This is a genomic window from Nocardia barduliensis (genome assembly GCF_013315795.1).
Classification (GTDB): Bacteria; Actinomycetota; Actinomycetes; order Mycobacteriales; family Mycobacteriaceae; genus Nocardia; species Nocardia barduliensis.
The window spans coordinates 111,969-167,702 of sequence record NZ_JABLTE010000001.1 but is presented as its reverse complement, the minus strand read 5'-3'; the positions used below and the strand labels follow the sequence as shown (position 1 = coordinate 167,702).

The 55,734-nt window shown below is 69.2% G+C and carries 60 protein-coding genes (2 of these 60 running past the window's edge); 28 read left to right on the top strand and 32 right to left on the bottom strand.

What is annotated here, in order from left to right:
• Positions 1-54 carry the end of a class I SAM-dependent methyltransferase gene (locus HOV91_RS00860; protein ID WP_217439161.1) on the top strand. It extends 600 nt beyond the left edge of the window, so the window shows 54 of its 654 coding nt (coding positions 601-654); its start codon lies off the left edge, out of view; its stop codon occupies positions 52-54.
• 36 nt (positions 55-90) lie between these two features.
• On the opposite strand, the gene HOV91_RS00855 is transcribed toward HOV91_RS00860, so the two are convergent.
• The 3 genes from HOV91_RS00855 to HOV91_RS00845 form a co-directional block, all read right to left on the bottom strand.
• Positions 91-687, bottom strand: coding sequence for a TetR/AcrR family transcriptional regulator (locus HOV91_RS00855; protein WP_246349635.1), 597 nt, complete (start codon positions 685-687; stop codon positions 91-93).
• A gap of 92 nt (positions 688-779) precedes the next feature.
• A complete protein-coding gene (locus tag HOV91_RS00850) occupies positions 780-971 on the bottom strand; it encodes a hypothetical protein (RefSeq protein ID WP_174183445.1) in 192 nt (63 codons plus the stop codon).
• Between the two features lie 63 nt (positions 972-1,034).
• Positions 1,035-1,757 (bottom strand): GntR family transcriptional regulator, encoded by a 723-nt coding sequence (locus tag HOV91_RS00845; RefSeq protein WP_174183444.1) that lies wholly within the window; start codon positions 1,755-1,757, stop codon positions 1,035-1,037.
• Between the two features lie 182 nt (positions 1,758-1,939).
• Between HOV91_RS00845 and HOV91_RS00840 the strand changes: the two genes are divergently transcribed.
• The 4 genes from HOV91_RS00840 to HOV91_RS00825 are packed head-to-tail and all read left to right on the top strand — an operon-like array spanning position 1,940 to position 4,644.
• Positions 1,940-2,332 (top strand): hypothetical protein, encoded by a 393-nt coding sequence (locus HOV91_RS00840; protein WP_174183443.1) that lies wholly within the window; start codon positions 1,940-1,942, stop codon positions 2,330-2,332.
• A gap of 41 nt (positions 2,333-2,373) precedes the next feature.
• On the top strand, positions 2,374-3,039 hold the full coding sequence (locus HOV91_RS00835) for a hypothetical protein (protein WP_246349632.1): 666 nt from the start codon (positions 2,374-2,376) through the stop codon (positions 3,037-3,039).
• Positions 3,036-3,761 (top strand): ESX secretion-associated protein EspG, encoded by a 726-nt coding sequence (locus HOV91_RS00830; protein ID WP_174183442.1) that lies wholly within the window; start codon positions 3,036-3,038, stop codon positions 3,759-3,761. The genes HOV91_RS00835 and HOV91_RS00830 overlap by 4 nt, the downstream gene beginning before the upstream one ends.
• A 34-nt stretch (positions 3,762-3,795) precedes the next feature.
• The gene (locus tag HOV91_RS00825; RefSeq protein ID WP_174183441.1) at positions 3,796-4,644 is read left to right on the top strand and encodes a polyphosphate kinase 2 family protein; all 849 of its coding nucleotides are present in this window, start codon (positions 3,796-3,798) and stop codon (positions 4,642-4,644) included.
• A gap of 71 nt (positions 4,645-4,715) precedes the next feature.
• Here the strand turns inward: HOV91_RS00825 and HOV91_RS00820 are convergent, their stop codons facing one another.
• Positions 4,716-6,047, bottom strand: a complete 1,332-nt coding sequence (locus HOV91_RS00820; RefSeq protein ID WP_174183440.1) for a carboxylesterase family protein — start codon at positions 6,045-6,047, stop codon at positions 4,716-4,718.
• A 72-nt stretch (positions 6,048-6,119) separates the two neighbouring features.
• Here HOV91_RS00820 and HOV91_RS00815 point away from each other — a divergent pair, with 72 nt between their 5' ends.
• The 3 genes from HOV91_RS00815 to HOV91_RS00805 all read left to right on the top strand — a co-directional run bounded on the left by HOV91_RS00815 (position 6,120) and on the right by HOV91_RS00805 (position 8,227).
• The gene (locus HOV91_RS00815) at positions 6,120-6,716 is read left to right on the top strand and encodes a TetR-like C-terminal domain-containing protein (protein WP_438822617.1); all 597 of its coding nucleotides are present in this window, start codon (positions 6,120-6,122) and stop codon (positions 6,714-6,716) included.
• A 168-nt stretch (positions 6,717-6,884) separates the two neighbouring features.
• Positions 6,885-7,664: a DsbA family protein gene (locus HOV91_RS00810; RefSeq protein ID WP_312884414.1), complete on the top strand. Its 780-nt coding sequence runs from the start codon at positions 6,885-6,887 to the stop codon at positions 7,662-7,664.
• Positions 7,661-8,227, top strand: a complete 567-nt coding sequence (locus HOV91_RS00805; protein WP_174183438.1) for a vitamin K epoxide reductase family protein — start codon at positions 7,661-7,663, stop codon at positions 8,225-8,227. The genes HOV91_RS00810 and HOV91_RS00805 overlap by 4 nt, the downstream gene beginning before the upstream one ends.
• Positions 8,228-8,237: 10 nt before the next feature.
• Here HOV91_RS00805 and HOV91_RS00800 read toward each other — a convergent pair whose 3' ends face one another.
• Positions 8,238-9,359, bottom strand: a complete 1,122-nt coding sequence (locus tag HOV91_RS00800; protein WP_174183437.1) for a S1C family serine protease — start codon at positions 9,357-9,359, stop codon at positions 8,238-8,240.
• A 160-nt stretch (positions 9,360-9,519) separates the two neighbouring features.
• Here HOV91_RS00800 and HOV91_RS00795 point away from each other — a divergent pair, with 160 nt between their 5' ends.
• Both HOV91_RS00795 and HOV91_RS00790 read left to right on the top strand, forming a co-directional pair.
• The gene (locus HOV91_RS00795) at positions 9,520-10,572 is read left to right on the top strand and encodes an NAD(P)-dependent alcohol dehydrogenase (RefSeq protein WP_174183436.1); all 1,053 of its coding nucleotides are present in this window, start codon (positions 9,520-9,522) and stop codon (positions 10,570-10,572) included.
• Positions 10,573-10,645: 73 nt separating this feature from the next.
• On the top strand, positions 10,646-11,839 hold the full coding sequence (locus HOV91_RS00790; RefSeq protein WP_312884413.1) for an AI-2E family transporter: 1,194 nt from the start codon (positions 10,646-10,648) through the stop codon (positions 11,837-11,839).
• 24 nt (positions 11,840-11,863) lie between these two features.
• On the opposite strand, the gene HOV91_RS00785 is transcribed toward HOV91_RS00790, so the two are convergent.
• Positions 11,864-13,165 carry a phthiocerol/phthiodiolone dimycocerosyl transferase family protein gene (locus tag HOV91_RS00785; RefSeq protein WP_174183435.1) on the bottom strand — a complete coding sequence of 434 codons (1,302 nt, stop codon included), beginning with the start codon at positions 13,163-13,165 and terminating at the stop codon, positions 11,864-11,866.
• Positions 13,166-13,285: 120 nt separating this feature from the next.
• Between HOV91_RS00785 and HOV91_RS00780 the strand changes: the two genes are divergently transcribed.
• On the top strand, positions 13,286-13,852 hold the full coding sequence (locus tag HOV91_RS00780; protein ID WP_174183434.1) for a TetR/AcrR family transcriptional regulator: 567 nt from the start codon (positions 13,286-13,288) through the stop codon (positions 13,850-13,852).
• A gap of 149 nt (positions 13,853-14,001) precedes the next feature.
• On the top strand, positions 14,002-15,327 hold the full coding sequence (locus HOV91_RS00775; protein ID WP_174183433.1) for a tetratricopeptide repeat protein: 1,326 nt from the start codon (positions 14,002-14,004) through the stop codon (positions 15,325-15,327).
• Between the two features lie 113 nt (positions 15,328-15,440).
• On the opposite strand, the gene metE is transcribed toward HOV91_RS00775, so the two are convergent.
• The 5 genes from metE to HOV91_RS00750 form a co-directional block, all read right to left on the bottom strand.
• Positions 15,441-17,744, bottom strand: coding sequence for a 5-methyltetrahydropteroyltriglutamate--homocysteine S-methyltransferase (gene metE / locus HOV91_RS00770; RefSeq protein WP_174183432.1), 2,304 nt, complete (start codon positions 17,742-17,744; stop codon positions 15,441-15,443).
• Between the two features lie 398 nt (positions 17,745-18,142).
• Positions 18,143-19,012, bottom strand: coding sequence for a 3-hydroxybutyryl-CoA dehydrogenase (locus tag HOV91_RS00765; RefSeq protein WP_159921574.1), 870 nt, complete (start codon positions 19,010-19,012; stop codon positions 18,143-18,145).
• Between the two features lie 385 nt (positions 19,013-19,397).
• The gene (gene aceA, locus HOV91_RS00760) at positions 19,398-20,687 is read right to left on the bottom strand and encodes an isocitrate lyase (protein ID WP_174183431.1); all 1,290 of its coding nucleotides are present in this window, start codon (positions 20,685-20,687) and stop codon (positions 19,398-19,400) included.
• 725 nt (positions 20,688-21,412) lie between these two features.
• Positions 21,413-21,757, bottom strand: coding sequence for a hypothetical protein (locus HOV91_RS00755; protein ID WP_174183430.1), 345 nt, complete (start codon positions 21,755-21,757; stop codon positions 21,413-21,415).
• Entirely contained in the window at positions 21,757-22,050 is a 294-nt protein-coding gene (locus HOV91_RS00750) for a hypothetical protein (RefSeq protein WP_174183429.1), read from the bottom strand. The genes HOV91_RS00755 and HOV91_RS00750 overlap by 1 nt, the downstream gene beginning before the upstream one ends.
• Positions 22,051-22,350: 300 nt before the next feature.
• Here HOV91_RS00750 and HOV91_RS00745 point away from each other — a divergent pair, with 300 nt between their 5' ends.
• From HOV91_RS00745 to HOV91_RS00730, 4 genes are all read left to right on the top strand, one after another.
• A complete protein-coding gene (locus tag HOV91_RS00745; protein ID WP_174183428.1) occupies positions 22,351-23,232 on the top strand; it encodes a helix-turn-helix domain-containing protein in 882 nt (293 codons plus the stop codon).
• Complete coding sequence (locus tag HOV91_RS00740) at positions 23,229-23,438, top strand: DUF397 domain-containing protein (protein WP_174183427.1); 210 nt, start codon at positions 23,229-23,231, stop codon at positions 23,436-23,438. Before HOV91_RS00745 ends, HOV91_RS00740 begins: the two co-directional genes overlap by 4 nt.
• A gap of 322 nt (positions 23,439-23,760) precedes the next feature.
• Positions 23,761-24,273 (top strand): hypothetical protein, encoded by a 513-nt coding sequence (locus HOV91_RS00735; RefSeq protein WP_174183426.1) that lies wholly within the window; start codon positions 23,761-23,763, stop codon positions 24,271-24,273.
• An 82-nt stretch (positions 24,274-24,355) separates the two neighbouring features.
• A complete protein-coding gene (locus HOV91_RS00730) occupies positions 24,356-24,898 on the top strand; it encodes a hypothetical protein (protein WP_174183425.1) in 543 nt (180 codons plus the stop codon).
• 233 nt (positions 24,899-25,131) lie between these two features.
• On the opposite strand, the gene puuE is transcribed toward HOV91_RS00730, so the two are convergent.
• The 9 genes from puuE to uraD all read right to left on the bottom strand — a co-directional run bounded on the left by puuE (position 25,132) and on the right by uraD (position 35,775).
• Positions 25,132-26,076, bottom strand: a complete 945-nt coding sequence (gene puuE, locus HOV91_RS00725) for an allantoinase PuuE (protein ID WP_174183424.1) — start codon at positions 26,074-26,076, stop codon at positions 25,132-25,134.
• Positions 26,077-26,504: 428 nt separating this feature from the next.
• Complete coding sequence (gene alc / locus HOV91_RS00720; protein ID WP_174183423.1) at positions 26,505-27,479, bottom strand: allantoicase; 975 nt, start codon at positions 27,477-27,479, stop codon at positions 26,505-26,507.
• A gap of 44 nt (positions 27,480-27,523) precedes the next feature.
• Entirely contained in the window at positions 27,524-28,738 is a 1,215-nt protein-coding gene (locus HOV91_RS00715; RefSeq protein WP_246349630.1) for a DUF6986 family protein, read from the bottom strand.
• Entirely contained in the window at positions 28,735-31,524 is a 2,790-nt protein-coding gene (locus HOV91_RS00710; protein ID WP_174183422.1) for a molybdopterin-dependent oxidoreductase, read from the bottom strand. Before HOV91_RS00710 ends, HOV91_RS00715 begins: the two co-directional genes overlap by 4 nt.
• Positions 31,524-32,366 carry an FAD binding domain-containing protein gene (locus tag HOV91_RS00705; RefSeq protein WP_174183421.1) on the bottom strand — a complete coding sequence of 281 codons (843 nt, stop codon included), beginning with the start codon at positions 32,364-32,366 and terminating at the stop codon, positions 31,524-31,526. Before HOV91_RS00705 ends, HOV91_RS00710 begins: the two co-directional genes overlap by 1 nt.
• Positions 32,367-32,695: 329 nt before the next feature.
• The gene (locus HOV91_RS00700) at positions 32,696-34,057 is read right to left on the bottom strand and encodes an 8-oxoguanine deaminase (RefSeq protein WP_174183420.1); all 1,362 of its coding nucleotides are present in this window, start codon (positions 34,055-34,057) and stop codon (positions 32,696-32,698) included.
• A complete protein-coding gene (pucL, locus tag HOV91_RS00695; protein ID WP_174183419.1) occupies positions 34,045-34,950 on the bottom strand; it encodes a factor-independent urate hydroxylase in 906 nt (301 codons plus the stop codon). The genes HOV91_RS00700 and pucL overlap by 13 nt, the downstream gene beginning before the upstream one ends.
• A gap of 7 nt (positions 34,951-34,957) precedes the next feature.
• A complete protein-coding gene (gene uraH / locus HOV91_RS00690; protein ID WP_174183418.1) occupies positions 34,958-35,275 on the bottom strand; it encodes a hydroxyisourate hydrolase in 318 nt (105 codons plus the stop codon).
• Positions 35,272-35,775: a 2-oxo-4-hydroxy-4-carboxy-5-ureidoimidazoline decarboxylase gene (gene uraD / locus HOV91_RS00685; protein WP_174183417.1), complete on the bottom strand. Its 504-nt coding sequence runs from the start codon at positions 35,773-35,775 to the stop codon at positions 35,272-35,274. Before uraD ends, uraH begins: the two co-directional genes overlap by 4 nt.
• Before the next feature lie 148 nt (positions 35,776-35,923).
• Here uraD and HOV91_RS00680 point away from each other — a divergent pair, with 148 nt between their 5' ends.
• Positions 35,924-36,520, top strand: coding sequence for a nucleotidyltransferase family protein (locus tag HOV91_RS00680; protein ID WP_174183416.1), 597 nt, complete (start codon positions 35,924-35,926; stop codon positions 36,518-36,520).
• A gap of 13 nt (positions 36,521-36,533) precedes the next feature.
• Complete coding sequence (locus HOV91_RS00675) at positions 36,534-37,571, top strand: XdhC family protein (protein ID WP_174183415.1); 1,038 nt, start codon at positions 36,534-36,536, stop codon at positions 37,569-37,571.
• Here HOV91_RS00675 and HOV91_RS00670 read toward each other — a convergent pair whose 3' ends face one another.
• The 4 genes from HOV91_RS00670 to HOV91_RS00655 all read right to left on the bottom strand — a co-directional run bounded on the left by HOV91_RS00670 (position 37,572) and on the right by HOV91_RS00655 (position 41,147).
• The gene (locus tag HOV91_RS00670; RefSeq protein ID WP_174183414.1) at positions 37,572-38,648 is read right to left on the bottom strand and encodes an ABC transporter substrate-binding protein; all 1,077 of its coding nucleotides are present in this window, start codon (positions 38,646-38,648) and stop codon (positions 37,572-37,574) included. It abuts the gene before it with no gap.
• Positions 38,649-38,738: 90 nt separating this feature from the next.
• Entirely contained in the window at positions 38,739-39,476 is a 738-nt protein-coding gene (locus tag HOV91_RS00665; protein ID WP_174183533.1) for an ABC transporter permease, read from the bottom strand.
• A gap of 112 nt (positions 39,477-39,588) precedes the next feature.
• On the bottom strand, positions 39,589-40,347 hold the full coding sequence (locus tag HOV91_RS00660; RefSeq protein ID WP_174183413.1) for an ABC transporter permease: 759 nt from the start codon (positions 40,345-40,347) through the stop codon (positions 39,589-39,591).
• A complete protein-coding gene (locus HOV91_RS00655) occupies positions 40,344-41,147 on the bottom strand; it encodes an ABC transporter ATP-binding protein (protein WP_174183412.1) in 804 nt (267 codons plus the stop codon). Before HOV91_RS00655 ends, HOV91_RS00660 begins: the two co-directional genes overlap by 4 nt.
• Positions 41,148-41,302: 155 nt before the next feature.
• Here HOV91_RS00655 and pnuC point away from each other — a divergent pair, with 155 nt between their 5' ends.
• Entirely contained in the window at positions 41,303-41,992 is a 690-nt protein-coding gene (gene pnuC, locus HOV91_RS00650; RefSeq protein ID WP_174183411.1) for a nicotinamide riboside transporter PnuC, read from the top strand.
• A gap of 22 nt (positions 41,993-42,014) precedes the next feature.
• Here the strand turns inward: pnuC and HOV91_RS00645 are convergent, their stop codons facing one another.
• The 5 genes from HOV91_RS00645 to HOV91_RS00625 form a co-directional block, all read right to left on the bottom strand.
• Complete coding sequence (locus tag HOV91_RS00645; protein ID WP_174183410.1) at positions 42,015-42,806, bottom strand: DeoR/GlpR family DNA-binding transcription regulator; 792 nt, start codon at positions 42,804-42,806, stop codon at positions 42,015-42,017.
• 134 nt (positions 42,807-42,940) lie between these two features.
• On the bottom strand, positions 42,941-43,684 hold the full coding sequence (locus HOV91_RS00640) for a TetR/AcrR family transcriptional regulator (protein WP_174183409.1): 744 nt from the start codon (positions 43,682-43,684) through the stop codon (positions 42,941-42,943).
• Between the two features lie 87 nt (positions 43,685-43,771).
• Entirely contained in the window at positions 43,772-44,659 is an 888-nt protein-coding gene (locus HOV91_RS00635) for a carbohydrate ABC transporter permease (protein ID WP_174183408.1), read from the bottom strand.
• Positions 44,656-45,537 (bottom strand): carbohydrate ABC transporter permease, encoded by an 882-nt coding sequence (locus tag HOV91_RS00630; protein ID WP_174183407.1) that lies wholly within the window; start codon positions 45,535-45,537, stop codon positions 44,656-44,658. Before HOV91_RS00630 ends, HOV91_RS00635 begins: the two co-directional genes overlap by 4 nt.
• A gap of 1 nt (position 45,538) precedes the next feature.
• Complete coding sequence (locus HOV91_RS00625) at positions 45,539-46,789, bottom strand: extracellular solute-binding protein (protein WP_312884411.1); 1,251 nt, start codon at positions 46,787-46,789, stop codon at positions 45,539-45,541.
• A gap of 160 nt (positions 46,790-46,949) precedes the next feature.
• On the opposite strand from HOV91_RS00625, the gene HOV91_RS00620 reads away from it, so the two are divergent.
• The 6 genes from HOV91_RS00620 to HOV91_RS00595 all read left to right on the top strand — a co-directional run bounded on the left by HOV91_RS00620 (position 46,950) and on the right by HOV91_RS00595 (position 52,764).
• Positions 46,950-47,861 (top strand): SIS domain-containing protein, encoded by a 912-nt coding sequence (locus HOV91_RS00620; RefSeq protein ID WP_174183406.1) that lies wholly within the window; start codon positions 46,950-46,952, stop codon positions 47,859-47,861.
• Between the two features lie 199 nt (positions 47,862-48,060).
• The gene (locus tag HOV91_RS00615) at positions 48,061-49,125 is read left to right on the top strand and encodes an ROK family protein (RefSeq protein ID WP_246349628.1); all 1,065 of its coding nucleotides are present in this window, start codon (positions 48,061-48,063) and stop codon (positions 49,123-49,125) included.
• A gap of 202 nt (positions 49,126-49,327) precedes the next feature.
• The gene (locus HOV91_RS00610) at positions 49,328-50,488 is read left to right on the top strand and encodes an N-acetylglucosamine-6-phosphate deacetylase (protein WP_174183405.1); all 1,161 of its coding nucleotides are present in this window, start codon (positions 49,328-49,330) and stop codon (positions 50,486-50,488) included.
• An 8-nt stretch (positions 50,489-50,496) separates the two neighbouring features.
• Complete coding sequence (locus tag HOV91_RS00605) at positions 50,497-51,438, top strand: hexose kinase (RefSeq protein WP_312884410.1); 942 nt, start codon at positions 50,497-50,499, stop codon at positions 51,436-51,438.
• A gap of 94 nt (positions 51,439-51,532) precedes the next feature.
• Positions 51,533-52,357 (top strand): class II fructose-bisphosphate aldolase, encoded by an 825-nt coding sequence (locus HOV91_RS00600; protein WP_174183404.1) that lies wholly within the window; start codon positions 51,533-51,535, stop codon positions 52,355-52,357.
• A gap of 53 nt (positions 52,358-52,410) precedes the next feature.
• The gene (locus HOV91_RS00595) at positions 52,411-52,764 is read left to right on the top strand and encodes a VOC family protein (protein ID WP_174183403.1); all 354 of its coding nucleotides are present in this window, start codon (positions 52,411-52,413) and stop codon (positions 52,762-52,764) included.
• Positions 52,765-53,015: 251 nt separating this feature from the next.
• Here the strand turns inward: HOV91_RS00595 and HOV91_RS00590 are convergent, their stop codons facing one another.
• Positions 53,016-53,228 (bottom strand): DUF397 domain-containing protein, encoded by a 213-nt coding sequence (locus HOV91_RS00590; protein WP_312884409.1) that lies wholly within the window; start codon positions 53,226-53,228, stop codon positions 53,016-53,018.
• Between the two features lie 10 nt (positions 53,229-53,238).
• Positions 53,239-54,099: a DUF5753 domain-containing protein gene (locus HOV91_RS00585; protein ID WP_174183402.1), complete on the bottom strand. Its 861-nt coding sequence runs from the start codon at positions 54,097-54,099 to the stop codon at positions 53,239-53,241.
• Between the two features lie 254 nt (positions 54,100-54,353).
• On the opposite strand from HOV91_RS00585, the gene HOV91_RS00580 reads away from it, so the two are divergent.
• The 3 genes from HOV91_RS00580 (at position 54,354) to HOV91_RS00570 (ending at position 55,382) form a co-directional block, all read left to right on the top strand.
• Positions 54,354-54,590 carry a hypothetical protein gene (locus HOV91_RS00580; protein ID WP_174183401.1) on the top strand — a complete coding sequence of 79 codons (237 nt, stop codon included), beginning with the start codon at positions 54,354-54,356 and terminating at the stop codon, positions 54,588-54,590.
• A 48-nt stretch (positions 54,591-54,638) separates the two neighbouring features.
• Positions 54,639-55,079: a DUF4254 domain-containing protein gene (locus HOV91_RS00575; RefSeq protein WP_174183400.1), complete on the top strand. Its 441-nt coding sequence runs from the start codon at positions 54,639-54,641 to the stop codon at positions 55,077-55,079.
• Positions 55,080-55,169: 90 nt separating this feature from the next.
• Positions 55,170-55,382 (top strand): hypothetical protein, encoded by a 213-nt coding sequence (locus tag HOV91_RS00570; protein WP_174183399.1) that lies wholly within the window; start codon positions 55,170-55,172, stop codon positions 55,380-55,382.
• 96 nt (positions 55,383-55,478) lie between these two features.
• Here the strand turns inward: HOV91_RS00570 and HOV91_RS00565 are convergent, their stop codons facing one another.
• A protein-coding gene (locus HOV91_RS00565; protein ID WP_174183398.1) for a DUF3349 domain-containing protein crosses the window boundary here: on the bottom strand, positions 55,479-55,734 show its 3' portion. 35 nt of this gene lie beyond the right edge of the window; 256 of the gene's 291 nt are visible here — the last part of the coding sequence; its start codon lies off the right edge, out of view; the stop codon is at positions 55,479-55,481.

Sequence of the window (55,734 nt, the reverse complement as noted above, 5' to 3'; positions counted from 1 at the left end):
CGCCTGCTGCAGTACGTCAGCGCGACGAAACCCGTCGCCGCGGCCGGGCGCTGAACTGTCGGCATCCGATCCGTTCGCTCGGCCGGATGATCAGCCCACGGTGACGGCGCGGATCAGGAATTCGAGTTTGTCCACGGTCCGATCGAGCGGGCGGGTGCTGCGTTCGGCCCGGCACATCGCCACCGTGCCCTCCATCGCGGCCACGACCAGGGTGGCGGTCTGCTCGGCGTCGACGTCGCTCGCGCCGTGCTCGCGCAGCGACCGCGCCAGCAGCCCGGCCCAGTTCTCGAACGCGGCCGCGGCGGCCCGCTGTGGCCGGTCGTCGTCCACCCGGTCTTCGACCGAGACGGCGAGCACCGGGCATCCCGCCTGGAAATCGCTGTCCACCACGATCTTTCGCCACATGTCCGTGAACGACCGCAGTCCGGCGACCGGACCGGCCGACAGGCCGTCGGCGAGTTCGCGGGCGGCCAGCGCGTCGGCGAACCGCACGGCTTCCGCGGCCAGTTGGGATTTGCCGCCGGGGAAGTAGTGGTAGGTGGAGCCCAGCGGCGCCTGGGCATGCTTGGCCAGCTCCCGCACACTGGTGGCGTTCAGGCCGCGGCGGCGGATCATGTCGGCCGCGCCTGCCACCATCCGCTCACGCGCCTGCGGCGTCTCGGCCATCACTTCTCCTCCCCTGTTCATGACGACTGTCATAGCGTATGGGAAGACCCTCGCGGCTACACCGGCGGTCCGGAAACAGTCTCCGAGCATCACCGTGGACGCGTTCGGACACGTCACGGTGCCGGCGGGGCGGAGCCGAGGTCGACCATGCGGTGGAGGATGGCGGGAGCCAAGGCCAACTCGAATTCCGTACCGCTGCTTTCGAAGACGAACGCGAGGTAGTCGTTATGCGGGAGCGGGGCCCGGCGGACCGAGCAGTGCTCCCCCACGATCAACCAGCCGCCCATGGTCAACTGATCGGACATCGCCACTCCCCACCCCTTCGACACTTCCGACAAGTGGACTATGCCAGTTGCGCTCGAGCGGTGTCAACGGCGGAAATCGGCCGCTGAGCTGGTGGAATATTCCTGTCGGATGGTTCCGTGGCCGGGTGGGTGGACGATCTCGCGGTACTCGAGCGCGACGCCGTCGGCGTCCAGCGCTGTGCGGTGCACGACCAGCACGGCCGACGGAGCCGGGAGTTCGAGATGGCGGCCCTCGTCGTCGGTGGCCAGCCGGGCGCCGACGCTCTCGCGCACCACCGCGGCGGTGCGTCCGATCGCGGCTTCCAGGTGTGCCGAGACCTCGCCGGGTACGGCTTCCGATCGGGCGGCGTCGATGAACCAGCAGGTGATGAGCCTCGTCGGACCGGATGCTCCCGCGCACAGCGTCTTTCGCATGAGCACCGTGCTCGCGGCGCGTAGGCCGAGCGCGTCGGTCACCTCCTGCGGTCCTTCGACCTCCTCCGTTGCCAGCACGATCACCGATTCGGCTGCGGCAGAGCGCGTTCCGTATCGAGGCACGCGCTCCCGCATCAGCGGGAAGCGTTCGGCCACATAGGTGCCCGATCCACGGCGCGACCGCACGATTCCCTCCTGGCGCAACGCGTTCAGTGCCTTGGCGGCGGTAGGCCGGGCCACCTTCCAGCGGGCGGCGAGCTCTCGTTCGGAGGGCACCTCGGCGCCGGGAGCCAACTCGCCACGCTCGATCAGCTCGCGCAGGTGGCCGGAGATCTGCAGGTATTTCGGTACCGCGCCACGGTTTTCGGTCACCGGTCTGCCTCCCCTGCGGACACCGCCCCTCGGACCGCTGGCCAGTGTAACAACGGCAGGTCGGCTCGCCGGGTACGCCGCACAAGCCGGCGCCGACGCGGTCCGGCGTCTTGTACCGACCGGTAAAGTGCGAGTCCAGTACAGCGCGGTACGAACAGGACCGAGCGGAAGGGGGCTTCCACGTGGCGGTACCGGATACCGGGCAGGGGACGGCGCGAGAGCTGTACGCCGCGGCGGTAGGCGCGGGCGGGGGCGAACCGTTCGAGCTGGACACCGCGGTCGCGGAGAACCTCGCCGCCGCCTGCGACAAACTCGTCGACGATCTGCGTCGCGCGATGACGGGCGAACATCTCGTCACCGACGTGACCGGCTTTCCCGACCTACCCACCGGCCACGGGCTCACCCACGGGTTCGCCGACAAGGGACGGCAATACCTGGACACCCTCACCGCGTTCCAGGAGACCGCGCTGCTGTTCAAAGCCGCGTATCTCGCCGCGGCCAACCGGCTGGCCGATGCCGAGGCGGCCAATCAGGCCGCGCTGCGGCTGATCACCGAGTACCTGGAGCCCCGGTGAGCACCCGCCGGTGCGCCGGGAACGACTGAGGGGGACGAGGGATGGCAGACTCCGCGGCACGCGCAGCCGCCGACGGCATCCGGCAGGAATTGGCCGGTTTCACCGACGGGGCGACCGACCCCGCCTACGCGCCGGATCGGGAGCTGTTCGGGGCCTACACCCATCAGCAGATCTGGGACCTGGTGCACGAAACCCTCGATCCGGCGGCGCTCGGCCGGATCGCGGAGGCATGGCAGGCCAACGCCACCGCGGTAGCCGAAGCGTTCCAAGCCTTCTCCGATGCCACCAATCGGGAATTCGCCCGCTGGTCCGGCCGCGCAGCCGACGCCGCGGTGGGCGCGACCAGGCAATTCGTTCGTGCGGGCGTGGACGCGCACGACGTGTGCCGGGCGGTCGCGCGGCTGATGGAGTTGAATAGCGATGCCGCGCAGACGGTCCGGGGCGCTATCGCACCGCCGCAGCGGTATCGGCCGCTCGCTGACCCGGCCGCCGAAGCGGTTTACGGTGGAAAACGTAGGATGGAACACGATAGTGCGGCGGCAGACATCGAGGCGGATGTCCGGGACACCATGACTTATGTCTACACCCCGACGATGCCCGCCACCGGCGATCACGTTCCCCAGTTCCCTCGGCCGCACGAAACTTCGGCGGGCGACCGTGCCGCACCGGCCGACCCGAACTCCGTCCGCGGAGGCGGCGCGCGGTGAAATGGGTGCTCAGCCCGGACGAATTCACGCATGTCTGGACGAACGAAACGAGCCTGGACCGCAGGCCCTATCCGGTCAACATGGTCCCCTCGGCCACGGTGCGCACCGAATCGGAGTACCACGCCCTCGGCCTGCCACAGCGCTTCGCCCGGCAAGCGGATCCGGACCTGGCCGCCGCGCTGATGCTCTGCGCGCGCAACGACGCCACCACCATCACCGTCTCGGGCGAACGCTCCGCGCTGCCGCGCAACGGCGGTGAGCCCGAGGCCGAACGGATCCTCGCCTTCGCCGCGGTGGTGCACAACCACGCGGGCATCCTGGTCGCCACCCCCGACCGGGTGACCGTGCAGATGTGCCACGCCCGCGCCGTGGGCGAACGCCTGGTGCACATCATCGGGTCCGCGCGGCCGGGCAGGCTGGCTCCGATGCGCGAGCCGCAGGACGCCGTGCTGAGCCCCGACCGGACGGAGCCGTTCGTCACCAATGGTCACCGCGGCGCGGCGAAATTCCGGCAAACCCTGCGCAAGCCGGTGGACGGACGCGGCTTCATCACCGTCACGGTGGAGCCGGAGAATCCCATGTCCCCGCCCACCCGCCACCGCACCTGGCTGGACTTCACCGGCGACGGTCGCTACTTGCTCACCACCGCGCACGATCTCGTCCTCACTCCGGTGTCGGACGAGGAGTTCGCCACCCAGCTGCTACGCCTCGCACAAGTCTGAGCATGGGGAACTCCCGCGTGGGTAGGTTTACGGCATGCCGAAGCATTGGACGGTCCCGCCCACCGAGGCACTGAGAGCCGACGGCTCGAAAGTCGCCGAGCTGGACACCTCCGCGACGCCGGGATTCACCGGTGACAAGAAGTCGGGCGGCGCCCTGCTGGCCGAACGCAGCCTGGTGCTGTCGGATCTGCAGGAGAAGCTGTACGCGAACGGCCGCGCCGGCGGCGATCGCCGCAGCGTGCTGCTGGTGCTGCAGGGCATGGACACGGCGGGCAAAGGCGGCATCGTCCGGCACGTCATCGGGTCGGTCGACCCGCAGGGCGTCGACCACGCCGCGTTCGGCGTGCCGACGCCGGAAGAACGCAGCAAGCACTTTCTGTGGCGCATTCGCAAGGCATTGCCACGGGCGGGCCAGATCGGTGTCTTCGATCGCTCGCACTACGAGGACGTACTCGTGGTGCGGGTGCACGACTTGGTGGCGCCCACGGTGTGGGAGCCGCGCTACGACGAGATCAACGCGTTCGAGCGCGAAGTGGTGGACGGGGGCACCACGCTGGTGAAGGTGGCGATGTTCGTCTCACTCGACGAACAGAAGAGACGCCTGGCCGAGCGGCTGGAGCGTCCGGACAAATACTGGAAGTTCAACCCGTCCGATATCGACGAGCGCGCGTACTGGCCCGCCTACCAGGAGGCGTACCAAGCGATGCTGGACCGCACATCCACCGGGTACGCGCCCTGGCACGTCGTACCCGCCGACCGCAAGTGGTTCGCCCGTCTCGCGGTCACCGAACTGCTGATCGCGGCGCTGGAACGGCTCCAACTCGACTGGCCTCCGGCGACGTTCGACGTCGCGGCGCAGCGGGAGCGCTTGGCCCAAGCGTGAGGTGAAGGGGCCGTGCCGTGACCCCGCTGCCTGGTCTGCGATGAGGCACGCCGAGTGCGCCGCGACCGCGCTCAGGGCAGTTGCCGGACGGAACGGGAACTCGGTCGGTGCGGGGTCCAGTAGGTGTCCGCGATCCGCCCGGTGTGCGCGAATTCGCCCCAGTAGGCGCGGGTGCGGCGGCCGAGCACGTCGATCTCCGCCGCCGTGAGGGGCGCGACCATCGGGGCGGTGTGCCAGGTGTCGCCGTCGGCGAACAGCAGCGGCAGATCGATGCAGTGGCAGGCGCCGTACGGATTCGCCGGGTGCAGCTGTCCCATCCGGTAGCAGTACACGCGCGCCCCGGCGTCGGCCAGTTCGTCGGCGAAGCGGAACAGCCCGTGCTCGAACGCCTTTCGCCCGATCAGGCGCTGCACCGCCGCGTCGAGCCGGGCGCCGACCACCGGCAGCCGCCGGAGCTTGCCGAAGATCGGATGCGGGCCGCCGTAGAACGCCCGCGCCTCCTCGGCCGCGCACCCGAGCAGCACCGGCAGATCGGTGGCCGCGTCGCGCACCGCCGCGCGCCACGTGCGCTCGTCGGGCAGCAGTCCCGCGTCGGCCACGGGCGCGAAGGGTGGCGCCGGGTTCATCGCGCCGGGTCCTGCGGCCCGCCGGACGGTGCGGCCCTGCGCGGCGAGCAGTTCGCGTACCGGGGCGGTGCGCGGATCGGCGTCGAGTTCGGTCAGGAACATCGCTCCGATCCGCTCGGCCCGCCGGTGGCTGAGGAACCCGACGCCGAAGGGCGCGCTCTGCACGATCGCCCCGGCGAACAGCGGGCGGGCCTCCGCGATCCCCAGCAGCGCGACGACCGACTGCGCGCCCGCCGACTGCCCCCACACGGTGACGCGCTCCGGATCGCCGCCGAACTCGGCGATGTGTTCGCGCACCCAGCGCAGGGCCATGATCTGATCGCGCAGGCCGAGATTGCCCGCCGAGATGCCCGGTGCGCGCAGATATCCCAGCACGCCCAGCCGATAGCTCACCGAGACCACGACGGCGCCGGTCTCGCCCACCAGCCGGTCCGCGTCGTACAGATTCCATTGCCCGCTGCCCGCCAGATAGGCGCCGCCGTGCAACCACACCAGCACCGGACGGGCGCCCGGTCCGGCGTCCACGGGGGCGGTGACGGTGAGCGCGAGACAGTCCTCCGACTGCTCGAGCGGCTCCGCCCGCCCCATCACGCTCTCCAGCCGCCCCGGCAACTGCGGCGCTATCGCGTACCGGCGCGTCGCGTCGTACACCCCGTCGGGCGCGGCGACGGCCTCCGGCGGTGCGAATCGCTCCGCCCGTGCGTACGGAATCCCGCGGAACACCGCGACCTCGCCGCGGACTTCGCCTCGCCAGCGCCCCGAGACCACGTCCTCCATGCCAGTCCTCTCCGCTATCGCAAGTCGACTTGCGATAGCGTCACGGTAGAGGCCGGGCCCGCACAACGCAAGATGAGTTGCGATGATCGCCCGATGAGTGACTCCCCCGCACAGCTGCGCGGCGCGCGTCTGCGCAAAGCCGTACTCGACGCGACCCTGGCCCGCATCGAGTCGGCCGGCATCGCCACCGTGCGGATCGCCGATGTGGCCGCGGACGCGGGCGTGCACGAGACCTCGATCTACCGGCGCTGGAAGACACTGCCCCGATTGCTGCTGGACGCATTGCTGTCCCGGGTGGCCGAGGAGATCCCGCTGCCGGACACCGGGTCGCTGCGCGGCGATCTGGAGCGGTTCACCACCGATCTCGTTCGCTTCGCCGGGACGCCATCCGGCCGGGCGTTGATCCGCGGCACCGTGATCGCCGAGTCCGACCCCGAGGTCGATGCGATCCGGCGCGAATTCTGGGTGCGGCGACTGTCATCGTCGGAAGAGATCGTCCGGCGCGCCATCGCTCGCGGCGACGTGGCGGCCACGGTGGATCCCCGGCTGACCATGCTGACCCTGGGCGGCTTGGTCCATCTGCACGTCACGCAACTGGGCGAGCAACTGCCGCCCGGGCTGGCCCGCGACGCCGTCGATCTGGTCCTCACCGGCATCATGCCGCGCTGAACGTGTCGGCCGACCGGAATCAGCGGTGGCCGACCGGATGTTTCGGAATCTCTCAGGTAGGACGACCATGATGGCGGGCGTGGGCCGCTCACGCGGGAGAGTGGTCGGCGGATCTACGATCGTGACGGCAGGAACCGTCCGGCGAGCGAAAGGCGTGGTGAACGCACGGTGAGCAAAAACCAGGGTGGGAAGTCGAACCCGCTGCTGGCGGCGGAACGCGCCGACCGCAATCGGAAGATCTTGATCCAGGTGGCCGTCGCCGCCGTGCTCGTCGGGTTGATCGCGGCCATCGGCATCGGCATCGCGGTGCAGAAGGCCCGCAACGACGATCCCGGCCCCGCCCCGTCCATCGCCGCGACCGCCACCCAGGACCCTGGCGCCGTTCCCGCCTCGATCACCGACAACGGAGCCGTTCGGATCGGCAATCCGGACGCGAAGGTCACCGTGCGCGTGGTCGCCGACCTGCAGTGCCCCGCGTGCAAGGCCTTCGAGGCCGCCAACGGCCAGGTGCTCGAGGACGCGGTGAACAACGGCACCGCGGTGGTCGAATACAACGTGATCGCGTTCTTGGACAAGGCGTCCACCACGCGGTACTCCTCGCGTGCGGGCAGCGCCTCCTACTGCGTCGCCGAGGCCGATCCGTCGAAGTACCAGGACTGGCTGAACGCGATGTTCGCGCAGCAGCCGCCGGAGGGCGGCGCGGGTCTGTCCGACGACCAGCTGGTTCAGATCGCCAAGAGCGTCGGCTACACCGACGACGCGGTCGCCCAGTGCATCACCGACCACAAGTACGACAAGTACGTCCAGGCCAACACCAAGGAAGTTCTGGCCAGCGGCATCCAGTCGACTCCCTCGGTGTTCGTGAACGGCAAGAAGGTCGAGTCCAGCCAGGAGATCTTCGGCAACGGCGGCCTCGCACCCGTGATCAGCGCCGCCGCGGGCCAGTGATCACCGCGGGGCCCCGGGCCGCCTGGGTCCTGCTGATCAGCGGGCTGGCCGGCTGGCTGGCCGCGGTGGCGCTGACCGTGGAACGGTTCAAGCTGCTCACCGATCCCGGCTACACCCCGTCGTGCAGCCTCAACCCGATCCTGTCCTGCGGGTCGGTGATGGTGACCGACCAGGCCGCGGTCTTCGGGTTCCCGAATCCGCTGATCGGCGTGGTCGGATTCTCCGTCGTCGTGACGCTCGGCGTGCTCTCGGTGGCGGGGGTCGGCTTCCCGCGTTGGATCTGGGGCGGCGTGTGGCTGGGCACCGTGTTCGGGGTCGGCTTCGTCTGCTGGCTGATCTTCGAAAGCCTGTACCGGATCAACGCGCTGTGCCCGTACTGCATGGTGGTGTGGGCGATCATCACGCCGCTGCTCGCGGTGAGCACCGATCAACTGTGGGGGCGCTCCCGAGGCCCGCTCGGCGTGCTCGCCGAGTGGCGCTGGACGATCGTCGCGCTGTTCTTCGCGGTGGTGCTGCTGCTGGTGTTCCTGCGCTTCCAGGACTACTGGCTGTCGCTGGTCTGATCCCGGCCGATCAATTCGGCGGACCCGCAACCAGCGCCACCCGCACCGTGCGCTCGCCGCCCGCGCCGGTGACGCCCAATCGAACGGTGTCGTTCGGCTTGCGCGTATTCAACGCCGCGCGCAGGGACTGCGCGTTGGTGACGGCGTGGTCGTCGAGTGAGGTGATCACGTCGCCCGCGGCCAGACCGGCGGCGTAGGCGGGCATGCCGTAGAGCGCCACGTCCACGCGGGCGCCCGTGCCCGCGGGCAGCGCGTTGGAGATGAGCACACCCAGCGTGGCCGTCGGGCCGACGTGCACCGTGTCGGTCGGGGTGCCGGAGCGAATCTGCCGCACCACTCGCATCGCGGCATCGATGGGCACCGCGTAGCCGTTCGCCGGCTGATCGGCCGCCCGCGCCCCGTCGCCCGACGCCGCGGCGATGACGCCGACCACGGACGCGTTCCGGTCCACCAGCGCGCCGCCGGACTGTCCCGGCGTGACCGCCGCCGCGACCTCCAACATGCCGCTGAGCGCCTTGCGGGACAGATCGGCCGCGTTGACCGCCACGATCGCGCTGTCCAGATCGGTGAGGGGGCCGTGCACCGCGGTCGGCGTGCCGCCGGTCCCGCCCGCGTTGCCGATCGCCAGGACCTCCTCGCGCAGGCGCAATCCGGCCGAACTGCCGATCGTCGCGATCGGCAGTTCGGCGGCGGCCAGGTCCAGCAGCGCGATATCGGCCTCGGAGTCGTAGCCGAGCACCACCGCGTCGTACACCTTGCCGTTGCCGACGCCGGTGACGGTCACCGTGTCCGCGCCCTTGACCACGTGGTGGCTGGTGAGCACCTCGCCGTCGGGGGTGAGGACGATCCCGGACCCGGCCGCGCCGGGCCCGGACCGCTCGGCCGAGGCATTGACGTTGACCAAGGCGGGTCGCACCGCCGCGGTGATCGCGCCGGGGTCCAGCGGCTGCGGTGGGGCGAACCCGACCGAGGCCACGGTCTCGGCGGGATCGGGCCGGTTGTCTGCCGGGAGATCGCCGCGATACCCGAGAAAAACGGCCATGGCGAGCACGAGGGTGCCGACCAGGATGAACACCCGGCCGCCGCCCGGCCCGCGCCGCGCCCCGGTCCACTGCTGCCGTTCTTCGTCCATGGCTCTCCCGCCTCGGCCGAACCGCTCACCGACTCCATTGTCGCCAAAGAACGCCGCCGAAGATCACCGATCCGGCGACCGCGCCGGAAAAGGGCACGTGAACGTGCCCTTTCCGTGTCGTAGTTGGCAACGGCACCCATGCGGCGGTAGGCATGTCTTCATGAGCACAGCCGCCGCCTACGCCCTGTCCGCCCCCGATGGCTCGTTCGAGAAGGTCACGATCCAACGCAGGGAGCTCGGGCCGCGCGACGTGCTGATCGACATAAAGTTCGCGGGCATCTGCCACTCCGACATCCACACCGCGCGCGACGAGTGGGGCCGCACCCGCTACCCCTGCGTACCGGGTCACGAGATCGCGGGCGTGGTCGCCGCGGTCGGCTCCGCGGTGAGCAGGTATCGGGTCGGCGACCACGTCGGCGTCGGATGCATGGTCGGTTCCTGCGGGGTGTGCGCGCCGTGCTTGGCCGACGAGGAGCAGTACTGCACCGCGGGGGCCACCATGACCTACAACTCCGTGGTCGACCCGGCGGTGCAGCCCGGTGGTCACACCCTCGGCGGTTACTCCACCCAGATCGTGGTGACCGAGAATTTCGTGGTCGCCATCCCCGAGGGCATCGGGCTGGACGTCGCCGCGCCGCTGCTGTGCGCGGGCGTCACGCTGTACTCGCCGCTGCGGCACTGGGGCGCAGGGCCTGGCAAGAAGATCGCGATCATCGGCATGGGCGGGCTCGGTCACGTCGGGGTGAAGCTCGCGGCCGCCATGGGCGCCGAGGTCACCGTGCTGAGCCATTCGCTGAGCAAGCAGGAGGACGGCAAGCTCTTCGGCGCGAGCGGCTACTACGCGACCAGTGACAAGCAGACCTTCCGCGAGCTGCGCGGCCGGTTCGACCTGATCCTCAACACCGTTTCGGCGAACCTGCAGATGGACGACTACCTGCGCCTGCTGAATCTGGACGGCACCCTGGTCATCCTCGGTCTGCCCGAGAACCCGATGAGCGTCAAGCCGTTCAACCTCGCCGCGAACCGCCGCTCGGTGGCTGGTTCGATGATCGGGGGCATCGCGCAGACCCAGGAGATGCTGAATTTCTGCGCCGAGCACGGCATCGGCGCCGAGATCGAGCTGATCGCCGCCGACGAGATCGACGGCGCCTACGACCGCGTCGTGGCCAGCGACGTGCGCTACCGGTTCGTCATCGACGTCTCCACCATGTGAGCCTGCTCGCCGCACCGGCGCGGACGCGCGTTGTCCGGCCGCGAACCGGTGTCGGCGTGGGTACCTTGGCCTTGTGTCCGCCGATGACGAAGACGAGACGCCGAATACGGCCATCGCCGGGCGCGGCATGCCGCCCTGGCTGCCGCGCGCGTTCCTGCTCGCCGCGGCGACGATCACCGGGTTGCTGGCTGCCTTCTGGGTGCTCGAGCGCTTACAGGGCCTGCTGACGGTACTGCTGGTCTCCCTGTTCCTCGCCTTCGCGATCGAGCCGGCGGTGAACTGGCTGGCCCGGCGCGGCATGCGGCGCGGTCCGGCGACCGGACTGGTGTTCCTCGTCTTGACCGCCTTGGTCGTCGGCTTCCTCTGGACCCTCGGCGCGCTGCTGGTCGAGCAGGTCACCACGTTGGTCAAGAACGCCCCCGAATACGCCGACCGGGGCGTGGAGTGGATCAACGACACATTCCACCAGGATCTGTCCAGTACCGACATCCAGAAGTACGCCACCGACTGGAGTTCGACCCTGGAGGGCTACCTCACCGGATTGGCGGGCAACGTCTGGGGCATCGGCACGGCCGCGATCGGCGCTCTCTTCCAAGGTCTGGGCATCCTGCTGTTCACCTACTATTTCGCCGCCGACGGCCCCCGCATCCGCACCGCCGTCTGCTCGCTGCTGCCGCCGCGGCGCCAGCGCCACGTGTTGCGCGCCTGGGACATCGCGGTGGAGAAGACCGGCGGCTACATCTACTCGCGCGGGCTGCTCGCGCTGGCCTCGACGCTGGCGCACTACGCGCTGCTGCGGACGCTGGACGTGCCTTCGGCGTTCGCCCTCGCGCTGTGGGTCGGCGTGGTCTCCCAGTTCATCCCCACGGTCGGCACCTATCTCGCCGGTGCCCTCCCGGTGATCGTCGGGTTGGTGCACGGCCCGAGCACGGCGCTGTGGATTCTCGGCTTCATCGTGCTCTATCAGCAGTTCGAGAACTATGTGCTGCAACCACGGATCACCGCGACGACCCTGGACATGCATCCGGCCGTCGCCTTCGGCGCGGTGCTGGCCGGGGCCGCGCTGCTCGGTGCGACCGGCGCGCTGCTCGCCATTCCGGTGACCGCGACGGTGCAGGCGTTCTCGGGCGCCTACATCCGCCGCTACGACGTCGAGGCCGATGTGGAGGCCGATCTCGACCGCACCGGCCCGCCCAAGCGGCGCCGCAAGTTCGCACGGCAGCTTACCCTTCGGCTGGCGGGCCGCCACAACCCGCCGCCGAAGTGAGTTCACGGCCGGATCGATGCGAGATCAGGCGGCGCGCACGGAGGTCAGCGCCCGGGTCAGCTCTTCTCGCACCTGGTCCAACTGTGCCCGGCTGTGCAGCGCGGTGTCGTACTCCACCTGAACGGTCATCCGGCCGCCGACGGTGAACACGGTCAACTTGGGCGGCATGCCCGCCGCCATGGCGAAGACGTCGTCGCGGATGATCCGCAGCCCCGGCGGCGTCGCGTGCGCGGGCAGGCGACCGATATTGGAGATGGTGAAGGTGTTCGGCGCGGACAACAGCGCGCTCGTCGCCGGGTCGGTGGCACGCTGGGTGACGAGCATCATCCCCAGCGCTTCCTTGCGGTCGATGGAGGCCCGCATCCCCGCCGCCACCGTCCGCGCCAGCGCGATCGGGTCCGCTCCGTAATCGACCAGCGCGAACGTGCCCACTCCCGACACGCAGTTGAGCATGGTGCTCACGGGCACCGGCGGCACCAGATCCGCGCGGACGTCCACCGCGTGGCCGCACACCATCGGCAGCGTTCCCGCCGACGGCTCCAGCAGCGCGCGGAACGCGGCGAACGCCGCACCGCCGATCAGGCTGTTCACCGACAGGTCGTGGGCGCGGGCGGCCGCGACCACCGCGGCGGTCTGCTCGCTGTCCAGTTCGATTCGGTCCAGGGTCAAGCGGCCCGGCGGGTAGGCGGCGCCGTGGCCGGACTCGGGCAGGTGCCGTGGCGCGAGGTCCGGGGTCATCATCGCCGCGCCCGCGCGGATCAGGTCGAGCAGCGCGGTGACCTCCGCGTCGGAGACGATGCGTGCCAGTCGGGTGTCCAGCGCGTCGGGCAGGCTCTGATCTCGAGCCGCTTGGGGCGCGGGCGAACCGGTCACGTGTGCGGTATAGCGCTCCCACAGCTCGGCGAGCAGCGCGAAAGCGGATCTGCCGTCGGCGATTCCGTGGTGGACGACCAGCACAACTCGATCGCGGCCGCCTCCGCGCAGCAGACGGGCGCGGAAGAGCCCGTCGTTCCAGTCTTGCGGGGTGTTCACCAACTCCAGATACTCGGGCTCGCCGCCCTCGGCGATCGCCAGGCGCGGTAGGTAGGAGTCGTCGCGCCGCAACCACCTCGCCCCCTCGGCGTCCACCACCTGCCTGCTGCGCAGCAACGGATGTGCGGCGGCGAGTTCCGCGAGCACCCGGCGCAGCGTGGGGATATCCAGGGCGCCTTCCACGGTGGAACCGATGAACAGCGGCATGCCGCCGACCGGAACGCTGCCGATTCTGGTCTCGGAGCCGAAGTAACTGGTTTCGAAGGGGGACAGAGCGCGCTGCGCAGTCATCATCTGGTTCTTTCCTCGGGCGGACGATGACTCGAACGTACGCCCGTTTCAAACAGTTGTCACATACATGTGTTTGAAACGTCTATAATAAACATGCGTATGGCGCGCTGCTAAGGTGCAGGAGTGGGAACCCGGGAAGACCTCCTCGCCGCGGCCAAGCAGTGTCTGGCCGAGCGCGGTTACGCGCGAACTACCGTGCGCGAGATCGTCGCCGCCTCCGGCAGCAATCTGGCCGCGATCAACTACCACTTCGGCACCCGCGACAAGCTGCTCAACCAGGCGATGATCGAGTCGAGCTCGGAAGCGGTGCAGCGGATCGCCGCGGCGCTGCCCGGTGACGACTCCGCCGTTCCTGCGGAGCGCCTGAAGGCCTTCTGGCGCGAACTCATCGCCTCGTTCACCGCGGATCGGCCGCTCTGGTCGGCGAACGTCGAAGGCATGGCACAGGCGCTGCACTCCCCCGAGGTGCGGGCGGAATTGGCGATCGCCCAGCGACGCGCGCGGGATGAGATCTGGCAGCTGTTCGGCCCCAGCCGCGGCGCCGAAGCCGACCGTGCCATCGGCGCGGTGCTGCACGCGCTGATCGGTGGCCTGATGTCGCAGTGGCTGATCGATCCCGAGCACGCGCCCTCGTCCGACGACCTGCTCGCCGGGCTGCGCGCGCTCGCGGGCGAGAGCGGCGCCGACTGAACGCCGGCCGTCCGGTCCAGGCCGGCACGTTCCGTGAGCCGACCCGCGACCCGGCCTATCCCACGCTATGGGTAGCCATGGATCGCGCGCCGATGTAGAACTCTCGGAAAAGGATTCGCACCACTCGGTGCCGAGGCTGGATGGGAACAATGCTGAAGCGTCCGCCGGACCTGGCCTTCGACCTCGGCAAGATGCACCGCAGGCGCAACGACGTGGTGGCCGCGCGGGAGGCGTTCCAGATCGCCATCGCCTCCGGTCATCCGAACTGGGCGCCGCTGGCCGCCGCGGAACTGGGCGGACTGCTCAGCGCGGCGGGCGACAAACCCGCCGCGGAAGGCGCCTACCACGTGGCGGTCGATTCCGGCCACGAGGACGCCGCGCCGCGCGCCGCCTACAACCTCGGCCTGCTGCTGGCCGAACGCGGCGACATCGCGGCGGCCGAAGCGATGTACGAGCGCGCCGCCGAGTCCGGGCATCCCGACGCCGCGCCGCGCGCCTGGATCAATCTCGGCTACTCCCGAGCCAAGCGCGGCGACGCGGATGCGGCGCGCACGGCCTACGAGCGCGCGATCGGCGCCGGTCCCGGCGACATCGCCCGGCTCGCCCTGTCCAATCTGGCCTACCTCCTGCGCACCGAGGGCGACCTGGACGGCGTGAAAGCCGTCTACCGCACCGCCATCGACGGCTGGCCCGAGGATCAATCCCTCGTCGTCGCGGGCGATCTGGTCCAGCATCTCAGCGAGGCCGGTGATCTGGCCGGAGCCAGGGAGATCAGCCGGTCGATGGCCGAATCCGACGATCCCGCGGTCGCCGCTCGGGCCAGCTTCGAGGTCGGGGTGTTCAGCGAACGGCTCGGCGAGCCGGAGGTAGCGCTGGCGGCCTTCCAGCGCGCCCTCGATTCGACCGATGCCGAAGCGCGCACGCGGGCGGCGGCCGCGCTCGCCCCGATCTATCACGAACGCGCCGCGACCGTGCTGCGCGAGACGGACTGGGCGGGGCTGGCGCACGCCTACGGATCAGCGGACGACGCTCCCGCCGCGCTCGCCGACTTGATCAGCGCGGCCGTCGAAGACCAGGCACGCGGCATCGTCTTCCTGTTCTCCGCGGTCCTGCACCAGGGATCGATCTACTCCGTCACCGCGCCCGCGGCCGAGGTCGTGCTCGGCGCACTGCTGCACGAGCGCACCGATGTGACCTACGCCCGCGCCTGGCTGCGCGAGCCGCAACCACTGCGCTTGGAACTGCTGAACTGGCTGCACGAGGTGATCGCCACCGCAGCATGGCAATCCGCCGCCGAGGACGACGCCGAACTCACCCCGGCCGATCGCGCCGCGACGGCGGCCTGCCTGGCGCTGGTGCCGCACCTGCGCGCCGCCACGTCCGCCGCGCTGGCGATGGCCGAGGTCGACTCGGTCGCCGACGCCGCCACCGAGGTGCTCGCGACGCTCAGCACCTTGGCCGCCGTCACCGAGTGATCGCGCTCAGCCTGCCGCGACCGACTGCTCGGCGAGTTCGTCCGGCAGCGGCAGGTGAGGGCCGTCTCCGTTCGGTCGGACGAAGACGGCCCTCGGCGCTGATCCGCGCTGGCTCACTCGGCGGACTCCACCCGCCTGCGGATGCGGCGAGCCGCGGCGACCATGTTGCGCAGCGACGGCTCCAGCTGCCAATAGTGGCGGGTCTTCAGGCCGCCGTCCGGATTGGCCCACAACCGCTGCGGCGTCACCGCTTCCGCGGCCGCGGTGAGCAATTCGTCCAGCTCGTCGATGTCGGGGATGCGCGCGGACCGGCTCTCGTAGACACCGGGGCCGACGCCGTGGCTGAGCCCGTGCCCGGAGGCGCAGTCCTCCTTCAGCGCCCGCAGCACCCACTCGATGGAGCGGGTCGCCACGATGGCGGTGACGTCGGCGTCCAGTTGCTCGATCGCCTCGACCACCTCGGCGCGGCCGGAATACCCGATGTGTGTGTGGATCTGCGTCTGCGCCTGCACACCGGAGGTGGCCAGCCGGAACGCGCCGATCGCCCACCGCAGGTACTCCGCGCGGCCCTCCGGACGCAGCGGCAGCATCTCCCGGATCGCGGGCTCGTCGACCTGGATGATCGAGATGCCCGCCTTCTCCAGGTCGACCACCTCGTCGCGAATGGCCAGCGCCACCTGGTCGGCGGTCTCGTGCAGCGGCTGGTCCTGGCGGACGAAGGAACGGGCGATCATGGTGACCGGCCCGGTGACCATGCCTTTGACCGGCTTGTCGGTGAGCGACTGCGCGTAGCTGATCCACTCCACCGACATCGGCGCGGGGCGCGACACGTCACCGTAGATGATCGGCGGTCGCACACAACGCGATCCGTACACCTGCACCCAGCCGAAGTGGGTGGTAGCGAAACCGTCGAGCAGCTCCGCGAAGTACTGGATCATGTCGTTGCGCTCGTGCTCGCCGTGCACCAGCACGTCCAGGCCGATGTCCTCCTGCAGCCGGATCGTCGCCTCGATCTCGGCCTCGATCCGCTTGCGGTACTCCTCGTAGGACAACCGGCCCTCGCCGAGTTCGTAACGCGCCTGGCGGATCCGGGCGGTCTGCGGGAAGGACCCGAGCGTGGTGGTCGGCACCGGCGGCAGGTTCAGCTTGCGTTGCTGGGCTTCCCGGCGCACCTCGTAGGGCTCGCGCGAGCGCATGTCCGGGGTGACCGCGTAGACCCGCTGCCGCACCGCGTGCTTCTGCTTGAAGTGCACCTCGGTCGGCCGCTTGCGCCACTTGTCCGACGGCCCTTCGGTGAGCGCCTTGGCGAGCGAGACCACCTCGCCCACCTTCTGCTTCGCGAAGGCGAGCCGGTCGGCGACGTGCCCCTCGATGTCGTATTCGATCAGCAGGTCGTAGGGCACGTGCAGCAGCGTGGTGCCGGTCGAGACGACCAGATCGGGGCACACCTTGGCCAGCTCGTTGAGGTATTCCAGCGTGACGTAGCGGTCCGCGCGCCACACGTTGCGGCCGCTGATCACGCCGGCGTAGAGGCGCTTACGGCGGATGCCGGGCACCGCGGCCAGGTCCTCGGGGCGCATCCGATGGCTGGCCAGGTCGAGACCGATCGCCTCGATGTTGGTGCTCGCGAGAATGGTCAGCGCTGCACCGAAATCGCCGTACTGGCCGGTGACCAGCATGCGCGGACGCAGCGGGGCCTTGCCCAATCGCTGATAGGCGGCCTCGAACGCGGCCAGTTCGGCGGGCGTGCGCTCGCTGGTGAACGCGGGCTCGTCCAGCTGCACGCAGGTGGCGCCGCGCTTGGCGAGGATCTCGAACAGTTCCTCGTAGACCGGTAGCAGCTTGTCCAGCAGGCTCAGAGTGTCGAATCCGCCCGACTCGCCGGGGATGTGCCCGGCCTTGGACAGCAGCAGCAGTGACACCGGGCCGATGACCACCGGCCGCAATTCGATGTCCCGCTGTTTCGCGCGATCGAATTCGTCGAGCAGGGCTTCGGGATGTAGCGAGAACTCGGTGTCGGCGTCCACTTCCGGCTGGCGGTAGTGGTAGTTCGTGCCGAAGAACCGCACCAGTTCGAGCGGCGGCAGATCCGGACGGCCGCGCGCCATCAGGAAGTAGAAGTCCAGCGGGTGCAGGCCGTCGCGGTAGGGCTCGAACCGCTTGGGCACCGCGCCGAACAGCAGCGCGTTGTCCAGCACGTGGTCGTAGAACGAGAAGGTGTTGCCGGGCACCTGCGTCAGACCGGTGGCGGCCAGCTCGTTGAACTGGGTCTCCTGGATCTCGCGGCCGACGGCCAGCAGTTCCTCGCGGTCGAGCGAACCGTGCCAGTAGGCCTCCAGCGCCCTCTTGAGCTCGCGGTGCGGTCCGATCCTGGGATAGCCGAGAATGCTCGACCCGTAGCCGTCGGTCACGTTCACCGGGATACCTTCTTTCGATCACCTGCGCGGCCCGCCGAGATCGACGGGTCGATCCGGCACTGCGCTGTGGATACCCAGCCGAGCCGTCGACATGGCCCGGTCGTTGTGCAGCTTATGCCGATTGCCGTCACCGGCTCGGCAACAGCGACTTCTGGTCGACTCCGTACAAGGTCGGCGGGATTGTTTTCTACCGCCCCGAGCCAGAGCCTCGGCGCACTTCGATCCCAATCGAGAGGTGCTCACCTCCCCGCCCTGTCGAGTGCGAGTCTTACGAGCACCGTTCGCGGCCCGTCTCGCGTCCGAGTGTCCGTCGCGCATGCGCTGCAGGCGCGAGCGGCGGACGCTCGGACGCGAGACTCCCGGGGGCCGCGAACCCGCAGCGCCGCAGGCGCTGCAAATCAGGCCCTGTACTGATAGAAGCCCGCGCCCGTCTTCTTGCCCAGCAACCCCGCTTCGACCATACGCATCAGCAGTGGCGGGGCCGAGTACAGCGGCTCCTTGAACTCCGCGTACATCGAGTCGGCGATGGACTTGACGGTGTCCAGGCCGACCAGGTCGGTCAGCGCGAGGGGGCCCATCGGGTGGGCGCAGCCGAGCACCATCGCCTTGTCCACGTCCTCCTTGGTGGCGAAGCCGGACTCGACCATGCGGATCGCCGAGAGCAGGTACGGCACCAGCAGCGCGTTGACCACGAAACCGGAGCGGTCCGCCGAACGCACGACCTGCTTGCCGAGCACGTCGCCGGCGAAGGCCTCGGCCCGTACGGAGACCGACTCGCTGGTCTTCAGCGTGGTGACCAGTTCGACGAGCGGCAGCACCGGGACCGGGTTGAAGAAGTGCATGCCGACCACGCGTTCGGGGTTCGCCGTGGCGACCGCGATCTTCATGATCGGGATGGACGAGGTGTTGGAGGCCAGCACGGCCGAGGGGTCGGTGACGACCTTGTCGAGTTCGGCGAAGATGCTCGTCTTGACCTTCTCGTCCTCGAGCACCGCCTCGACCACCAGCTGCCGGTCGGCGAAGTCGCCGAGGTCCGAGGTGAACCGCAGACGCCAGGCGGCCTGTTCGCGCTCGCGCTCGGTGATCTTGCCGCTGCTCACGCCGCGATCGAGGGACCGGAGGATGCGCGCGCGACCGGCCGCGGCCAGTTCCCGGGTCTGCTCGAACACCAGCACGTCGATATGCGCCCTGGCACACACCTCCGCGATTCCTGCGCCCATCTGGCCGGCGCCGATAACACCGACGCGTTGGATCTTTTCGCTGCTCACGTCCCGCTCCTGCTGGGTTGTCTGGCTCTGGGGTGGCTGGTCTGGGAAGGTATCGCTCCGGTGTGAGCGCGCCCTTCGATGGTCCAAGGTATAGGGACTGCCCTCCCCGCTGGGGCTGTTCAGCGGGGAGGGCAGTACACCCCTACCGGAGTAGAGGAATGTCGGTTTTCACGTCGGGAACCTCTCTTCCCTAGCGAGCACCACTTGTCGGCATCCGTCCGCGAGTTCGGCTGCTTACGCAACCACCCACGCGCGAGGCCATCGAGCGCCGTTCGCGGCCCGTCTCGCGTCCGAGTGTCCGTTGCGCACGCGCCGCAGGCGCAAGCGGCGGACGCTCGGACGCGAGACTCACAGGGGCCGCGAACCCGCCGCGCGGAGGCGCGGCTTAATGGAACTGCCCCTCTTCGGTGGAGCCCTTCAGCGCCGCCGTGGAGGTGTTCGGGTCCACCGTGGTGGCGATGGTGTCGAAGTAGCCGGCGCCGACCTCACGCTGGTGCTTGATGGCGGTGAAGCCACGCTCGGCGGCGGCCTTGAACTCGCGCTCCTGCAGGTCGACGAAGGCGGTCATGCCCTCGCGGGCGTAGCCGTAGGCCAGGTCGAACATGCCGTAGTTGAGCGAGTGGAAGCCGGCCAGGGTGATGAACTGGAACTTGAAGCCCATCGCGCCGAGCTCACGCTGGAACTTCGCGATGGTCGCGTCGTCCAGGTGGGCCTTCCAGTTGAAGGACGGCGAGCAGTTGTAGGCCAGCAGCTGGTCCGGGAACTCGCCACGGACGGCCTCGGCGAACTTGCGCGCGACCTCGAGGTCCGGCACGCCGGTCTCCATCCAGATGAGGTCGGCGTAGGGGGCGTAGGCCTTGGCACGCGCGATGCAGGGCTCGATGCCGTTCTTCACACCGAAGAAGCCCTCGGGGGTGCGGGTGCCGTCCAGGAACTCACGGTCGCGCTCGTCCACGTCCGAGGTGATCAGGGTGGCGGCCTCGGCGTCGGTGCGGGCGATGATCACCGACGGCACGTCGGCGACATCGGCGGCCAGACGCGCGGAGGTCAGGGTGCGGATGTGCTGCTGGGTCGGGATCAGCACCTTGCCGCCCAGGTGGCCGCACTTCTTCTCGGAGGCGAGCTGGTCCTCCCAGTGCACACCGGCGGCACCGGCGGCGATCATGGCCTTCTGCAGCTCGTAGGCGTTCAGCGCGCCACCGAAGCCGGCCTCGGCGTCGGCGACGATCGGGGCCAGCCAGTTGGAGACGGCGGTGTCGCCCTCGACCTTGGCGATCTCGTCGGCGCGCAGCAGCGCGTTGTTGATGCGGCGGACCACGGACGGAACCGAGTTGGCCGGGTACAGCGACTGGTCGGGGTAGGTGTGGCCGGACAGGTTCGCGTCACCGGCGACCTGCCAACCCGACAGGTAGATGGCCTTCAGGCCGGCGCGGACCTGCTGGACCGCCTGGTTGCCGGTGAGGGCGCCGAGGGAGTTGATGTAGTCCTCGTTGTTGACGAGATCCCACAGGATCTCCGAGCCGCGGCGGGCGAGGGTGTGCTCCTCGACGACGGTGCCCTGGAGCTTCGACACCTGCTCCGCGGTGTAGTTACGGGTGACGCCCTTCCAGCGGGGGTTGGTGTCCCAATCCTGCTGGATTTCCGCGGCGGTCCTCGGGGTGCCGGTGGTCGACATCTGTGACTCCACTTCTTCGTTCGGTCCATGCCGCCCGGTCGAGCTACGAGGCAGCTCGTACTGCTGGATCGGCAATTTGCAGGCTTGCTAGGCCCTTGGGGTGTACTTCCACACGATGGCACACGAAGAAATGGCCGTCTACCTGTTGTTAGTGTGAATCTAAGCTAGGTTTTCAGCAGCGTTTGCTAACTCTGCAAAATTTGCCACTGAATTGCAAAGGTGCAATCTACTGACCGGTAGCCCTGACGTGGGGTTTTAGCGTAACGCTCGTACTGTTAGTGATCGGCCAGCGGGGCGGCCTGGGCGTCCTCCGCCATTCCCCACTGTGAGCACCTTCACAAGGCCGCTGTGGTCTGCGCCACGCGGGAACAGATCAGTCCGGCGGGCTCTCCCACAGGCGATGACGCCGCGCCGAGTCGGGCGTGACGCGTCCGGCCGCGACCAGCGCCTCGAGGCGGCGCGCTTACGAGCGCAGTCGTGTTCGCGGTGCAGCTGCATCGCGCGGTGAGCGTCGGCGAGCGTCAACGGTTGCTCCGGTCGGCCACACGTCCACGCCTTCGGCCAGGCGATCAGTCGCGACGAGCAACGGCCGCCAGTGGGACCGCTCGCCGGGCCGGGACGGCGCGGTCGGTTGAGCGGCCACACACACGCCACCCCGACCACAGCGCACACGCCACTCCCGACCACGGCGACAACGCCCTGCGCTACCTGCCAGGCATCCACGGCTATTCGCTCTTCCCGGCACAACCATCGCCCCGGTCGGTCGGCGGTAGCGCCAGCGATGAGAGTCCGTCGAGTACCTGTTGGACGGTGCTGACTTCGGGCATCTCGCCAGGCGGAAGCCCGGTGCCGTCGACGGGGAAGGCGATACCGCGACGGTGGGCGCGCTCTCGTGGACCCGACTCTTGCGGCACCAACCGGCCATGACGCACCAGCGTATAGAAAGCGACCCACTTCCACCCGCACCGCTCGATCCGGCACGCCCGATGACGCTGCATCTGCCGGTGCGCCGAACCGACCTCGGCGAGATCGCAGACGGTCGGCGCAGTGACGATAGTGTCTTCGTGCATCACGCGACTCCCGACTCCCGAGCGGACTGCCCCGAACGCGTCCACTTGCTCTGCGGGCAAGCAGTTTCCAGGTCGAAGCCCGCGTCGCAGACCAGCGCGGGCAGACTGTCCACGTGCTCGAGGCCGAAGACGACGATCACATCGATTTCCAGCCCGACCGCGATCCCGAGCAGATACCCGATCGGATCATCGACGCCGACCGGCGGCCGCAGCGTGTAGACGTACCGATAGCCGAGCGTGAGCGCATGCCGCTGCACTTCGCTGGCATGACGTGGTGCGTCCGAACCGGACACGTCGCTACGAACGAAACCAATGGCTTTCGGTTTGCTCCGGGCATCGGTCGCCCGCCCGATCGACAAGCCGTCATGCTTGATTCGCACGTTCATAAAACCCCCAGCATCTTCCGTGTGATCGTTGTGGACTGCGCGGCAACGGGTTGCCGATCGTTCTCCCCGGCAATCTGGCGCACACCGAGTACATCACCGGACACGCTGAGAATGTATTGATAACAATAGGATTCGCACCCAGTCCAGATCATTCCAGATCAACTGGAAGGATCATGTAGCAGTGCTAACGAGAGGGTGGGGAAACACATGGCAACTCAGACGACGACGCTTCCACGCAGACTGCTGGCTCGACGGTTGCTCGAGCTGCGCGAGAAGGCCGGACTCACCAGAGACAAGGCGGCCAAACTCTCCGAGATGAGTTCACAAACGTTGTGGCGCTTGGAGAACGGTCAGGTTGCGATGGTCAAGAAGATGGTGATCCGAGCATTATGCGATGTCTACGGCGCGAGCGATGACGAACGGCACGCACTGCTCTGGCTGGCAGAAGAGGCCCGCAAGACCGGCTGGTGGCAGTCCTACGGTGACGCGATGCTCGACAACAAAGACCTTTTCGTCGTGCTCGAACAGGCCACTTGCCGCATAACGTCGTTTCAACTGACCTTGATGCCGGGCCTTGTGCAGACGATCGACTACCGACGCGCCATGGCCAAGAACTACCTGCCAGCCTTATCGGATGACGAGATCGATCGGCATATAGAACTTCTCGCCAAACGGCAGACGCGCCTTGATGAACCACCTGAGCACTTCAGTCTCAACGTACTGATCAGCGAGGCAGCATTGCGCCACCACATTGGCGGAGCGACTGTCATGGCAGCTCAGTCACGTCACCTCTTGGAACTGAGCAACCTTCCGAACATATCCATCAAAATCATTCCTCTGACGAGCGGCAGCCACCTCGGACTGGAGGCGAACTCATTCGTTCTGCTCGAGTTCCCGAGGCACCCGAACCCCTCACTGACCGAGCCGCCCGTTGTCTACGTCGAGGGCTACACTGGGGCTCTGTACCTGGACAAACCCGACGAGATCGATCGGTACCGAACCGCTGTATCGAGTATCGAGAGTGCAGCGCTCGACCAAGGCGAATCCAGGACGCTGCTGGTGGCAATCGCAGAGGAGTACGAAGCTTGAGCGTCGACCTATCCGCAGCGAAGTGGTTCAAGAGCAGCCACAGCAACACCGGCGGAGACTGCGTGGAGGTCGCACACCTCACCGGCGGCATGGTCGGCGTCCGTGACTCCAAGAACCCCACCGGCCCGGCGTTGGTCTTCGCACCCAGCGAGTGGGACACCTTCACCGCAGGCATACGAGACGGACAGTTCACTCCGCCTGCCTGACCAATACCTCCGCCTGCTGGCCGACCGATCTCACCGAGCCGCTATCCGCGGTAGTGATATGGCTGTTGCGAATAGTCCGCCAACAGCCATATCACTACGCCGGTCTTGCCCGTTCGCGGTGAGGTCCGCCATGCCTGCGCAACGCCTGCGGACGGATCCGTAGGCGCAGCCGCCTCGAGGGCGGTCCCGACTGATCCGCGAAGACCTGACCCGATTCAGACATCGACGGAACCGATCAGTCACTCGTGACGTCCAATTAGATGAACGGCATACCACGCGGATCTCGGGAGGAGTTCCGTCGCAACCGAATCGGGGGAACGTCATGTCGAATAATTCAGCCGGTCGGATACTCGCCGGCCTCTGCGCACTGGCCGCGCTTTTCACGGCTGCGCCCGGAGTTCTGTCGGCGTCCGCTGGGCGGGCCGAGGCGAGCCCACCGCCCGGGACTCAATTCGACGTTCCGAAGTTGGAGAGGGCGATGCATGACTGCATTTCCTATGCGATACCTGCCGAGCAAGTGCTTGCCGGTTGGGTCAACGCGAGAACGGGTGAGACGCTCCAGTGGCGGTGCGGCTCTCTGCGGCACATGTATCTCGAGCAGAAGAACGTGCACGATCCTTTCGTCAACATCGAGGCGTTCATTCGCTGTACCGATCGGATCGTCTCGTATGGTCCGCCGCACTCCGCCACTGATCCGAAGTACAAGGCGCTGATCTATCAGTACAACGGAACCTCGCGCCGGGGATACGTGATCTACAACCCAGCCAACAGGGATATCGTGACCATCTATACGAATCCGGACGACGACTGGGTGGGATGTGCGAATGGGCGTTGAACGACCGGCGGGTGTTGTCGAGCGGGTTCGAGAGGCACGCACGACCGAGGGGGCTCGGCGGATCGCCGAGCCTCGGTGGGCGATGCGGCGGGCGCTGACCGACTTCTATACAGCTTGTGGGTATCACACGGTGTGGGAGGTACCGGCGTCGGCGGTAGCGGCTGCGGCACGGGACGTGGTGCCTCTGCTCGATGATGCGGGTCAATTGCGGACCCACTCCGCCTACGAGGATTTATGCATACGCTGTGCACGCGAGTTCGTCGTCGACTACGCGAGTGGAACGGAGACCGATCTCGAGGCGTTGGAAGCGGCGACACGCCATGTCGTCGCACAGGTGATGGATCAGTTCGGATTGACTGCCGGGCAACCGCACGCGGGCCTTGCCTTCGTCTGCGAGCACCAGGCGGCGGCTGTGCTCGAACAGGTAGAACGTCCCTATCTCGCGGCCGTCGCGATTCGAACGCTCCGCATCTATGAACCCGATGATCCGTTCGACATCTGCGAGCCGATGCACGCGTGGTGCACCCAATGGGAGGACGAGCCCGACAACCGCACCGACATAGACGCCGCTATCACCACCGCGCTGTCCGAATTCTTGACACGACACGGGAAAGACCGCAACTGATCGAAGGCCGAACCTTCATTTGATGTTCGAGTACGTCGTCAGCGCGGCATGCTGTGTGAGAAGCCGGCAGTGCAGGCTGATCGACGGACTGCCTTCGCATCCTGCACTACCTGTGCCTCATCGTTTCGGTCAGGGGATGAAGACGCATCCACCCATGCCGAGGTAGCTGCGGATCGCGCAGAGCACGTTGTTCACCGGCGGGGCCGAGGGCTTGCCGGTTCAGTCGCTCGGGTTCAGGCGGGCGGTGGATGCGCCGCGCGCCAGTGGTCGGCGATGTCGATGCGGCGGGTGATCCAGACCTGGCCGTAGGACTGGATGTGGTCGAGGAGGCGTTCCAGGGCGGCGGTGCGGGCGGGGCGGCCGATGAGGCGGCAGTGCAGGCCGATGGACAGCATCTTGGGGCTGCCTTCGGCGCCCTCGCGGTAGAGCACGTCGAAGGCGTCGCGGACGTGCGCGAAGAACTGCTCGCCGGTGGGGAAACCGGCGGGCGAGGCGAATCGCATGTCGTTGGTGTCCAGGGTGTAGGGCACCACCAAGTGGTCGCGGTCGTGCACGCGCACCCAGTAGGGCAGGTCGTCGGCGTAGGAATCCGCGTCGTAGGCGAATCCGCCTTGCTCGACCACCAGTTCCCTGGTGTGCGGCGAATCGCGGCCGGTGTACCAGCCCAGCGGCGCGGCGCCGGTCAGCTCGGTCAGGATGCGCACCGCCTCGGCCATGTGCGCGCGCTCGGTGTCGCGGTCGGTGAGCTGGTAGGACTGCCAGCGCAGACCGTGGCAGGCGATTTCGTGGCCCGATTCCCGGAAGGCCGCTACCGCCTCCGGATTCCGTTGCAAGGCGCGGGCCACGGCGAAGATTGTCAGCGGCAGCTCGCGCCTTTCGAAGACCCGCAGCACCCGCCACAGGCCCGCGCGGGAACCGTACTCGTAGAGCGACTCCATGCTCATGTGCCGGTTCGGGAACGCTTCCGCGGGCGTCATCTCCGACAGGAACGTTTCGGAGTGTTCGTCACCGTCGAGGACGCTGTTCTCGCCGCCCTCTTCGTAATTGAGCACGAACTGGACCGCGATCCGCGCCTCACCCGGCCAGCGCGGGTCCGGCGGATTCGGGCCGTAACCGACGAAATCTCGCGCACCCTCCGCTGTACCGCTTCGCTGCCGCCCTCGCGCCCGCCTGTTCACGACAGCGCCTCGCCAACACCCGACAGCCGCCCGCGACCCTGCCGCACCACTGCCTCGCCCCGACACTCGACTGCCGCCCGTCGGACCCGGCTGTTCACGACTGGGCCTCGCCAACACTCGACAGCCGCCCGCGACCCTGCCGCACCACTGCATCACGCCGACGCTCGACCGCCGCCCCCCGGACCCGGCTGTTCACGACAGCGCCTCGCCAACACTCGACAGCCGCCCGCGACCCTGCCGCACCACTGCCTCGCCCCGACACTCGACTGCCGCCCCTCGGACCCGGCCGCTCACGACTGCGCCTCGCCAACACCCGACAGCCGCCGGCATGCCTGCATCACGCCGACGCTCGACTGCCGCCCCTCGGACCCGGCCGCTCACGACAGCGCCCGGTCCGGGCATGGCGCGCTGCCTCCAGGTTCGCGCACTCATGCGCCGAGCTCGCCGTAGAGGCGCAGCCGCGCCAACCCGCCGTCCGGGTAGATGTCCAAGCGGACCTCTTCCACCGACGCGGCCATCGGCGCGATCGGGAACCGATGCCTGGTATCGGGTTGCAACGCGGTGCGCGGCATTAGCTCCAGTTCGGTGCCGTCGTTGGTGCGGCCGGTGAGCCGGGCCGCACCCGGGCTGTTGCCCAGGAAGTAGGAGGTGTCGAGTTCGGCGAGCCGGATCAGTCCCGGTCCGGCCAGGCGGATGCGCACCCAGTCGTTGCCCTCGTCCCGGCGGCGAGCGGTCTCCCAGCCTTCGCCCATGGAACGGGCCGGGCCGGGATAGAGCAACTGGTTGGGCGAGCTGTAGAAGCGGTTGGAGCAGTCCAGCACCAGCGCGCCGTTCTCCAGGGCGGCCAGATCCAGCGGACCCAGGCCGAGCAGCCGCGGATCGGGCCGCCCCTCGCCGTGCACTCGCAGCCTGGCCACGCCGCCGTCGGGGTGCATGGTGAGCTTCACGTGCGTCCAGCGCTTCTCGTTCTCGACGGCGAACAGGTTGCGGCTGTCGCCGGTCACCGGAGAACGATCGACCAGCATCACCCAATCATTGCGCGCGGCAACGGTTTCCGCGGGCGGATAATCTTCGATCTCCAGCGCGGACACCGAGACGGCCGGTGGGTAGTTGCCCTTGAACCACGCCGTGTCCACGACGATCCCGCGGATCACGCCCGGCACACCCAGCCGCACGATCGCGGAGTCGTCGCCTGGCTGCCCGCGGTGCCTGCGTGTCTCCCAGCCGTCGTAGATCTGTCCCTTGTGCCCGAAGGTGGACGGTTGATACCGGGCGGGACCGGGGTTGATCAAATTCTCCTTCTCCGCGAAGAATTCGTCGTTCGCCCAGATCACCGAGCCGCCGAGCGGCCGGGCCGCCAGATCCGGCAGCAGCGTGAACGCTTCGTCGTCGGCGTCGCGCATCGTGTCTCCTGTAGGTCTCGGAAACGTCCCGTCCGGATGGCCGGTCACGACGACTCCGCGGGCAATGGCGCGCGTGCCGCCAGGGCGCGCAGTACCGCGTCGGACAATTCGGCGGCCCCCGCGTCCGGCCGCGCACCGCACTCGATGCCGCGCAGCACGGTGACGGCCAGCGCTTCCGCGGTGGCGGGCTCGTCGACGACGTCGCCGCCGCGCCGGGCCAGATAGTCCAGCAGGCGCGGCACCGCCACATCTATCGCCCGGCGGAAGAAGTCGTAGGTGGCCAGCCAGCGCGTGACCAGATGACCCGGATGCATGTCCCAGCCCTGGTAGTACCCACGCCGCAACGCCCGGGTGACCAGCCTGTGGTGGTTGCGCAACGAGACCTCCGGGTCGGCGCCCGGCACGATCTGGGTGGAGCCGTCGCACACCCACACTCCGGTCTGCGCGGCCGCCACCTGCATGACCGCCTTGGCATGATCGGCGGCCGGGTGGTCGAGCGCTTGGTCCGGCGCGGCGACGCCACAGGCGGCGGTGTAGTCGTAGGTGCCGAAATGCAAGGCGCTGCAACGCCCTTCGGCGACAGTGAGCATGGCGGCCACCGGTGCGGTGCCGTCCGCCGCGATGATCGCCTGCGGACTCTCGATCTGCAGTTCGAAGCGCAGGCTGCCCTCCGCGATGCCGTACGCGCGTTCCAGCCCGACGCACAGCTGCACCAGAGCGGTGACCTGCTGCACGGCACGGATCTTCGGCACCGTGAAGACGAATCCCTCGGGCACCGCGCCCGCGCTCTCCAACACGAGGTCGAGCGTGCGCAGCGCACGCCGGCGCTCGCCGCCTGCCAGACCCTTCATCCGGATGCCACTGCCCGCCGGGCCGTCGGAGCGCCGGGCCCAGGCCGCGAGCACGGCGCCCGCCGCCGCGGCCGCGCGGTCCTCCTCGGCGTCGGCGCGCAGGCCGTAGCCGTCCTCGAAGTCGATGCGCAGGTCCTGGACCGGGTCGGCTTCCAGCCGCTTGCGCACGTCGAGCAGCGAGCCGGTCCCGTCGAGCGTGGCCAGCAGGTCGTGGTGGCTATCGAGCAGGTCTACCGCGGTCGCGCCCCATTCCCTCGGCGTCTCCTCGGTGACCCGGTCGGCCGGGACGTAGACGGTGTGGATGGGTTGCCACCGCCCGTTCGATCCGGGATACCTGCGGCGCAGGTCGGCGTCGACCGCGTCGAGCATCGCCTCGATCCGCGCGCGAACGTTCTCCGGCACCTTCATCGTTTCCCCTTTTCCCGCAGCGCGGCCCAGACCCGGTCCGCGGTCATCGGCAACCTTTCCAGCCGCACGCCCACCGCGTCGCGGATCGCGTTGGCCAATGCGGGTGCGACCGGGTTGTACGGCGATTCGCTCATAGACTTCGCGCCCAACGGACCGAGCGCGTCGGCTGTCTCGGCGAAGTACACCTCCGTGCGCGGCACATCGGCGAACTGCGGCACGTGATAGTGCCGCAGCGTACGCGCACCGACCACCCCGTGCGCACTGCGCATGTCCTCGTACAGCGCGGTGCCGATGGCTTGGGCCGCACCGCCTTCCACCTGCCCGCGGCACTGCACCGGATTGAGCACCGTGCCCGCGTCGGCGGCCTGGATCGACTGGAGGATACGCACCACTCCGGTGCCGGGATGCACGGCGACGCGGAAGGCGTGCACGTTGAAGCTCACCGACCTGGGGCTGCCCCCGTGCTCGGCGTGCGCGATGAGAGCGCCGCCGGTCAGCAGTTCGGCCGCGGTGAGCAGCCGGTCACCGCAGTACACGCCGTCGGGAGCCGGTACGCAGTCCCGCTCCGCGACGCCGGCCAGTTCGGCCGCCCTGGCCAGCAGCTGCCCGCGCAACGCGCACGCCGCCGCGTACACGGCCTTGCCCGCGACCACGATGCCGGTGGACCCGAAGGCGCCGGTGTCGTAGTCCACCAGATCGGTGTCCGCGTGCTCGACCACCACGCGAGCGACCTCGGTGTCCAGCGCGGTGGCCGCGAGTTGCGCGTGCACCGTCGTCGTGCCGTTGCCGAATTCCACCGTGCCGACCCGGATCTCGTAGCGGCCGTCGGGAAGCAACGACGCCGACGCCGACGACCGGTGCCCGCGCGGCGGGATGGTCGCGATCATCGCGGCGGCCATGCCGGTGCCGACCCGCCACTCCGGGCCGGGCGCGGGCACGTCGTTGCCGCGCAGCAGAGCCCGCTCGGCGAGATCGAGACACTGGTCCAAGCCGTAGCTGCCGAAGGTCAGATCGCCTTCGTTCACCGCCGCGCCGACGAACCGGTCACCGGGCGCCACGACGTTGCGGCGGCGCAATTCGAACGGGTCCATGCCGATCTCGTGCGCGAGCTCGTCCAATGCCGACTCGACGGCGAAGATCACCTGGCCGAGGCCGTAACCGCGGAACGCGCCGGAGGGAACGTTGTTGGTGTAGACCGCCTGCGCGTCGACTCTCTTGTTGGCACAGCGGTACAGCTCGATCGACTCACCGACGCCGTGGTACATCACCCCGCCGCTGTGATTGCCGTAGGCGCCGGTGTCGGCGAGCACGTCGACGGCCAAAGCGGTGAGCACACCGTGGGCGTCGGCCCCGGCCGTCACCGCGACCCGCATCGGATGCCGGCACGTCGCGGAGGTGAACTCGTCGGAGCGGGTGAACTCGTACTGCACCGGTCGGCCGGTCCGCAGCACGGCCAGCGCGATCAGGTCCTCGGCGAGCATCTCCTGCTTCGCGCCGAATCCGCCGCCGACCCGGGCCGCGAACACCCGAACCTGCGCCGGGGACAATCCGAACAGGCGGCACAGTTCGTCGCGCACCAGGAACGGCACCTGGGTGCTGCACCGGATGACCAGTCGCCCGGCGTCGTCCAGCCAGCCGACGCCCCCGTGCGTCTCCAGGTGCACGTGCTGGCCGCGCGGCGAGAACCACTCGCCGCGCACCACCTGTGCGGCGGCGGCCAGACCGGCCGCCACGTCGCCCACCTCGCCGTGCAGTTCGGCGACCAAGTTGCGACCGGGATCGGTGATCCGGGCCGAGGCCGGTTTGTCGCCGTGCAGTTTCGGCGCATCCGCGCGCAGCGCGTCCTGCGGATCGAACACCGCGGGCAAGGTCTCGTAGTCGACGACCAGCAGACGGCACGCCTCGCGCGCGATCGCGACGCTGTCGGCCACCACCGCGGCCACCCGCTGCCCCACGAATCGGACGGTTCGATCGAGCACGTAGGTGTCGTCCGGGTCGTCGGTGCGCAGTTCGTGCCGCGCGGTGGAGAACGGGATGCCGGGATCGTCGGCGTGGGTGAGTACCGCGTGCACGCCGGGCAGCGCCTCGGCGGCGGCGGTGCCGATCGAGCGGATTCGCGCATGGGGGTGCGAACTGGTCAGCACCGCGATATGCAGCGGGGCGGTCGGCGGCGCGGTGGCGTCATCCGTTCGCCGCCCGCCCTCCGCGACCGGCGGCAGGTCCATGGTGAACGGCTCGCTGCCGCGGACGATGCGCGGCCCGGCCGGAGCGCCGACACCCGCGCCCGCCGCGGTCGTCTCGGTTCGATCGGGGGCGACGGCGGCAGGGTCGTCCGGGGTGAGCGGCTCGCCGAGCGCGGCGCGGATGGCCCGGTAGCCCGTGCAGCGGCACAGATTCCCCTTCATGAGTTCGGCGAGTTCGTCGCCGGACATGCCGGTCTGTTCACCGGCGGCGCACCCCAGCCCGGCGGCCGTGACCACCATGCCCGCGGTGCAGAACCCGCATTGGAAGGCGGCCTTGTCGACGAATCGGCTCTGCACCGGATGCGGGTGCTCGGGCGTTCCCAGCCCGGCCGCGGTGGTGACGGATCGTCCGGCGGCGCGGTAGGCCGGGAATACGCACGAGTGCACCGTCATGCCGTCCACCAGCACCGAGCAGGCCCCGCAATCGCCGGTGTCGCAGCCCTTCTTCACCGCCAGGGCGCCGCTGTCCCGCAGCGCGGTTCGCAGGCATTGACCCGGCCGGGTCTCGATCTCGACGGATCTGCCGTCCACCTCGAAGCGCATCACGATCCCCGCAGTTCCCCGGCGACCTCGCCGGCGAGGACCCCCGTGACGTGCTCGCGCCACTGCGGCGACCCGTGCGGGTCGTCGAACCAGAGCGCGGGGTCGATCGTGGCCAGGGCATCGCGCAGCGCGCCGTCGCTCGGCGGCGCGGCGAAGTCCAGCACGACGGGCTTGGTGGTGGCGGCCGTGATGGTGACCGCGCTGCGGCCGTCCCGTTCCCGCCGCCCCATCACCACGGCGCCGGAGCGGCCCAGCGGCGCGAGCGCGATCTTCCGGAAACTGGTGTGCGCCAGCAGGCTCGAGCGCGGCAGGCGAATCGATCGCAACACCTCACCCGGCCGCAGCGCCGTGTGCCCCGGACCGAGGACGAACTCGCGCAACGGGATACTCCGATCGTCCCCGCCCGGAGCCCACACCACCGCCGTCCCGTCGAGCGCCACCAGCGCGCCGAGCACCGCGCCCGCGGGCAGTGCCAGGCAGACGTTGCCGCCCACGGTGGCGGTGCGCCAGATCTTGTGCGAGGCCAGCAGCGCCCGGCAGGACCGCGCGAACAGCGCCGTTCCCGGCCACAGCTCGCGCAACATCGGTATCCCAAGCTCACGTCCCGGCCCGGCCCCCGCGAACTCGGCCAGGGTGCAGGTCGCGGCTATCTCCAGTCCGTCGTCCACGATCTCGAACGCGGGCCACCCCAGGCCGGTGATGTCGACCAGACGCACCAGCTGATCCTGCGGCTCGGAGAACAAGAAGGTCCCTCCGGCGAGCACCGCGGCCGAAGCGTCCAGCACCGCCAGATCCGCGCGCTCGCGCGCGACCACCACCTCGCGAATCGTGTCCAGGTCCACGTCTCACCTCGCTCCTGCCTCTCCGTCACGGTAGAGCCAGTCGGTTGCCGCCGTATTGCGCGCGACGCATGTCGGATTGCGCGGCCGTTACCTCGCCGGACGACAACCGCCCGCGGCCTCCGGACCCATCCCCGCCCGAGCGGTTCGGGGGCGTGCCGTCCGCATCACCAAAGCTCCCGCCCGTTTCGACGGACCGTCCGAGCCGACACTGCCCCAGTATTGCGCGTCCCGCCTGATCAGGCACGACACCTCGCTCACATCAGCGAGTGCGATCCTCGGCCACGCCGTGCGCGCACTCGGCAGTGCGGTCGGAGGGCAGCCCCACCAGCTCACCCCGCCTTCGCGAGCAACGCCGCCTGCGCTCGTGCCACCTCCCGGGCGACCACCTCCGTGTCGACCGTCCGGACCTCGCCGTCGCGCACCACTTCGCGCCCGTTGACCAGCAGCGCGGCCAGCGGTGGGGCCGAGCCGAGCACCAGGGCGGTCACCGGATCCTCGATCCCGGCGTGCGCGGCCGTGTCCAGCCGCCACAGCGCCAGATCCGCCAGCTTGCCCACTTCGATCGAACCGATCTCCGCGGCCCGGCCCAGCACTCGCGCGCCGCCCATGGTGGCCAGCTCCAGCGCGGTGCGCACGGTCATCGCCCGTGGTCCGCCCCGGTTGCGCGCCCACAGCAGCGCGTGGCGCGGCTCCTCGATCATCGAACCGGCCTCGTTGCTCGCCGCTCCGTCGACGCCGAGGCCCACCGGGACGCCCGCGCGCACCAGCTCGGCGGTGCGGGCCACGCCCGCGCCCAGCCGCGCGTTCGAGGTGGGGCAGTGCGCCACGCCGGTACCGGTGCGCGCCAGCGCCTCGATCGCGCCGTCGTCCAGGTGGACGGCGTGCGCGTACCAGACGTCGGGGCCGAACCAGCCGAGCCGCTCCAAGTATTGCGCGGGCGTGCAGCCGAATGTCGCCGCGCAGTAGTCCTGCTCGTCGACGGTCTCGGCGAGGTGGGTGTGCAGCCGGACGCCGGTCGCGCGGGCCAGCGCCGCCGACTCGCGCAGCAGCTCCGGCGTGACCGAGAACGGCGAGCACGGCGCCAGCGCGATCCGCAGCATGGCGTCGAACGACGGGTCGTGCCAGCGCGCGACGGCCTCCGCGCTCGCGGTGAGGATGTCGTCCAAGCGCTCCACCAAATGGTCGGGCGGCAGTCCGCCCGCGCTCACTCCTAGATCCATCGATCCGCGACAGGGGTGGAAGCGCAAGCCGACCTGCGCCGCCGCGGTGATCTCGGCCGCGAGCGGGTCACCGCCGTCGCGCGGGAACACGTAGTGGTGATCGGTGGTGGTGGTACAGCCGGTGCGCGCGAGCGCGGCGAGCGCACCCGTGGCCGCGACGCGCACCGCGTCCTCATCGATGCCCGCCCAGACCGGGTAGAGCGTGGTGAGCCATTCGAACAGCGTGTGGTCGGTGGCCAGGCCCCGGGTGAGCCATTGGTAGAGGTGCTGGTGGGTGTTCACCAGGCCGGGCGTCAGCAGGCAGCCGCGCCCGTCGACGCGCCGTGCGTCCGAACCGAGTTCCGGCGCGTCGCCCGCCCCCACCGCCTCGATCCGGTTGCCCCGCACGACGACGTGACCGCGGTCGTACTCGGTCCCGTGCGCGTCGACGGTCGCGACGGCACAGTCCGCGATGACGGTCACCTGGTCCACGCGGGGCCCGCTTCCGGCGCGTCGGCACGCGCCACGGTGGCGTGGATCAGCCCGTAGGGCCGGTCGTCGGCGTGGTAGACCTCGCCGCGGTTCTCGATGCCGAAGCGGGCCAGGTCGTAGTCGAAGTGATGCTTGTTCGGCGCGGCGAGGCGGATCTCGGCCAGCACCGGGTGCGCCGCCAGCACGGCCTTGCCCATCTCGAACAGCGTCTGCTGCAGCGCCTTCGAGTGCAGCGTCGCGAAGGTCTCCACCAGCCGGGCCCGCACTCCGGTGTAGACCGCGTCCCAGTCGACGCCGTCGCTACCGGCGAAGCGCCACTCGGCGACCAGCGAGGTGGCCAGCATTCGATCGTTGGTCGGCGCGAGCACGGTGAAGTCGTCGGACAAGAAGTCGGCGAACTGCGAGCCGGTCGACTTCAGGATGGTGAGGTCCTTCACCCCGCCGAGCACCCAGGCCCGCCGATCGGCGCCGCTTCCGGCAACGGTGACAGCGGCGGTGCGCACTTCGGTCCCCCGGCGCACCCAGGTGTGGTCGTGTTCGACGCCGCCGACCGAGACCCGTTCCCAGGCGTACTCGTCGACCTCCACGCGCGCGGTGCGCACCGGTTCGATCTCGGCGACGAAGTGATCGGCCAGCGCCAGCGCGTAGTCCTCGATGGTCCGCAGCCCCGCCTGCTTCGCGAAGGCGTAGGCGGTGTGCTTCTGCGAGTCGGTGGGCAGGACCTTCGCCTGGTCACCCGTGACGTACGCGCCGGCGAAATCGCCGCGCAGCACCGTGGACACGTTCACGTCGCGTATCTCGTGCCGTGCGCCATCCCGGTAGATCCGGACGATCCGGTTCTCCGCCTTGCCGTAGCGGTGGTCGGTCAGCACGATCGGCCCGGTCAGTTCCATGCTCGGCTCAGCTCCCTCGATAGGTGGAAAAAGCGAAGGGCGACAACAGCAACGGGACGTGGTAGTGCCGCTCCTCGGTGACGACGAACGCGATGACCACCTCGGGATAGAAGGTCTCGACCTCCCTGCCCGCGAAGTAAGCGCCGGTGTCGAAGACCAGGCGATAGGTTCCCGGTTCGAGCGCTTCGCCCAGCGCCCTGATTCGTCCGTCGGCATCCGTCTCGCCCGCGTCGAGTCGCCGCTCCTGCCGGTACAACGTCACCGTGACGCCTGCGGCGGGCGCGCCGCACACCGCGTCCAGCACGTGCGTGCTCAGCGTGCTCATACCCGCTCCTCCAGCAGCGCGCGCAGCCGGATGCGGTTGATCTTCGCCAGTTCTGTTCGCACGACTCGCCTTTCGGTCTCGGGATCATTGCGCAGCCGGGCGTCGAGCAGCGCGAGCAAGTCCTCGGCCGACTTTCCGCTCGCGCACACCAGGTAGATATGCCCGAACCGTTCCTCATAAGCGCGGTTGCCCGCGGCGAGCGCCGCGCGAACCGCGTCCGCCGCTCCCGCCACCCCGGCCTGCTCGCGGGCCGAAGCGGCGGAATCCGGCCGCTCCCCGATCCTCGGATGTCCCGCCAGCGCCGCGTCGAGCTCGGCCTCCGGCAGTCGCGCGGACACCGCGTCCGCCGCGTCGAGCAGCGCCGCCACACTCCGGTACGGACGGCCGTCGACCAGCGACCGCGCGAAGCCCGGCGACGAGCAGCAGCCGAGCACCGCCCGGTAGGCCGCCTCGTCGGACAACGCGTCGAACGCCGCGATTCCGGGTCGCTGATCCGTCATCGGACCAGCATCGAATACGACTCGGCCTGCCGCCACCGGAACGGGACGGACGACCTCCGGCGTGTCGCGCACGCGGACACGACGCTCCCACGTCTGAGCACGTATTTCCATCGTGCAGCGCCGACCGCCCGGTATTACCTTCTTAGCTATGGCTGACCCTGATCGCCGGGTCGTCGCACCGTGCGCGGGCATCGTGCTCGCCGCAGGCGCCGGGACCCGCTACGGACGACCCAAAGTGCTCGCCGAGGGCGGCGCTTGGCTGCGCGCGACGGTCGCCGCGCTGCGCGACGGGGGCTGCGATCCGGTCATCGTGGTACTCGGTGCGACCGGCCCGGAGCCGCGGATAGTCGACCTGCCGCCGGACGTGCGCCACGTGTGGGCCGCCGACTGGGCCACCGGGATGAGCGCGTCACTGCGGGCGGGGCTGATCGCCGCGGCGAGCACTCCCGCGCGCTATGCCGCCATCATGCCGGTGGACATTCCCGATGTCGGCGCCGACGTGGTCGCCCGGGTGCTCGCCGCCGCGCTCGCGGCCCCGAGCGGGCTGGCCCGCGCTGTGTTCCACAACACACCTGGGCACCCCGTTGTTATAGCCCACAAGCACTGGAATGCGGTTTGTGGGTCGGCCGCAGGAGATTCCGGCGCCCGCACCTATTTGACCGGCAGAAACGATATGGTGTGCGTCACGTGCGACGATTTGGCGACGGGCGTCGATCGTGACTTCCCGGCCACGACCGCACGGTGATCGGAGCTAGCTGATGCGGGACATCGTCGACGACCTGTTGCGGGTGTGGCACTCGGGCCGGACCGGCGGACTCGGCACCATCGTGCGCACCGTGGGCGCCGCCCCCTTGCCGGTGGGCTCGGCAATGCTGGTCGACCCGGACGGGGGCGTGCACGGGTCGGTGGCCGCTGGCGGGCTGGAGGAGATCGCGTACGAGGCGGTGCTCCAGGCAGCGCGCACCGGCCGTCGCGCGATGCACCGCTTCGGCGTGGCCACCGGCTGGGAATCGAGCGCGAACGGCGAGGGGATGGTGGACGTCTTCACCGAACCGTTCTCTCGAAGACATTTCCCGGAGTTTCCGGATGTCGCCGCGGAGATCGCGGCGCACCGCAGAGTCACCGTGTTCACGGTGGTGTGGAATTCCGATGCCGACCTGATCGGCCAGCACCTGATCACCGACAAGAAACACGCCACCGAATTGGTCGCGCTACCGGATTCGGACGTCTTCGTCTCCTCGTTCGCCCCACCGCCGCGCCTGATCATCTTCGGCGCCAATTCCTTCGCCGCCGCACTCACCGTGCAGGCCGGGTTGCTCGGCTACCGGGTGACGATCTGCGACTCGCGCCCCAATTTCGCTACGCCGGAATCGTTTCCCGGCGCGGAGGTCGTGGTCGACTGGCCGCACCGCTACCTCAACACGCTGTCGGCGGCCGGTGAGATCGACCGCAGCACGGCGATCGTCGTGCTGTCGCCCGATCCCACCTTCGAGATCCCGCTGCTCACCGTGGCGCTGCGACTACCCGAGCTCGGCTATCTCGGCGCCATGGGCTCGCGCCAGATGCACATCCGGCGCATGGAGGATCTCCAGGCAGGCGGTTTCAGCGCGGAGACGCTCGCGCGCCTGCATTCGCCGGCGGGCCTGGACATCGGCGCGCGCACCGCGCCCGAGATGGCGGTCGCGATCGCGGCCGAACTGCTCGCCGTCCGCGCCGCGCAACCGGCGCGAGCGGCCGACCCGTACAGCGGCGAATTTCCCATCACGCCGAAAACCGCAGTGGGCATGGGCATCTAGTCACTTCAAGCCGGGATTCTCGGCATACACCTCGCGTAGCACGGACAGATCGAACAGCTGCGCGGCCTTGATATCGATCTTCGCGGTGCGCAGCGCGGCGATGTTCTGCTCGATCAGCGCGTCGGTCATGGAGAGCAATCCGTTGGCGGCCGTGTCCGCCGAGACCACCAAATCGTTCTGGGCGATCGCCTCTTTCGTCTGCTCGGCGAGATCGAGCTTCTGGTCCTTGCCGTACACCTCCACCGCGAGCCGGGCCGATTCGGCCGGGTCCGCCACCGCGTCCTTCCAGCCCCTGATCTCGGCGGCCAGGAATGCCTTCAGCTTGTCGCGCTCTTTGTCGATGGTGGACTGCGCGACGGTGAGCGTCTCGGCGACCAGCGGCAGGCCGAAGTCGGCGAACAGGAAGTGGGCGTTCGCGAATCCTTTGGCCGCCAGCGTGATCGGCTCGTTGGTCACGTAGCTCACCCACCCGTCGACCTCGCCGTTGGCCAGCGGGGTCGGGTCGAACTGCGCGGGCACGACGGTGACCTCGCCCGGTTTCATCCCGTTGGCCGTGAGCAGCGCGTTGAAGATCAGCTGGTTGGTGTCCTGCACACCGATCTTGCGGCCCTTCATGTCCTCGGGCGTCCTGATCGGTCTCGCCGCCGAGGAGACGATCGCGAACGGATTCTTCTGATAGGTGGTTGCGACGATCTTGGCCGGAAGCCCCTCCAGGATCGCGGGTGCGGTGGTCTGCGGCGCGGACAGCCCCAGCCACACCTTCCCGGTGTCCAATCCGGCCTCCACCGACGTGCTGGCCGCGCCGCCCGCGATCAGGTCCACCGAGCCGAAACCGGCCTCGCGGAAATAACCTCTCGCGTCGGCGAAGTACTCACCCGCGAATTCGATGTTCTTCAGCCAGGACAGCTGCACCGCGACGCTGCCGTATTTCGAACCGTCCGCCCTGGTGCCGCCCGGCGAATCGCCGGAGTTTCCGCCACAGGCGGCCAGTGCGCCCGCGGCGCCGGCGAGCGCGGAGTAACGGAGAAACGAGCGTCGGTTCAGGTGCCCGAACGTGGAGCGTTGCACGGGTGTCATGGGCCGAATCTAGGTGTAGTGCGTTTCATTTTCTTTACTTTGACGTTCCGAGCGCGGATTCCCGCCGATTTCGCCGGGGCGATGGTTCGATCACAGCCGTCCGGCTTCCGGTCCGAACCGGGCGAGCACCACATTCTCGATGACGCCGACGATCGCGTAGAGCGCCACGGACACCAGCGTGACGAGCACGATCGAGGCCCACAGCTTGCTGTATTGAAACGTGGGAATGGCCCGGATCAAGCTGGCTCCCAGACCCGTTCCACTGCCCAGCCACTCGCCGAGCAACGCGCCGATCAGCGCGCCGGGCACCGAGATCCGCGCGGCGGCGAACACCGAGGGCAGCGCCGCGGGCACGGCCACCATGCGCAACCCGGTCCACCGCGAGCCGCCGTAGGCGGCCACCAGCTCCAGCGCCTGCCGTGGCGCGGCGCGCAGTCCCGCCATGATCATCACCAGGGCGGGGAAGAACACCACGATCGCGGCGAGCACCGCGACCCCGGCCAGGCCGCGGCCGAACACCAGCACGATGATCGGCGTGAGCGCGACCAGCGGCACCGAGCGCAGCAGCATCGCCACCGGAAGGAAAGTCTGCTCGACCGCGGCGAACGACACGAACAGGGCCGCGACCACCAGCGCGGCCAGCATCCCCGCGCCGAACCCGATGGCCGCGTCGCGCAGCGTGATCTGCAGGTCGGCCAGGATCGCCTGGCGTGCGGTGGCGGCATTGGGCGCGGTCACCAAGTAGGTCCAGATATCGCCCGGCGTCTTGCCGACCCGCGGACCGACCTGTGGGAACGCCCACAGGAAGACGTACCAGATCGCCAGCATCAGCAGCAGCGAGGTGACCAGTGGGAACAGGAAGATCCCGATCCGTCGCAGGAGGTTCACCGGGCGTCCTCCTCGGCCTGACTCGGCGGAACACGCTTCGCGTGAGAGCTTTTCATCGCCCCTCCCGGGCAGTCCATGGGGCAGCCAAGCGCGCGGCCAGCGCCACCAAGGCGTATCCGAGCCCGGCCAGCGCCGCGGCAGCCAGCGCCATGCCCCAGGTGCGCGGCACGTTATAGGAGGTCTGCGCGGCGGTCAGCGCGACTCCGATACCGCTGTCCACGCCGCCGAGGTACTCGCCGATGATCGCGCCCAGCACGGCCGAGGGCGCGGCGATCTTCAAGGCCGCGAAAGTGCTCGGCAGCGCCGAGATCGCCCGCACCCGGTACAACTGCTGCCAGCGTCCGCCACCGTAGGCGCGCACCAAATCCAGGCTGGCCCGGTCGGCGGAGCGCAAACCGGCCACGGTGCCGACCATAGTGGTGAAGAAGCAGTACATAGCCGCCAAGAACACCGTCGGCGTGCGTCCGCCGAAGACCACCAGAATGATCGGCCCCAGCGCGAGCAGCGGTGTGCAATAGCTCAGGATCGCCAGCTGCGTGGCCAGCGACTCGATCGGCGGGACCAGCATGATCAGGACGGCCAGCGCGATGGCGAGGCCGTTGCCCCAGACGAACCCTTTCAGCGCCCCGAGCGCGGTGATCCGGAAGTTGGGGCCGTACAGGTCCCATCCGTCGGTGTACATGGTGTGCGCGACCTGCCAGGGACTCGGCACGGTGCCGCCCGCGACCTCGAAAGCCGCAAGAGCCCACCACACCATGACCAGTCCGAGCACGCCGAGCACCCCGCCGAAGCGCTGTACGCCGTATCTCATGCGACGCCCCCTTTCCCCGTGGTCCCGAACAGCAGCTCCGACAGGTAGTCGTGCAGCTTGTGGAACTCCGGCGTGCGCATCATCTCCGGCAGCCGCGGGCGCGGCAGGTCGATCTCGACCAGCTCGAGCACCCGCCCCGGCCGCGGGCTCAGCACCGCAACCACATCGGACAGGAATACCGCCTCCGCGATGCCGTGGGTCACCATCAGCGTGGTCGCGGGCCGCTCGGTCCAGATCCGCAGCAACTCCAGATTGAGCCGCTGCCTGGTCATGTCGTCGAGCGCGCCGAACGGTTCGTCCAGCAGCAGCACGGTCGGCTGCACCACCAGCGCCCGCGCGATCGAGACGCGCTGGCGCATCCCGCCGGACAGCTGGGCGGGTTTGGCCTTCTCGAAACCTTCCAGCCCGACCAGCCGGATCAGGTCGGCGATCCGGCCCGGCTCCGAGGCCATGCCCGCGACCTGGAGCGGCAGCTTGATATTCGACTCCACCGAGCGCCACGGCAGCAGCGCCGAATCCTGGAACGCGATGCCGAGGGCGTGTCGGCCGCGCAGTTCGGCGGGCGTCGCGCCATCGATCAGCGCCTTACCGGCGGTCGGTGTCTCCAAGCCCGCGAGGATGCGCAGCACAGTCGATTTGCCGCAACCGGACGGGCCGATCAGCGACAGGAACGCTCCCTGATCGGTGTGCAGATCGACGCTGTCCAACGCCCGCACGGTTTTCCGTCCGACCCGGAAGGTCTTGGTCAATCCGCTGAGATGGATTCCGGTCCCCCCGGCGGTATCGCTCTCCGTGCTCATGAGGGCCACCCTAGGAGCACCTCATTGCACGGGCGTTGCGAATCGTGTCGCCGGATTGCGCAATCGTTACGGTCCGCACCGCGGCCGCCGGGCGGATTTCGAATCACGGCGATCCGCTCGGATGAGATACGCCCCCGCCGAGGGTTACACGACAGGTGAACCCGGTCATCGCGCTGCTCGACGCCAAGCTGCACATCGCGGGCTCGGAGATCCTCTGGCGCGAGGTGATCGGCAACGGCTTCGGCCTGGCCTCCGCGATCGGCGGCATGCGACGGCGGGTCTGGGCCTGGCCGGTCGGCATCGCCGGGAACGCCCTGCTGTTCACCGTGTTCCTCGGCGGCGTGTTCCACACTCCACAGCAACTGAACATGGCCGGGCAGGCCGGACGCCAGTTGATGTTCGTCGCGGTCAGCGTGTACGGGTGGTGGAGCTGGCACCGCCACGCCGCGCGCGAGGCCGGGCTCGAGCATCGCGGCGTCGATCCACGCTGGGCCGGTCCGCGCGAACGCGTCCTCATGGTGGCGGCGATGCTCGCGGGCACGGTGGTGTTCGCCCAGCTGTTCGCCTGGCTCGGCTCCTACGGTCCGTGGGCCGAGGCGTGGATCTTCACCGGATCGGTGCTGGCCACCTACGGCATGGCCCGGGGGCTGGCGGAGTTCTGGTTGATCTGGATCGCGGTCGATTCGGTCGGCGTCCCGCTGCTGGTGCAGGCGGGCTACTACCCCTCGGCCGTCTTGTATCTCGTCTACGCGGGTTTCGTGGCTTGGGGATTCCTGGTCTGGACCCGCGGCATGCGGCGGGACGCGCAGATTCCGCGGCCGCTGGAACCGGCCGCCGCGGAGTAGCCGCGCCGGACGCGCGCCGTGCCTACACCACGTCGACCCGTACCCCCGCGGCGCGGATCTTCTCCACCGCGGCCGGATCGGCGCCGGTGTCGGTGACCAGCACGTGCACCTGTTCGATGCCGCAGATGCGGGCCAGGGCCGTGCGCTCGAGCTTGTCACCCGTGGCCACCACCAGCACCCGCCCGGAACGCCGCACCATCTCGGTGGTCACCCCGGCCTCGTCGATGTGCCTGCACTGCGCGCCGCCCTCGGCGGAGATCGCGTTCACGCCGAGCACGAGGTCGTCGAGCCGCAATTGCGCCAGGGCCCGCTCGGCCAGCGGCCCGTGCAACTCGTAGGACTCCCGCCGTGCCACCCCGCCCAGGACAATGGTGCGCATGTGCGGCCGCAACACCATCTCGCCCGCGATGTTCAAGGCGTTGGTGACGATGGTCAACTGCTCGTCACCGGTCGCTCCGAGGTCGGTGCGCCGGGCCAGCGCCCTGGCCACCGCCGTGGTGGTGGTGCCGCCGTTCATGCCGACCACCGCGCGCGGGTCCACCAGCGCGGCGGCGTGTTCGGCGATGCGCTGCTTGGCCTCGCCCGCGGACTGCCGGTAGCGCGCGGGCAGGTCGTAGGCCACCGAGGTCGCCACCACACCGCCGTGCGTCCTGGTCGCCAACTGCTGTTCGGCGAGCGCGGTGAAATCGCGGCGCACCGTCGCGGCGGACACGCCGAGCCGCTCGGCGGCCTCCTCCACCGAGAGCCGCCCGGATTCGGCCAGCAGTTCCAGCAACCGGTTCCACCGTTGCGGACGATCCGTCGGTCCGGTCACCTCACACCGCCCGTTCGCCGCACCCGGCGGACGTCGTGCGGGGAACCTGCTGTTTCGGCGAGCACGTGAACAATATGAACACACGCGCCCGCCGACCGTAGAGATTCCCAGCTCCGACGCCGTGCCGGGCCGGCTCAGGACAGCTCGGCCTCGGCTGCCGGTCTGGGCCGCAGCGTCGGTGTGTCGCAGGCGCGCCCGGCCTGTTCTTCCGAGCGCGGGCCGGCGCCGGGTTGGGACAGACCGGAATTCACGAAATACGCTATTTCCTCGCAGATCTCGTCCAGCCCCACCGGCGAGTCCGGCGCCGTGCTCTGCACCAATTCCTGGGCGAGCGAGGTGACCGCGCCGATCACGGCCAGCGCGAACAGATCGAAACGCCGCGGGCCGGTCTCGCCGCGGCCGACGGCGCGCTCGGCCTCGCTGATCAGCAACGCCGACAGCAGGCGGCGCTGCTGCCTGCGCCACTCCTCCACCGCGGCGCTCACGCCGACCACCTCGACGTAACACACTCGCGCGCAGCGGGCATCGGCGCAGGTGACTCCCAGATAAGCACGGAAACTCGCCACCACGCGCGCGGGCAGCGGCTCGTTCTCGGTGGCCGCCAGCGCCGTGAACGCGCACTCCAGAGCCCGGGAGCTGATCCGATTCGCCAAGGCGATGAGCAGCGCCTCGCGGCTGCCCATGTCCTCGTAGAAGCTGCGCGTGGAGACATTCGCCAGGGTGCAGAGGCGCTCGATGGAGGTGGCCGCGTACCCCTGGGTGCCGAATAGTTCGAGGGCGGCATCGATCAACCGGGTCTGCCGTTGGGCCACCCGCTGTTCCTTGGACAGCCCGCCGTAGCTGCGACTGTCCTTGGGTCCGTGATCCCGCCGTGTCACCGTTCGATGCTACCGCGCGGCAACCCTCCGGCAGCGCGCCGAACCGCGCTCGTGTCCTGAGCGACAACGGATTCGATCGTGAGTCTGCTATTTCACGCCGCCCGCGGTCAGCCCCGCCACCAGACGCTTCTCGATGACGGCGAACAGCAGCACCACCGGAATGATGCCGACGGTGGAGATCGCGAACACGTACTGCCACGCCGTGTCGTACTGGCCGACGAACTTGGTCAGCGCCACCGACAGCGGCTGATTCTCCGGTGTGGTCAGCACGACCAGGCTCGCGGCGAATTCGTTCCAGCACGCCACCACCACGAAGATCGTCGCGGTGACGATGCCGGGCCAGACCAGCGGCAGGCTCACCCGGATCAGCGTCTGCCAGCGGCCGAGTCCGTCCAGCATCGCGGCCTCCTCGATCTCCACCGGGATCGCGGCGAAGAAACTGTGCAGGATCCACACCGCGAACGACAAGTTGAACGCGGCGTTCACCAGGATCATCGCCAACCAGGTGTCGTTGATGCCGAGCACGAAGAACTCGCGGATCAACCCGGTGACCAGCACGGTGGGCTGCAACATCTGGGTCACCAGCACCACGCCGAGAAACGCCCCGCGCCCCGGAAAGCGGTGCCGCGCCGTGTAATACCCCGCCGGGATCGCCACGGCCAGCACCAGCGCGGTGGCGCAGACCGCGATGATGACGGTGCTGGCCAGGTTGAACGGCAGCGGCGTCTCCGGGGTGTCCCACATCGTGGCGTAGTTGTCCGGGTGCCAGGTCTGCGGCAGATACGTCGGCGGGATGCGCAGGATCTCGGCTCTGCTCTTCAGCGAACCGAGCACCATCACGACGAACGGCAGCAGGAACACCGCGGCGAGCACAACGCCGACCGCGGTGAGCTCCCAGCGCCGCCGTCCGGCTCGGGTGGACGACGGCGCGACGGCCGGGCCGACCTTCTCGAGAATCTCGGCCCGCGCCGTCATCGGTCGACCTCCCTGGTCGGGCGGACCAGCCGCACGTAGATCGCGATGATGACCACGATCAGCGCGAAGTTCAGCACGCTCATCGCGGCGGCGGTGTCGACCTGCTGGTTCTGCCGGATCAGCTTGAACGTGAGCGTGGTCGTGGTGTCCGCGGCGAATCCGGCGATGCTGCCGGTGATCACCTGCAGGATCGGCAGCGAGTTGAACACGTTGATGATGTTGATGATGGTCGCCACCGCGATCGCCGGACGCAGCTGCGGCAAGGTGAGATAGCGGTAGCGCTGCCACGCGCTCGCGCCGTCGACGCGCCCCGCCTCCTCGATCTCGGCCGGAATGGATTGCAGCCCCGCCAGGATCGTGTAGGTGGTGAACGGCACCGAGACGAACACCGCGACGCCCATCGCCACGAGGAACGCCTGCGTCGGCTGTTTGGTGAAGCCGTAGCCGCGGTCGAGCAGGCCGATGTCGACCAGCAACCGGTTGGCGATGCCCACGTCCGGATCGAGCAGGTAGTAGAAGATCGTCGTCGTCATCACCACCGACGCCGCCCAGGGCACCAGGATCGCCATCCGCACCGCGGTGCGTCCGGGGAAGTCCTTGTTCAGGAACTGCGCCAGCGCCGCGGACAGCACCAGGGTGAGCAGCACGACGCCGACCACCCAGATCACGGTGTGGACCAGCACCGAGCCGAGTTCGGAGATGCCGAACAGGGTGCGATAGTTGGCCAGTCCGGCGTTGCCCCGGTCCTGGCCGTAGGCGCTGAGGTCCCTGGTGCTGGTCCACACCATGTAGCAGGCCGGAAAGGCGACGATGGCCGCGATCAGGACCAGCGACGGCCCGATCCACGGCAACGCCGCCAGTACTCCCCTGCGCCGCACCCTAGTTCGCGGCTTCCTGGATGCGGCGCAATACCTGCGCCGGGTCCGCGCCCTGCCCGATGGTGCCCATCTGCTGGCGGATGGCGCCCTGCGCCGCGGCCCACTTCGGGTTGTTGCTCGGGTAGAACCGCGCCACCGGCAGCGTGGCGGCGAACGCCTTGGTGACCGGGTCCTCGGCGAGCGCCGTAGCGGCGCTGTGCGTGATCGGGATGAAGCCTTCGTGCTCGACGAAGTTCGCGTACACCGCGGCCGAGTAGAAGTAGTCGAGGAACTTCTTGATCGACTCGGCCTTGGCGCCGTCCTTCTTGAACGCCATCAGGTGATCGGCCACGCCGAGGGTGACCGGCGAGCCGGTCTTGGTCGGCGAGGGCGCGGTCGCGTAGCGCAGGCCCGGGTTCTTGGCGGTGATCTGCGCGATGGTGGGCGGCAGCCCCTCGATCATGCCGATCTTGCCCTGGATGAAGGCGTTGATCACGTCCTTGCGGTCGGTCGCGCCCGGATTCGGCTGCGTCGCACCCGCGTCGATGAGCTCGCGCATGGCGCGCACCCCCTCCAAGTTCTGCGGGGTGTCCACGGTGATCCGGTCACCGTCGGCCCAGGAGCCGCCCGCGCCGAAGGTCCAGATGGAAGTTTCGCCCTGCGCCTCCTCACTGCCCAGCGGCAGGCCGTAGCCGGAGACGCCGCCGCCGAGCGCTTGAATCTTCTTCGCCGCGTCGGTCAGCTCGGCCCAGTTCTTCGGCGGCCGGGCGATGCCCGCCCGCTCGAACAGCTCGGTGTTGTAGAACAGGGTGCGGGTGGAGGCGAACAGCGGCAGCGCGTACTGGGTGCCGTTCAGCGCCGCGTTCTGCGCGAAGACGGGCTGGATGTCGGCCAGCACCGGCGCGGAGACGATCTCGGTCGCGGGGTAGAGCAGACCGTCGCTCGCGAAGCCGGCGTAGGCGTCGATGTTGAGGATGTCCGGGGTGGTCGACGGCGACTGCAGTTTGGTGCGCACCACGTCGTTGATCGAGTTCCACGACTCCATCTGCACGTTGACGGCGATCCCCGGATTCTGCTTCTGGAACTCGGCGACGATGCCTTCCCACAGCGCCTTGGTGCCCGTTGCGCCGTCGCTGTAGACCGGGGCGAGGAAATTGATCGTGGTATCGGAGTCCGCGGCGTTTTTCGAACCGAACCCACAGGACGAGAGGGCCAGCGCGACGCCGGTGACCATCGCGACTCCGGCGAGTACGCGGTGGATGGGTCTTTTCACGAGCAGAACCTTTCAGATTTACCCACCCCGCGCCAGCGCAGGCGCCGATGATGGGAGGACGCACCGTCCGTGCACCTGAATGTAGCCCGGAGAGTGATCATTCGTGACCGATTTGATCGTAAATTTGACATGAACGATCACTGGGGGTTTAGCTGTTCCGGTGCCAACGCCTGCCGACCACACGCCGGAACCGCACCTGGCCACCGAGGTGGCCACCCAACCCGACGACTGGACGCGTGCGGCGACCGTCGCCGCCGACCACCTCGCCGCACTGCCGAGGCCGGGCGAGCGGGTAGCCGTGATCGGCTGCGGCACGTCGTATTTCATGTCCCGCGCGATCGCGGCACTGCGCGAGGACGCCGGTCTCGGGATCACCGACGCCTGGCCGGCCAGCGCGGTCCGCGATCGCGGATACGACCGTTACCTGGTGATCTGCCGCTCCGGCACGACCACCGAAGTGGTGCGTGCCATGCGGGACATCCCGGCGCGGACGCCGCGCGCGGTGATCTGTTCCAGCCCCGGCACACCCGTCCTGGAACTGGGCGATCCGATCCTCATCGACCAGGTCGACGAGCGATCGGTGGTGCAGACCCGCTTCGCGACGACCACCCTGGCCATCCTGCGCAGTCACCTGGGCGAGGACCTCGCCCCGGTGATCGCCCAGGCGCGCGCGGCACTCGCCGAGGACCCCGCCGAGTCACTGGCCGCGGTGCGCGCCGCCGAGCAGATCAGCTTCGTCGGCATGGGATTCGCGGCGGCCATCGCCGACGAGGCCGCGCTCAAGCTGCGCGAATCCTGCCAGTCCTGGACCGAGGCGTATCCGGCGACCGAGTACCGCCACGGGCCGATCGCCATCTCCGCGCCCGGCCGCGCGGTCTGGGCGTTCGGACCACTGGAGCCGGACTTCGCCGCCGACGTCGCCGCCACCGGAGCGCATCTGGAACACCGCGACATCGACCCGATGGCGGATCTGCTCCGGGTCCACCGGCTCTGCCTCCTGCGTTCCGCCGATCTGGGACTCGACCCCGACCACCCACGCGGCCTGAATCGCTCCGTGGTCCTGAAGTCGTGAGCGAGGGCATGCGGTGACTACCGGCCGGGGCCCGGCCCCTTCGGTCGCGGACGTTTCGGATACACCGCGGCGGAACCCGGCCTGCCACCGAGCCGAGTCAGCAGCCATGGGCGCGGCGCAACCGCCGCCCCCTGGCGCGACATCACCGCAGGCCGCGCGTGCACCGGCGCGGGAGTTGCCACGAACTACTGTGCCGAGGATGGGAATCGAACAGCCGCGGATGCCGGGCTCCGGTCCGCACACCCGGGGGACGGACTGCGCGCGCCGCGAAGATTGCCCGGCCGCAGGCCATGGTTCGACCGGGCACCCCTCGGCCGCGCTCGGCACAGCGACGTCCACCGCCGCACTGCCGGATAACGCGCTCGTCCTCGGCTTGGATGTCGGCGGGACCACCATCAAAGGCGAGGTCACCGATGCGGCGGGCACGGCGCTGGCGGTGGGCGCGGTCGCCACGCCCCACGGTCCGGCGGCGTTCGACGCGATCGGCGAGCTGGGTGAGCGATTGCTCGCCGACCTGCCGGAATCCGACCGCCGTCGGGTGCGCCGCGCGGCCGTGGTGCTGCCCGGCATCGTCGACACCGCCCGTTCGATCGCGGTGTTCAGCAGCAATGTCGGCTGGCGGGACGTGCCCGTCGGCGACCGCTTCACCCACCGCTGGAGTGTGCCGACGCTGATCGAACACGATGTCGCCGTGGCCGGTTGGGCGGAATGGCGGTACGGCGCGGGGCAGGGCTACGACAATGTGTGCGTCGTCATCCTCGGTACCGGCATCTCGGGGACCCTGTCGGTCGGCGGGCGGTTGGTGCGCAGCGGTTACGGGCAGGTCGGCGAGTACGGGCACATCCCGGTGCGGCGCGCGGGCGGATTGCCCTGTCCCTGCGGCAATACCGGCTGCGTCGAGACGGTCGCCTCGGGCGCGGCCATCGCACGGGCCTACACCCGCCGTACCGGGCGCGAGATCGGCGGCGCTGCCGAGGTCTTCGCACTCCTCCCCGGCGACCTCGACGCGGCGGCCGTGGTCGCCGACGCGGTCGACGCCCTCGCCGACGGGCTGGTCGGCATCGTGCACGCGGCCTGCCCGGAACTGGTCGTGCTCGGCGGCGGACTCGCCGGAGCGGGCGCGGCGCTCACCGACCCATTGCACCGAGCCCTGACCGCCCGCCTGCGCCTGGTCCCCGCGCCCCGAGTGGTGCTCGGACGTTTCGGCGCCCGCGCGGGCCTGGCGGGCGCCGCACTGTTCGCTCGCCGAGGGGCGCTGACATGACGCCACGTGCGAAGTCGCCGATACGCATCGCGTCGTCCGGTGCGCCGCTCGCCGAGGGCCGCGCACCGGTCATCGGGACCGGCTCGATGCCGTGCGGCCATCCACCGGACGGCCCGGCACCGCGAGCGGCACGGCCGAACCCCACATTCGCCGACCGGTCCCGCACGGTGGGCACCCGAATCGCGAACCGAGGTGCACTGACATGACCGCACACACCGAGTTGCTGATCCGGGGGCGCATCGTCTCCGCCAGCGTCGCGCTGGACGACGGGGTGGTGATGGTGTCCGGGGACCGGATCGAGGCGGTTCGGTCGTTCGCGCAATGGCGCGCGGCGCATCCCGGTTTACCTGAGCCGCCATTTTCTGGAACCGTGCTGCCGGGGCTTGTGGATATTCACAATCACGGCGGATTCGGTTATCGGTTCGACACCGTGGACGGTGCGCACGCCCGGCAGGCGGCGCGATCGCATCACGCGCACGGCTCGACCACGGTGGTGGCCAGCGTGGTCACCGGCCCCGCAGCGGAGATGGTGGCGCAGACCGCGGTGCTGCGCGAACTCGCCGAGGAAGGCGTGCTCGGCGGCATCCATGTCGAGGGGCCGTTCCTGGCGCGGGCGCGATGCGGCGCGCAGGACCCGCGCTTCCTGCGCGACCCCGATCTCGGGCTGACCGACCAGCTCCTGGCCGCGGGAGGCGCGCACCTGCGCGCGATGACGCTGGCGCCGGAACTTTCCGGCTACGCGGAGGTCGCGCGGCGGCTGGTCGACAACGGCGTGGTGGTGGCCCTCGGCCACAGCGACACCGATTACGTGTCCTTCCGGAATTCCTTGCTTCCCCACGGTTCGGCCAGCCTGGTGACGCACTTGGCGAACGGCATGCCGCCGCTGCACCACCGGCGTCCGGGCCCGGTCGCCGCGGCGCTGGTCGCCGCCGCCGCCGGGGACGCGATCGTGGAGCTGATCGGCGACGGCGTGCACGTGGACCCGGGCTTCACCGCGCTGGTGTTCGCGACCGCGCCGGGCCGCGTCGCGCTGGTCACCGATGCCATGCAGGCGGCGGGGCTCGGCGACGGCGAATACCGGCTCGGGCCGCAACCGGTGACGGTGCGCGACGGAGTGGCGCGGATCGCCGACGGGTCGATCGCGGGCGGCGTGAGCACCCTGCTGGAGTGCCTGGCGCGCGCCGTGCGCGAATCTGGTGTCCCGCTGCGGGCGGCGGTGCTCGCGGCCACCTCGGTGCCTGCCGCCGCACTCGGGCTCACCGGCGTCGGTGACCTGCGGCCCGGCCATTTCGCCGATATATTGACAGCCAGTGACAATCTCCACTTGCGCGGGGTGCTCAGACGTGGACAGTGGTTGAGGTGATTCTCACCGTGACAATGAATCCCGCGTACGACATGACCTATCGCGTCGAACGCTTCGAGCGCGGGCAGGCCCACCGGGTCCGGTCGGTGGAGCAGCGCATCGGCGGCAAGGGCATCAACGTGACCCGGGTGCTGAATCAGCTCGGCAAATACGCCAGGGCAACCGGGTTCTCCGACCACGCCTTCGCGGCCGCCGCCGAATTGGAGATGCCGGTCGACTTCGTGCACGCGCTGCCCTGGGTGCGCCGCACGGTGGTGATCAGCGAATCCGAGGACGGCACGGCCACCGCGCTATGGGAACCCGGGGCCCGCGTCTCCAATCCGCATGCCGCCGAGCAGTTGGCGGTGCGGGTGGCCGGCCTGCTGCCCGATATCGCCGGTCTGGTCATCTCCGGTTCGCTGCCGGGCGGGATCGAACCCTCGCTGCCCGCCGAGATCGCGCGCACCGCGATCGCGGCCGACGTGCCGACCATCTGTGACGTCGACGGCGAGGCGCTGCGGTTGGCCGCCCAGGTGCCGGGCATCGTGCTCATGCCGAACGAGGCCGAATTACAGCGGCTCACCGGCGCGGAACCCGCGACCGCCGACGAGATCGTGGCCGTCGCCGAACCGCTGATCGAGAACGGAGTGCGCGCCGTGATCGCGACGCGCAGCCATGCGGGGATCACCGCGGTGACCGCCGACGGCGCCTGGTCGGCGGTGCTCCCCGAACCGCTCGCCGGAAATCCCACCGGCGCGGGCGATGCCGCGGTGGCGGCGGTGATCGCCGCCCTCTCGTCCGAACCGCGCACCGACTGGCCCGCCCTGCTCACCGACGCGGTCGCGACGTCGGCGGCCGCCGTGGTCGTCCCGGTGGCCGGTGAGATCGACCGCGGTATGCGCACCCGCCTGGCCCCCACGGTCCGCGTTCGAGAACTGGACTTACCCACTCCGCAGAAGGCTTCCTCGTGACTGTCGCCCACCGCACCGACACCGAGAATCGGTCCCCGCATCGGACCGATTCGCAGGCGCAGACCGGCCGCACCGCCGCGCGAAAGCGCGCCCTATGCCGCTGATCTCGATTCCGGAGCTGATCGCGGCGGCCCGTCCGGGCGGACTCGGCGCGTTCAACGTGATAACCCTCGAGCACGCCGAGGCGATCGTGGCGGCCGCGGAATCGACGAAGCGCCCGGTGGTCCTGCAACTGTCGGAGAACACCGCGACCCATCGCCGTGGCATCGCCCCACTCGCCCTCGCCTGCCTGCGCATCGCCGCCGACAGCGACGCCGCCGCCGCGGTCCATCTCGACCATGCCACCGGTGCCGAATTGATCCACACCGCAGTCGATCTCGGGATTCGCTCGGTCATGTACGACGGTTCCGCCCTCGATTACGCCGACAACCTAGCCGCCACCGCCGCGATCACCGCTTGGTGCCACGACCGCGGCGTGCACATCGAAGCCGAACTCGGCGAAGTGGGCGGCAAGGACGGCGCGCACGCACCCGGCGCGCGCACCGATCCCGACGAGGCGGTCGAGTTCGTCCGGGCGACCGGCGTCGACGCGCTGGCGGTCGCCGTCGGTTCCTCGCACGCCATGCACACCCGCACCGCCGAACTCGACAACGACCTGATCGCCCACTTGGCCGCGAAAGTCCCGGTCCCCTTGGTGCTGCACGGCTCATCCGGCGTCCCCGATCAAGGACTGCGCGCGGCCGTCGAACACGGCATGACGAAGATCAACATCGCCACCCGCCTCAACATCCGGATGACAACCGCCATCCGCACCTGCCTCACGAACGACCCCCGCCTCTCCGATCCACGCAAGTACCTCACGCCCGCCCGCGCCGCCGTTCAGTCGGAAGTCGAACACTTCCTTCGCCTCCTCGCCTGACCGGCCGCAAAGCCTTCCGCCACGAAGCGGGAACCGAGTGATTAGGTGGTGAGATGATCATTCGGCACGTGACGGTCGACTGTCGCGACCCCGCCACCCTCGCGTCCTTCTGGAGCGACGTCACCGGATGGCCGGTGACGGAAGCGGACGGCCCCGACTATGCCGTCCTCGAAGCGCCGGACGGCACACCCGGCCTGCTGTTCATCCGAGTACCCGAGACGAAGACGGTGAAGAACCGCGTCCATCTCGACTGGATGCCCACCACGCGCACCCGCGACGAGGAAGTCGATCGCGTGCTGGGCTTGGGGGCGACCCTGCACGAAGACCACCGAACTCCCGACGGCCTCGGCTGGGTGACTCTCCGCGACCCGGAAGGCAACGAGTTCTGCATCGAACACAGCGGCTGAGCACGAGTGGCTCCGCCGATAGGTCTGCGCGCGATTCACCACGGCCAAGCGCCCGCTTGCGGAAAGCGATCGGCCGGCGGCGCGTGCGAGGGTTTACGCGCCGCCGGCCGGTTGTGGTGGGCAGGGCAGTTGTCCACCGGTTGAGCTGTCGATGGATCGCTTCGCACCGACGGGGTCACTCTTCCGGGTGGAGCTGAGTGCCGGGTGTACTGAAGCTGAGAGTCGGCTGGGAGACGCCGGACGCTTTCCGATCAGGCGAATTCGGCGGCGCGGATCGCCGCGGTGAGTGCTGCCCACTGGGTCGGCGTGAACGCCAGGATGGGCGACGCGTCCGGCGCACCCTGGAACCTGCTGTCCCGGACCAGCACACGGCCGCCGTCGAAGCACACCTCTACGCATGCCTGACTGTCGCTGGAATGGGACGACTTGAACCAGCCCCGCACAGGGAAATTCGTGTTATCCACAATCTGGAGATTACAAGCCGTCCGCTTTGGTCTCGATCAAGGAGAGCGAATCGGTCCTGGACATGGCGTGCTCGGCGAGCGCGCTGTCGAACAGCGCGTTGAGATGCCGCACGGGCTCGGTGTCCTCGATCAGCCCGAGCTGGACGAGAGTCTCACTCCAGGCGACGTCCGGCAGCAGCGCGCTTTCGAAGCCCATCACGTGAAATGTCGCCCCGCCGAGCAATACTCCACCCGGCGCGTCGAACGGGATGATCCTTATGTCCACAGTTTCCGGGTAGCGCTCGATCAAGGTCGCGAGCTGGCGGAGTTGCCCGCGAAGCACGTCGACGCCACCGGTGCGCTGGGTGATCGCCGCTTCACCGATCACGGCGACGAGGCACAGCGGATCGGGCCCGGTCAGTCTTTCCTGGCGGCGCATGCGGATCTCGACCCACCGGTCGATCTCTACCCTTCGAACCCGGGCGTGGTCGTTGGTGAAGATCGCGCGTGCGTACTCGCTCGTCTGCAACAGCCCAGGGATCAAGACGCTTTCGTAGGTGCGGACGCGCTCGGCCCCGTGCTCCAATCCGTAGAGGCGTGTCACTTCCTCCGACAGCAACCCCGCGTACTCCGACCACCACCCGCGCCGCTTGGCGATCTCCCGCAGACGCAGCATCTCCGCACGCTCGTCCGGGTCGAATTCCAGCAGGCTCATCAGCTTTCGCAGCTTGTCCTCGGCCAGTACGCGTTCTTTCTCCACCTTCGACCAGTACGACAGCGTGAAACCGAGTTCCTTGACGATGACCGACGCGGAGACGTCGAACTCGGTGCGGCGGCGCTTGATTCGGAGCATGAGCTCCCAGCGCGCGACCGTGGGCGAGAGTGGTGCCATCGTCCGATGAATCCTTCCGGCTCCGGCTGTTCGTGCAGATGACCGTACCTGCATCCACGGCGCGCCGAGTTTGTCAAATTGACTGGTCAACTTGACTTCTCCAGCGCTCGGCCCCTACGCTTCCTGTGTTGCGCATCACAGGCGGGGGCTTCGCACGAACCCGCTCGGTGGGGATGGAGGGGGTTCTGATGTCCGTGCATGTCGTCGACCGGAATTGGATCGTGAGCGATCGGACGCCGCATCAGGCGCGGCGCGTGAGTGAGGACACGTGGGTGGTGTCCTTTCTGCGCGGCCGGAAGGTGTCCACGGAGCAGGCGACGGCGGCGATCCAAGCGGCGGAGCTGGTCTCGTTGACGGAGGAGCTGGTGCGCCGGTTCGGGCTGACGGCGCTGGAGGCCGTCGGCCTCGTCGTCCTCGAATCGCCGTGGGACACCGGACCGATGGGCGATAGGTACCGATTGCCGCGCCCGGGCGGGCGACATCGTCGATGATCCTCGCGTCTCGCGTGACGCGACCATTCGATCCAGGGGGTTTTCGCAGTGGAACCACTGCCGACCAAAGAACTTGTCTTGCACGCCTGCCGTACCGCGCCGCGCCGCGCCCACCCGATCCTGGAGTCCGCCCACTTACTCGCGGGATTGCACCAGCGCCGCCTGCGCTGCGCGCTGGGCGGGGCCGACGACATCGACCGGCATCGCGCCCGGCTCGTCCTCGCCATCGACCGCTGGGTCGCCACCCAGGCGCCACTGCCGCACGGCGGCGCGCACATGCACACCGAAACCGTGGGCATGGTGATCGACCGTCTCGCCCAGTTCTCCGCCTGCGCGTACGAGATCCTCTCCGGCGCGCCGGAATGGGCGGTGCACAACGCGTGGGAGCGCCTCGCGGAACTGGCGCTGGGCTACGAGGATCTCGCCTACGAAGTCGCGGCGGGCCTGCGCCGCCTGCCCTACCTCAGCGGCCCGCGCGAACAGCCCTGACTCGCGCCTCGCCACCCCACCCGGACAGGCCGAAGCAGCCCCCGTATTAGGGGGCAGCCGAAATCCGCGGCAGAACCATACGATTCGGTCATGACTCTCTCGACTCGGACACTGCGCATCGGTGTCGCTGCTATCGCCGTCACCACGGGACTTGTCACCGCCGCAGGCCCGGCCGCCGCGGAAACCACCGGTACGGGCAGCAGTTCGATCGGCACCGGTTCCGCCGCGGTAGTCCAGAACCTGATCCAGTCGTTCGCTTGCGCCGTGGGCGCCATGTCCTGTCCCATCGTCATACCCAAGTAAGCGCGGGCGGGCCGGCGAAAAACGACCGGGCCCGGGCACCACCGTGACGGGATGGATCGGACGGCCCCCGGCCCCGCCCACCTGAACAACCGCCACTCACGCCTCGTCCAAGTCCGGCCACGCGTTGGCTTCCACCCGGGCGCGCACCCGGGCCACGTCCGCTTCGGACGGCATGTCGTTGGTGATCTTGGTGATCATCACCTGGATGTCGGTCGCCTCGATGTCCGCCCCGCCCGCACCGGTGAGCGCGGCGGCGATCCGGGCCACCTCCTCGTCGGACAGGCGGCGGCGCAGCAGCGCGAGCAGCGGGATGTAGTCGGCGTCCGGGACACCCTCCGGGTACCCGACCCGC

Excerpts from the sequence above, each read along its gene's own strand:
- HOV91_RS00815 (WP_438822617.1), top strand. The coding sequence starts at position 6,120 with ATGAGTTGCGATGATCGCCCGATGAGTGACTCCCCCGCACAGCTGCGC.
- HOV91_RS00600 (WP_174183404.1), top strand. The coding sequence starts at position 51,533 with ATGCCGCTGATCTCGATTCCGGAGCTGATCGCGGCGGCCCGTCCGGGC.
- HOV91_RS00835 (WP_246349632.1), top strand. The coding sequence starts at position 2,374 with ATGGCAGACTCCGCGGCACGCGCAGCCGCCGACGGCATCCGGCAGGAA.
- aceA (WP_174183431.1), bottom strand. The coding sequence starts at position 20,687 with ATGTCGACCACCGGCACCCCGAGGACCGCCGCGGAAATCCAGCAGGAT.
- HOV91_RS00755 (WP_174183430.1), bottom strand. The coding sequence starts at position 21,757 with ATGCACGAAGACACTATCGTCACTGCGCCGACCGTCTGCGATCTCGCC.
- HOV91_RS00785 (WP_174183435.1), bottom strand. The coding sequence starts at position 13,165 with ATGATGACTGCGCAGCGCGCTCTGTCCCCCTTCGAAACCAGTTACTTC.
- HOV91_RS00850 (WP_174183445.1), bottom strand. The coding sequence starts at position 971 with ATGTCCGATCAGTTGACCATGGGCGGCTGGTTGATCGTGGGGGAGCAC.
- HOV91_RS00710 (WP_174183422.1), bottom strand. The coding sequence starts at position 31,524 with ATGCGCTTCGAGGTGGACGGCAGATCCGTCGAGATCGAGACCCGGCCG.
- HOV91_RS00825 (WP_174183441.1), top strand. The coding sequence starts at position 3,796 with ATGCCGAAGCATTGGACGGTCCCGCCCACCGAGGCACTGAGAGCCGAC.
- HOV91_RS00665 (WP_174183533.1), bottom strand. The coding sequence starts at position 39,476 with ATGCTGGCGATCTGGTACGTCTTCCTGTGGGCGTTCCCACAGGTCGGT.
- HOV91_RS00570 (WP_174183399.1), top strand. The coding sequence starts at position 55,170 with ATGACTCTCTCGACTCGGACACTGCGCATCGGTGTCGCTGCTATCGCC.
- HOV91_RS00585 (WP_174183402.1), bottom strand. The coding sequence starts at position 54,099 with ATGGCACCACTCTCGCCCACGGTCGCGCGCTGGGAGCTCATGCTCCGA.
- HOV91_RS00680 (WP_174183416.1), top strand. The coding sequence starts at position 35,924 with ATGGCTGACCCTGATCGCCGGGTCGTCGCACCGTGCGCGGGCATCGTG.
- HOV91_RS00775 (WP_174183433.1), top strand. The coding sequence starts at position 14,002 with ATGCTGAAGCGTCCGCCGGACCTGGCCTTCGACCTCGGCAAGATGCAC.
- HOV91_RS00660 (WP_174183413.1), bottom strand. The coding sequence starts at position 40,347 with ATGAGATACGGCGTACAGCGCTTCGGCGGGGTGCTCGGCGTGCTCGGA.
- HOV91_RS00745 (WP_174183428.1), top strand. The coding sequence starts at position 22,351 with ATGGCAACTCAGACGACGACGCTTCCACGCAGACTGCTGGCTCGACGG.
- HOV91_RS00730 (WP_174183425.1), top strand. The coding sequence starts at position 24,356 with ATGCGGCGGGCGCTGACCGACTTCTATACAGCTTGTGGGTATCACACG.
- uraD (WP_174183417.1), bottom strand. The coding sequence starts at position 35,775 with ATGACGGATCAGCGACCCGGAATCGCGGCGTTCGACGCGTTGTCCGAC.
- HOV91_RS00855 (WP_246349635.1), bottom strand. The coding sequence starts at position 687 with ATGAACAGGGGAGGAGAAGTGATGGCCGAGACGCCGCAGGCGCGTGAG.
- HOV91_RS00615 (WP_246349628.1), top strand. The coding sequence starts at position 48,061 with ATGGGAATCGAACAGCCGCGGATGCCGGGCTCCGGTCCGCACACCCGG.
- uraH (WP_174183418.1), bottom strand. The coding sequence starts at position 35,275 with ATGAGCACGCTGAGCACGCACGTGCTGGACGCGGTGTGCGGCGCGCCC.
- HOV91_RS00595 (WP_174183403.1), top strand. The coding sequence starts at position 52,411 with ATGATCATTCGGCACGTGACGGTCGACTGTCGCGACCCCGCCACCCTC.
- HOV91_RS00675 (WP_174183415.1), top strand. The coding sequence starts at position 36,534 with ATGCGGGACATCGTCGACGACCTGTTGCGGGTGTGGCACTCGGGCCGG.
- pucL (WP_174183419.1), bottom strand. The coding sequence starts at position 34,950 with ATGGAACTGACCGGGCCGATCGTGCTGACCGACCACCGCTACGGCAAG.
- HOV91_RS00715 (WP_246349630.1), bottom strand. The coding sequence starts at position 28,738 with ATGAAGGTGCCGGAGAACGTTCGCGCGCGGATCGAGGCGATGCTCGAC.
- HOV91_RS00735 (WP_174183426.1), top strand. The coding sequence starts at position 23,761 with ATGTCGAATAATTCAGCCGGTCGGATACTCGCCGGCCTCTGCGCACTG.
- alc (WP_174183423.1), bottom strand. The coding sequence starts at position 27,479 with ATGCGCGACGCCGACGACGAAGCGTTCACGCTGCTGCCGGATCTGGCG.
- HOV91_RS00800 (WP_174183437.1), bottom strand. The coding sequence starts at position 9,359 with ATGGACGAAGAACGGCAGCAGTGGACCGGGGCGCGGCGCGGGCCGGGC.
- HOV91_RS00635 (WP_174183408.1), bottom strand. The coding sequence starts at position 44,659 with ATGACGGCGCGGGCCGAGATTCTCGAGAAGGTCGGCCCGGCCGTCGCG.
- HOV91_RS00670 (WP_174183414.1), bottom strand. The coding sequence starts at position 38,648 with ATGACACCCGTGCAACGCTCCACGTTCGGGCACCTGAACCGACGCTCG.
- HOV91_RS00795 (WP_174183436.1), top strand. The coding sequence starts at position 9,520 with ATGAGCACAGCCGCCGCCTACGCCCTGTCCGCCCCCGATGGCTCGTTC.
- HOV91_RS00820 (WP_174183440.1), bottom strand. The coding sequence starts at position 6,047 with ATGGAGGACGTGGTCTCGGGGCGCTGGCGAGGCGAAGTCCGCGGCGAG.
- HOV91_RS00655 (WP_174183412.1), bottom strand. The coding sequence starts at position 41,147 with ATGAGCACGGAGAGCGATACCGCCGGGGGGACCGGAATCCATCTCAGC.
- HOV91_RS00610 (WP_174183405.1), top strand. The coding sequence starts at position 49,328 with ATGACCGCACACACCGAGTTGCTGATCCGGGGGCGCATCGTCTCCGCC.